We start from the raw sequence: 42622 nt of genomic DNA, 5'->3' as shown, positions 1-42622 counted from the left end.
AGCAACGACGGTGTCATGCTAAAGGCGCTGAGCCAGGCCGGAATCCGACATTTGGGAGTGGACCCGGCCGCAGTCGCAGCCGACGTGGCGGCGACCTACGGCGTCAGCGTGTTGAAAGACTTCTTCAACGCATCGACGGCTACCAAGATTCGCGACGAGCACGGGTCGGCACAGCTGATCTATTCCGCGAACGCGATTAGCCACATTTCCTACCTCGATTCGATTTTCCTGGGTGTCGACATCCTGCTTGCGCCGGACGGGCTTTTCGTGTTCGAGGATCGCTATCTCGGCGACATCCTGGGCTGTGTCTATTTCGACCAAATTTATGACGAACACATTTACCTGTTCGCGGTTCGATCGGTGCAGGCGCTGGCCGATCAGTTCGGCTTCGAGCTAATCGATGCCGAGCACCTTCCTTTGCACGGGGGCTCCATCCGCTACACGGTCGCCCGCCCGGGTACTGCGAAGCCGGCCGCCACCGTCGCAGAATTTCTAGCGCGCGAGAAAGCCGACGGGCTTGCCGAGGCGGCGACCTTTGGCAACTTCTCCGTCGCCGTCGATCGCATCCGGACGGACCTCGTCTCCCTTCTCCGCAAGCTGCGTTCCGACGGTCGACGCGTGGTGGGCTATGGGGCCACCTCAAGGAGCGCCACGGTGATGAACTATTGCAATATCGGCCCCGAGCTGCTCCCCATGGTCTGCGATTCGACTCCGGAGAAGCAGGGCCGTGTCACACCAGGCACGAAAATTCCGGTGCGTCCGCCCGAATGCTTCTCCGACCCGTACCCTGACTACGCACTGCTGTTCGCCTGGAACCACGCCGAGGAGATAATGGCCAAAGAACATCGGTTCCGCGAGAACGGTGGCCGCTGGATTTTGTACGCGCCGAAGGTTCACCTCGTGTAACGCAGGGTTCCCCGAAGCCTGTGCACAATCACCGGGCGATATCACTAACCCGCAGGAGTCGCCGATATGATCGACCCGGATTCCAATCTCCTCCACGCGTTTTGCTCACTCATTTCCCGTGTATCCGAACAGGAGGCGTCGGCTCTTGTCAGCGTCCGTGCTCATCACTGGTGGGGCAGGATTTATCGGCTCCCTGCTTTCGCGCCGTCTCGTCGAGGCCGGTTACGACGTCGCCATCATGGATGTCCTGCTTCCGCAGGTACACGGGGAGCGTCCAACCCTAAAGCTTGCGCCGTCGGTGCGGCTTTTCACCGGCGACGTCACCCACGCGCCCGACTGGGATGCTGTGCTTCGACTGTTCCGCCCCGCACAGATCGTCCATTTGGCGGCCGAGACGGGAACAGCGCAATCGCTGTCCCAAGCGACCCGCCACGGATCGGTGAACGTGGTAGGCACCACCCAGCTCCTCGACGCGCTGGGCCGCTGTCAATTGGTGCCCGACCAGCTCGTGTTGGCGTCCTCGCGTGCCGTCTATGGCGAAGGCGCTTGGCAATCCGGCACAGATATTTTCTATCCGCGACCCCGCAGCCATGCACAGCTGCTCGCCGGGGTCTGGGATCCGGTAGGGCCTACGGGCGAACCGGCGATGCCGCTGCCGAACCGCGCCGGCGAAACCGAGCCGCGACCGACCAACATATACGGCGCCACCAAACTCGCTCAGGAGCACCTGTTGGCCGCCTGGTGCTCCGCGCATGACACCAGGCTCAGTGTGCTGCGACTGCAGAATGCTTACGGGCCGGGCCAGTCCCTGACCAATCCGTACACGGGGGTGGTCCCGTTCTTCGCGCGCTTGTCGCGCGAGAAACTCCCGTCGGAGGTGTACGAGGACGGCCGGATCGTCCGCGATCTCGTCTATATCGATGATGTCGTCGACGCGCTGTTCGCCACAGTACAAAGACCTGCCGCCGAATCCCGCTGCCTGGACATCGGCTCGGGCAACGGCATTACCATCCACGAGCTTGCTCGGAAGATCGCTGCCATTTTCGGCGCACCCGAACCGGTCGTCATACCCAAGTTCCGCGACGGCGACATACGCGCCGCGAGCTGCAACATCGAATCGGCAAGTGAGGAGCTCCACTGGCATCCCAAGTGGAAGCTCGACGACGGGCTGCGAGCCCTGCTCGAATGGATTGACCAACAGCCCGAAATACGTTCGGCGGCACGTGATCACACACATGCACAGAGTCCTTCGATACAGCCTTCAGGGCGTCACTGACTGGGCAACCGCTCCCGTTTTCTCGCGCCATGCGAGCGCTAGGGTAATCTGTGCACGCGCCCGGCTCGCGTCGGAGTTGCCGCGTGCAGAACGCGGTCACTGACCTGAATGCCTGCTAACGGCGCGAACCCGCCGGTGTGACGAATCGAACGCCGGCGGCGCGACCGAAAAAACTCCAAACGCACATTGACGACTTCGATAGGCGTCTAGGCTCACCTCCGGCACTACTGGCATGCGAGACAGGGGCGATTTTGACCGTGACCGATAGCGACGTCCGATCTCTCTACCTCGATCAGATCCGGCGCGACCTTACTAGGTACGGCATGGACCAGCTAGTGCCCGTCGGGTGGCCGGTGGGGATGCGCGCCAGCGTGGGCTGGTTAACGTGGCTTCCATTTCTCAAAAACCGCAACGTGATGCTGGTTCGTAAACGCCCATTTGATCAGCGCGCGCGCGACCTGGGCATGGACTGGCCGGTGGACGCCGAGACCATGATCGGAATGAAGCGGCTTACTAGCCTGCAGCAATGCGTCGAGACGGTACTGACCGAGGCCATCCCCGGTGATTTAGTCGAGTGTGGAGTGTGGCGGGGCGGGGCGTCCATCTTGATGCGCGCCGTTCTGGCGGCCTACGGGGATAAGACGCGCCAGGTTTGGCTATGTGATTCTTTCGAGGGCGTGCCACCCCCGGACACCGCGAATTACGAAGCGGACAAGCTGCCGCGGTTTGCGCTCGGACTGCACCACGCGGCACCTGTGCTGGCGGTGTCAGAAGCGGACGTCCGCGCGAATTTCGAGCGCTACGGACTGTTAGACGATCAGGTCCGCTTCCTTCCGGGATGGTTCAAGGACACGCTCCAGGACGCCCCGATCGAGCAAATCGCGGTGTTGAGGTTGGACGGTGACCTCTACGAATCGACAATTCAAGCGCTCGACGCGCTGTACCCGCGATTGTCCCCAGGAGGCTTCTGCATCATCGATGACTACAACCTTGCCGGCTGTCGGCAAGCCGTCACGGACTACCGGGCGAAACATGGCATTTCGTCCGAGATCGTGACGATCGACCAATGTGGTGTGTTCTGGCGCAAGTAAGTAATGAAAACCGCCGGGACGCTTTTCACCGTTGCGCTTGCCGTCTTCGGCGCCGGCATGCATCCATGCTGAAAGTGCTACCGGTACAGCATTCGTCGGGATGCGGGGGGGTCACGCCAAGACGGACAGAACTGATAGGGCTTCGGGACTCGCGATGAAATTTGTGCTGGCAAGTTACGGAACCCGAGGCGATATCGAGCCTTCCCTGGTTGTCGGCCGTGAGCTGGTGCGCAGGGGGCACGAGGTACGGATGGCCGTGCCGCCCGATTCAGTCGGTTTTGTCGAGGCCGCGGGCGTCTCGGCCGTCGCGTACGGGCTGGATACGCAGACGTGGTTGGACGTCTACCGCAACTTCTGGACGTCTTTTTTCGGTGCCTTCTGGAAGATCAGCGAACTGCGCAGGCTGTGGCACGAGATGTGGGAGCTCAGCGACGAGATCTGGACGCAGATGAGCAAGACTCTGACGGCGGTGGCGGAGGGGGCCGACCTGCTGTTCGTCGGGTTGAGCTATCAGGAGGCCGCGATTAGCGTCGCGGAGTACCTGAAGATTCCGTTGGCTACTTTGCATCATGTCCCGGTACGGGCCAACGGCCAGCTTGTGCCGATTCTGCCGCCGCCGCTGGCGCGTTTCGCGATGACGGCATTCGACTGGCTGGGCTGGTTCCTGAATAACAAAGTTGAGCGGGCGCAGCGCCACGAACTGGGATTGCCCAAAGCCAACAGTCCCGCCGCGCGGCGCATCGTTGAAAGCGGAGCGCTGGAAATCCAAGCCTACGACGAGGTGTGCTTCCCAGGGCTGGCGGCGGAATGGGCCAAGTGGAACGGCCAGCGGCCCTTCGTCGGCTCGTTGACAATGGAGCTGACGACGCGGGCCGACGACGAAGTCTCCTCGTGGATCGCCGCGGGAACCCCGCCGATTTGTTTCGGATTCGGCAGCATGCCCGTGGAATCCCCCGCCGAGGCGATCCAAATGATCGGCTCTGCCTGTGCGCAGTTGGGCGAGCGCGCGTTGATTTGCGCTGGCTGGAGTGACTTCAGGGACGTTCGACACGGCGACCACGTCAAGGTGGTGGGAGGCGTCAATTACGCAGCGGTCTTTCCTGCCTGCCGGGCGGTCGTCCACCACGGCGGCTCAGGCACCACGGCCGCAAGCCTGCGCGCCGGAGTTCCCACCCTGATCCTCTCGATGGACGTCAACCAGAGGTTGTGGGGCGCCGCGGTCAAGCGATTGAAAGTGGGTACCGCCCGGCGTTTTTCGAGTACCACCTGCGAATCGCTGGTTACGGACCTGCGGCGAATCCTCGCCCCGGAGTACGCGATCCGAGCCCGCGAGCTCGCCACCCGTATGACGACGCCAGCCGAAAGCGTCGCCAACGCCGCCGATCTAGTGGAAAGCTTTGCGCATTCGAGGCATCTTGCCTGACAGGCGGTGGCGGACCGTCGGCTTCTCTCACGCTGTCGTGCTGGTTCGCACTCTCGCGGCGGCAGGGACCTCGGTGACCTCAACCGTCGAGGACCCCGGCGACGGGCCAAAGTGCCGCGCAACTCGGCGGCCGCCTGTTAGTATCCATCGACGCCGGCCATGATCGCGCCGAAACGGCATCATTGGGTGCCATTCGAGCTGCGAGACGGACAGCACCGACCTTTTCAAACAAGACCAAGGAAAACATGACCAGCCTGACGCCTAAACTGAAATTTCGTTGGACGCCCCGAAGCCTTACATTTCTGTTTTTTTGGTGGCTCGGCGCAATGCGCCCTGCCGTAATAAGGCATTATCTTACCGACGCGTTGCGCTATCATCTGGTCAAGTTGGGAATTCCATCGCACACGGCAAAGCATCTTGCCGAGGTTCGTGCGGAGTTTGAAGGACATGCGGCGCAGGGGCAATTCAAAGAGCGCTGGTTCGACATGAATATCGTGCCGTGGTCTGTCACCTTCCCGAAAGTCTTCGATCGTTCGGACCCGGTACGCATTCTCGAAATCGGGTCATGGGAAGGGCGCTCGAGCCTGTTTCTTCTGACCTACTTCACGCATGGTCAGTTGACAGCGGTTGACACCTGGGCTGGCAGTGACGAATGGCACTACCATGCCACGCCGGAATTGCAAGATCTTGAAGTCCGTTTTGACAATAACACTGCATCGGGGGCGGATCGCGTAACGAAACGCAAGGGATCATCACTAAGTGTGTTGCCGCAGCTGATCGATGAACAGCAGAAATTTGACGTCATTTATGTGGATGGATCGCACTTCTCCGATGACGCCATCGTCGATGGACTCAATGCCTGGCGCCTGTTAAGTCAAGGCGGAATCATGATCTTCGATGACGTTATGTGGCCCGCTTATCCTCGGGCGCGAGCCAACACGGCATGGGCAATCAACCAATTTTTGAAATACCACACCGGCGAATACAAAGTTTTGCATGCTCAGTATCAAATCATTTTGCAGAAAAAGATACTGTTTGATGATCGCATTGCAGATTGGGTAAAACTGCCTACGGCTCCTGATGCGATTTCAGATTCGACGACTAAAGCAAGCCAGTCGCAACAAATTCAGCAACAATTGCTGGGCTAGGCGCGCCGTGGGTTCGTTGTAAAGTCCGCCTGACGTACTTCGGGCGCGGGTCGCGTCGTAAGCAGCCTGCAAGCGCTCCCTTGGTTGATGACCTGGTAGAGGCATCGTCGCAGTCCCTATCGCCCGCGAGCCTAGTCAGCCAGAAGTCGCCTCCTGCTGGACGGTGGCGGCGGGCACACCAAGCCTCTTTTGGGTAAAACGAGATTTCAACGCAATCGCTCGCTTTTCAACCAGGAACCAACTCCCGCCGGCGAGCGACACGGTCGCGGTGCCAGCAACGACCGCGAACGCGAACGGATTCAAAAACCCAAGCCCACAGATGACCAGCAACTGTTGCGTCGGCCATCCGTAAATATATACGCCATAGGACAAGTCGGTGCGCAGCCTGAAGCGCGGATTGCGAATCAGGGCGCCTGAAACAATGACGGCGTAAGCCAACGGAATGGCAGCCACCACCCGGTAATTGACCATGAGCAGAGCGGACGCCAAAACGATGACCATGCTCAGGGCGACGAGCGACCACCGTGCGGGAAGTACGTCTCGGAATTGATGTATGAGCATTCCGGCGAGGAACACGACAGCGAAGCGCCCGATCATCTGCGGGATCGTTTGCACCGCGAAAGCCGGGTAGGACACGACCGCTGCCAAGGAAACGGCCAGTAGGAAAGCCACAGGCACGGCCCAACGGCGACCGAGCAGCCCGGTCATGCCGGCTGCGGCGACTCCGATATAGCAGAACAATTCAAAGATGAGAGTCCAAAGAGTTCCATCCCAGACGTGCGGCCACGGGACTCCGTTCGGTGTTCCCGCGATGCTGGTGTGATACACGTTGAGTACCGCATTGTTCAGGACGTATTCGATTGGCGCGGTGGACATCAGCAGCTTTTTCGCCGAGCCGCCCTGAACTGCCACGCCGATCGGCGCTATAACGAACGCGACGACGATAAGGCAGACCCACAACCCAGGAAAGATGCGAAGGGCGCGCGCGACGAAGTACTCGCGAGGACGCGGGTTGCGGAGCCAGCTGGCGGTGATCAGGAATCCGGAAAGAACAAAGAACCCATCGACTGACACGTCGTAAAGGCCTCCGAGTCCCGGAGCCGTGTGACCGGTGAGCGGCCAGCAGTGTTGCAGGACGACTGCACTGGCCATCACCAGGCGCCACGCATTGAGTGCATTTCTTCGCGGATCGAATGTCTGCCCGAGTTTCACGCGTCTCCACCTATCGCCGATTGCCCGTCCAGTGTTGCGCAGTCATGGGGGCCTCGCGTACCGGTTCTGCAAAAGAGGTCTGTCCGCAGTGGTGCAGGCGTCACGTTACACAACTCACCGACGGGTCGTCGCCCGGCAGCGCTCGACTCGGCGCCACTAAAGCGGCCAACAGTCGGGTGACCGCTCGTAGCAAATCTGGCCGGGGACAGAAACTTCCACCTGTACGCCGATGGCAGATGGTACTGTCGGGATTCGCCCAGACGGGGCATAGCTTGGGCAATCATCCGCTGAGGAATTCGATTTTGGCTGACGGTGAGCTGAACGCGCGCGAGGCGGAACGCCGTGTGTGGGACGTGATCGTCGTTGGCACCGGGATGGGCGGCGGGATGTTCGGCTACTCGCTGGCCCGTTCGGGGCGAAGCGTGCTGTTCGTCGAGAAGGGTCGCTCAACCCTTCCTGGGGCACCTGGAACGATCCGCTCATTGATGCCCGAAGTGGCCGAACCCAAGGCGTGCCGTTCCCCGGAGACGTACTACGACGTGTTGGCCCGCTCTGGACGCTCAACCGACGAGGTCGAAGACATAAGCGGGCGCTCCCCACACCGGTTTGTGCCATTCTTGGGCAGCGGGACGGGCGGTTCATCATCCCTCTATGGCATGGTCTGCGAGCGGTTTTTCCCTCAGGACTTCACTCCCCGCCAGCACTTCCGCAACCCCGGCGATTCCACTGTGCCAGACGCGTGGCCAATCAATTACGACGAGATGCGGACCTGGTACGCCGCGGCCGAGCGGCTGCTGGGAGTTCGGGGCCAGCCCGACCCGCTGCGCCCGGGCGCCGCCGAGGCGGGCTTGCCTGCGCCACCGCCATTTTCGGTAGAGAACCAGCCGTTGGTCGACTATCTGGCAGGTCGTGGTTTGCATCCCTACCACCTGCCCATGGCCTGTGACTACACGGAAGGTTGCTCTACCTGTCAGAGCTACCTTTGCCACCAATCGTGTAAAAACGACGCCGCCCGCAACTGCGTGTTGCCCGCCGTCACTGAGCACGGCGCACACCTGCTTCCAGAATGTCAGGTCGTGCGCCTGGAGGCGGACCGCACACAAGTCCGACACGTGATCTGCGAGAGTCGCGTTGGGACGCTGGCTCTGAAGGCCAAGGTGGTGGTGTTAGCCGCCGGTGCGCTGGTCACACCCGTGCTATTGCTCAATTCCCGTTCGGCAGATTGGCCGCGCGGACTGGCCAATGGCTCAGATTGGGTGGGCCGCAACCTGATGCGTCATCTTGTTGACTTGGTCGAGATCTGGCCGCAACCCGGCCGGAGGATGACAGGGGCCAATAAGGAGATCGGGCTGAACGATTTCTATTTCTGGGAAGGCCAGAAATACGGCACCGTGCAGTCATTCGGCTCCATGGCGCCTATGGAAATTCTGACCAGCACCCCCGGGTGGCGGGCCAGGGCGCTACGTCTGATGAACCCGGCGGTACGCCGGGTCTATGAGCGGTTCTTCAATGGCGGGCTGGTGCTCGCGACGATCATGGAAGACCTCCCTTATCTGGACAACCGCGTCCTGCCAACCGATCAGCCGAGCACGGACGGCCGTCAGCGCCTGCGACTTCAATATCGTCTTCACGCCAACGAGAGCGAACGCCGGGCGGTCTTCTTGCAGCAACTGAAAGAGGTGTTGGAACCCTTCCGCAAGATCACCCTGCGAGGTGCGGAAGACAATAAGGCCGTGGCTCACGTCTGCGGCACATGTCGCTTCGGTACCGATCCCACATCGAGCGTTCTGGACCCGCACAATCGGGCGCACGAACTCGACAACCTGTATGTGGTGGACAGCTCGTTCTTCCCGTCGAGCGCCGGCTTGAACCCCAGCCTTACGATCGCGGCCAACGCCTTACGAGTGGCCGCGCACGTGAGTCAGGCGCACTTCGCTACCTGACACCCGCCAACGCCCGTGGTCGGAAGCCGCCACTAGCCGAAGCGATCAGCCTTAAGCCGGCTGGCGGAGCGGAAGTCCGGCAGCGCGATAGATCGCATCGATGACGGTCATGTTCTCGATCGCGGCTTCCGGTGTTGTCTTCACCGGTTCACCCCGCAGCACCGCGGCGACAAAAGCATCGAGTTGATATGCGTACGAAGGGCGGCGTGGGAAGCGTTCCGCTCGTTTGCCGTAGGCAGACCGAACTGACAGCCGATGGAAAGACTGCGGCATTACCGGATTAAGCACACGCAGCTCACCACGATCGCCGATCACCTTGGCGCTCATCTGCAACAGATTGGTGGACCACATCGAGCAGCGGACCAGCCCCGTATGCCCGGCGTCGAATTGCAGCTCGGCCGTCATAGCCCGGTCCACCTGACGGTCACGCAATTTCGCCTGTGCCGAAACGACTTCCGGCGTTGAACCGCCGAATGTACGAACCATATCGACGGCATAACATCCGGCATCCATTGTCGCCCCGCCGGCTAATGAGTAGTCGTAGCGGATGTCGGAGAACTTCGGCAGCGGAAAGCACAGGGTCGCCTCCACCCGCTTCAACTTGCCCAACTCCCCCGAGGCGATGATCTCCTCGACGCCCAAAGTCAATGGGTGGTAGCGATAATGGAGTGCCTCCATCACGACCCGGTCTGACTTCGCGGCCAGGTCGGCGATTTCGCGGGCCTCGACGGCATTGGCAGTGAACGGCTTTTCACACAGCACGTGTTTCCCCGCGGCAAGCGCAGCTTGGGTCCACTTGCCGTGCAAAGCGTTTGGAAGCGGGTTGTAGATGGCGTCCACTTCTGGATCGACGATCAGCGCGTCGTAACCGTCGTGAATTCGGCCGATGTCATGTTTGACGGCGAAAGCTTGAGCGCGAGACGTATCGCGGGCGGCCACTGCGGCAACAACGACTTCGGCGTTGTCCTGGGCCGGGTTGATGAGCGCCAAGGGAGCGATACGGGCTGCGCCGAGAATGCCGATCCGTAGCTTGGCCTTCACGAACTGGAGGAGATCCGGCGCTCTGAGGCCAGCAATTGGTCAAGATATGCGGGCGGCTTTAGATTGAGCAGCCGTTCACGCTCGGCGGCCAGATCCGCGTAACTGAGCGCTTCTATCTCCGCCGGCGAGTAGGACAGTCGTGATTCCGGAGTTCCCTTTTGTACGATGCCCACGCCCCAGTCACAGTCGAGCACCGCAATCCGCAGATCCTGCCGAGTGCTGCGCAGGTAGACGATCGCCTTCCAGACGTCACCACTCCAGTCGATCTCCCACCAGCGGTTCTGCCTACGAAAGTCGGCGTACGAGTCTGCCGGACACGCGACCGATGCCCGCGTGGGGTTGCAGTCGTGCAGAAAAATAACCCCGTCGTCGCGCAAATACCGCAAAGTGTTTTCGACGTCGAGAACGACCTGCCCGTAGGTGTGCAGGCCGTCGATCAGCGCGACGTCGATGCGACGTTGCTTGAGGAAAGCTGTCTCGTTCGCGAAAAAGGCGTCGCTAGTCGTCTCGAAATAGTGGGTCGCGCTAGCTTTCGCGTCAGCGCGCCGCCGCGTACGCGCCGAGAGCTTGAACGCCGGGTCAACGGCGATCTTCTCCTCGGCCGCGATGCGCCGGAACGCCGTCCCGCGTGAGACGCCGATCTCCAGATAGACGCGGCTCGACCGATCGTCGAGCGCCCGCCTCACGGCCTTGATCCGGTTCATCTGACAACCCTTTCCGAAACGAGCGAATCTAACAGAAAGCACGCCTGCGTGCAGAAGATCCGTCTCGTCTGCGCGTATCGCGTCGATGTCTGGCGGGCATACCAAACCTCGACCCTAGCTCCGCCATCACAGGTAACCCGATGACCGTCGGACCTATCCATATCAGTAACGTAACCCAATCAACACAGCCACAAGGTCCAAACAGCTCTGCCTAACGAACAGCATCTCGCGAAACCGCACTAGTTTGACAGGGCCGCTTCCCAGGACCCGTGCCGAAACGACCTACGACACTGCTCAATAAGCTGCGCCGAAGATGCCTCGGATGTCATGATGGCGCAGAACTTCGGCGGTATGGAGTGAAAAGGGTGGGATTCTCATGAAGTTTGCTCTGGCAAGCTTTGGCACTCGCGGAGACATCGAGCCCTCGGTCGCTGTCGGTCGCGAACTGCTGCGTAGAGGGCACGATGTGCGCATTGCCGTCCCGCCCAACCTGGTGAGCTTTGTCGAGTCCACTGGCCTTACGGCGGTCGCCTATGGGCTCGACACGCCGGACGGCCTCCAAGAGGGCCTCGAAGCGAACCGCGAATTCTGGACGTTGATCTTCCACAAGTTCTGGAAGCTCGACGAACTGCGGGCAGCGTGGCACGGGCTGTGGGACCCGGTCGCCGAACTGTGGGTGCATATGAACACGACTTTGAAGTCGTTGGCGCAAGACGCCGACCTGCTGCTGACCGGCCTCAATTTCGAACAAGCCGCCGCCAACGTCGCGGAATACTACGACATCCCGTTTGCCACGCTGCACTTCTTCCCGATCAGACCCAACGGGCAACTCATTGGGACACTACCTCCGCCGTTAATCCGCTTCGGAATGACGGCGATGGGCTTGGCGACTTGGCATCTCCTGACCAAGAAACTCGATGATCTTCAGCGCCGCGAACTAGGCCTGCCGAAGGCGAAAGGCACCTCTTGGCGACGCCTCGCAGAAAGCGGAGCGCTGGAAATCCAAGCGTACGACGAGATTTGCTTCCCCGGCCTGGCAGCCGAGTGGGCGAAATGGAATGGTCAACGGCCCTTCGTCGGACCGCTCACAATGGAGTTGACCACGGGAGCCGACGACGAGGTCGCGTCCTGGATCGCCGCGGACAAACCGCCGATCTGCTTCGGCTTTGGCAGCTTCGCGGTCGAATCCCCCTCCGCGACAGTTGAAATGATCGCTAGCGCATGCGCGGAATTAGGCGAACGGGCATTGATTTGCTCCGGCTGGACCGACTTCCGTGACGTCCCCCATTTCGAGCACGTCAAGGTGGTAGGCGCAGTGAACTACGCGGCAACTTTCCCCGCCTGCCGCGCGGTGGTTCACCACGGCGGGGCGGGCACCACAGCCGCAAGCCTGCGCGCGGGGGTTCCCACGCTGATTCTCTGGACGATGCCCGATCAACCAATCTGGGGGGCTCAGTTCAAACGGTTGAAGGTCGGCACGTCCCGGCGCTTTTCAACGACTACCCGCGAGTCGCTCGTCGCAGACCTGCGCCAGATTCTCGCACCCGACTACGCGATCCGCGCCCGAGAGCTCGCCGGCCGGATGACCAAGCCTGCCGAAACCATTTCCAACACTGCCGATCTGGTTGAAAACTTCGCCCGCTCGAGGCGATTTTCCTGACCGGCGACTGCGTGTGATCGGTGTCGGTGGCGCTCCGGCGGCCTCTGATACTCGGCGTCGGCTTGGCTGCCGGATGAAAGTCGTTGCGCCCTAACACGTAAAGCGCGCTGCTTGAACCGAACTCGCGCATACAACTTCGGGAAACAAGGACGCCGCCGCGGCGGCGAGAACCCGGATGACCTAAGCCCACGTTCCCCTGCGCCGGTGAATCATCGCCACAAGCTCGATGGCGGGCTTCACGATAGCCGGCCGGAAGATTCGCGACTGCACGCTCTTCGAGCGGCTGTGGTAATCCTCGAACGCTGCCCGAAAATCGTGTTCACTCGCCTGATACGCGTCGAAAACGCGATCCAGTGTGGCCACGTCAGGCGAATCGTCTCGCGCGGCCGTACACAGTGCACCGTAGGAGGCGGAGATCCAGTCCGTGCCGAAACGCTCTATCACCGGTCCGTAGTTTCGCTGGCGCCGAAGGTCGGGTGTGAGGAACTCGTCGATCGCGTCCTCTTCCCGGGTCTCGAGATCGATGGGAAGCGCCGTGGAAATCCGCTTCATCTCTCTGCGCCAGTCATCGAGAAGGTTGGTGTACTCAACGAACACGCGTGGCACACCGCGTGTGTTTCGCTCTGCCAGCAGGTTGTATTTGAGCCACAGAGCACTCGAGAGTTCCGGCGAGATTTTCCAAGATGCCGCGACCGACGCTATAACCTCCTGTGGGTGGCGCACCGCAATCAGGGCCGCGACATCGAGTCCGGCCAGACTCGCGGCTTCGAACCACAGGTCAGAAAGGGTCGTTATCCGGGGATCCTTGATGACCACGAGCGGTGCAGGCGGCATCGTCTTGAGATAAGCGCTGATGTCGGCGACGCAAGCCGCTTTTTCGTCGGGGCCCAATGCCCCGTCCTCCAGCAAGGCCACTGAAGGGTCGAACCAGGCGCTGCCATGACGATGCAAAATTGCTTCGTTGATGCCGATGGCTTTGCGCGGCTCCCAGTTGCCACGTGGGTTGCCAGCATCGGCACCCAACATGCCAGGGGGGAGCGTGCCACCGCAAAGTGAGAGAACCCGGGTGATCGCCGAGGTTCCGGAACGCTGCGTACCCAATACGAATAGGACTACCGGGCGGTTAGCATCCCTAGAGCCGGCGGTGTTATCCACGACGCCTCGAAAGTTGCCAACGATCTTGTCGGATCTAGCTCCACGGTCAAGATTCATCCGAATCTGAGCCCTTTCAATCATCGGCCCCCGTAGACCGTGTAAGTCACCGCAGCTTTGTCTGACACGGGGAGTTTACGCGAACGTAGATAAACACGCGCCCCGCGCGCGGCGTTCAAATCAGACTGATGATCGAGACTGGTCCAGCGCCGCGAGAGTTATGCCTGGCGCCATACGGCTGTGGCAGGTTACGTGCAGGAAGCCGCCCAACACGACAACGAAAAGGTCTTTCATCGCGAACACGCATCGTCTCGTTCGAACCGCTGGACTCCGTGCGTTCTACCCGGCAGAGACTCGACGAAGAGTTACACCGACAGTGGTCAGCGCAATCACGCAAAAACGGGCCGCCGCAAGGCAATCCGCGTCAACGCAGGATCTTGCGGCCGAACAGCTGAGCAGGGACGGTGTGCCGAAGACGGCTCACGCGCTGGACTCTGCGGCGCTCCGGTAGCCCCGGACGGCGATGGGGATTGATACCGCGAACAGCACGAGCGTCCAGAGGAGAGTTAGTGCCAGGGGCCACGACAACGGCCCACCGTGGGCCAGTCCCCACATCGCCTCAATGGGTGCAGACATCGGTTGTGTACGAACGAACGGCCGAAGCCGATCGGGAAACATGTTGATCGGCGTAGTGCCGGGATTGAGGAATGCAAGGGCAACGGTCCCGGCCGCCAGCCAGGTCATGAGGGCGACACCATTGGTACGGATGGCGATTGCCATGACCAATGCCGTGAAACCGACGACCACGACCGGAGGGATCAGGACATACACCACTATCGTGGCCCAGCCATGCGTGAAGCGCAGGCCCATCCCGAGTCCGATCGCGGTGATCAGGATCGTTCCGATGAGAGCGCGCACGGCCTCCGCGGTCAACCGGCCGGTTAGCGCGCTTGCCCGGTGTACGGGCAGCACCCACATCCGGCTTAGCAGTCCGGAATCGCGCTCCATCGCGATGCCGAGCGAAGTGCTGAGGGAGCCAAACACTCCCGACAGCACCGCACACACCGGGACCAGACCGTAAACGCTCTCCACGCCGGTGAGCTTATGCACCCGCTCGTCCAGTACCACGACGTAAACGAGCAAGAGGCAGACAGGGACGATCAGGGATCCCACCAGCACCGTTCGCTCGCGCCGCCACTCGGTAAGCAGTCGGCCGGCTTGCACCCAGCTCTGGATTAACAGCGAGCCTCGCGACGGGGCCTGGTGTACCACTAGCTTCGCCTCTGCAGCCACAGCGTGATCGCGCCGAATACCAGCACCATCCCCACGCACCACGCCAGGCTGGCCGCCAAATTGCCGAGCGCCACATGACCGGAGCCCAATCCGCGCAGTGTTTCGGCGACCAATGACAGCGGTTGGTTACGTACGTACGGGCGCAACCATCCGGGAAAGGTGCTCTCAGGGGCGATGCCGGTCGACAGCATGAATAGCAACAGCTGGGGTACGAACAGTACGTGGCTGGTCCCTTGGGGACTGCTGGTACTCGAACCCAGCGCGTCGGCGCCCAGCGCCACGGCTAGGCCCAGCAGCAACGCGATGAGGACAAAGGCCAATGCGTAGGCCACTCCGCCGGTCATCCGGAATCCGAATGCGTAGCCAGCGGCGATCGCCACCGCCAGGGCCAGCGCAGCCCGGACCAGGGTCGCCACTATTCGAGCACTCACCGGGACTGCCGCGGCGATCGGCAGCGTCCTCAACCGTTCCCCCAGCCCATGCAGGTGATCGCGTGCTGCGCGGTCCGCGGTGAGCATTGCGACCATAACCACTGCCTGGATGGCGACCGCAGGGACCAAGTACTGCGAATAGCTGATATGTCCGGTGTCGACTAGGCCGTGCAGCGCCAGGGAAAAGCCGACCAGATATCCGACGGGCGAGAAAATCTCGAACATCAGCCCGCCGTCACGCGCAGCGGCGCGAAGCGCACGTTCGGTCAGGGCGCCTAGGGCGGTCATGGTCGTACAGCGGTCCGCTCGGTGAGATGCAGGAATGCCTCGTCGAGCGAGGGTTTGCGCAGCGAGATGTCGATGAGTTCGATGCCGAGTGCATCGACCCGTCTAAACACCTCACCCAGTGTGGTCACCCCGTCGGGGGCGGGCACCGACACGAAATTCATTTCGGTGTCGATATCGGTTCCTTCGAGCCCACTCAGCGCCGCCGCGATCTGAGGCAGGTCGGCCGGATTAGCCGGGGTCACCTGACAATAGCTAGAGCCCACCCTGCGCTTGAGGTCCTCGGCCGTGCCGCTGGCGATCACCTGGCCGTGGTCGATGACCACGATCGAATCGCTCAGCACGTCAGCCTCTTCCAGGTACTGCGTGGTCAGCAACACGGTGACTCCCTGCAGGGCCAACGAGCTCACCAGCGACCACATGGCACGGCGGCTCCGTGGGTCCAGCCCGGTCGTCGGCTCATCGAGGAAAAGCACCCTCGGCAGCACCACTAGGGCGCTAGCCAAGTCGACGCGACGCCGCATGCCGCCGGAGTAGGTGGACACCCGCCGATCGGCCGCCCCGACGAGGTCGAACTGTTCGAGAAGCTCGTCCGCACGAGCCTTCGCCTTCTGGCGGCGCAGGCCACGCAGCCTGCCGAATAGCACCAGGTTCTCCCGCCCGGTGAGGAAAGGGTCCATCCCGGTGAACTGGCCGGCCATCCCGATGCTCGCCCTCACTTGGCCGGCCTGACGAACGATGTCGAATCCGCTGATGACGGCATGGCCTGCTGTGGGGCGGATCAGCGTGGACAGGACGTTGACAGTGGTCGTTTTGCCCGCGCCATTGTGGCCGAGCAGGCCGCATACCGTCCCGGCCGGAACCGAAAAGCTAACGCCGTTTAGCGCAGGCGTGGATCCGCCAAATGTCTTCGTGAGGCCGACAACCTCGATCGCCAGTGGGCTCACCGTCGAAGTATTTCATGGTGAATGGCTGCGCGTTGACGGTATGGGTGGTCCCAGGCGGTATCCGCCGACGGCGGCACGCCAGGAATCACGCCCCACGGTGAGCAATAGACGGTCAAGTCATTTCCAAGCATGCGATATTAGTGCGCGCAGCCATACGTTCGCGGCAGCCACGACCCGAGAATCCCGATGAGCCAACAGTTTAGCCTCTTCGTCGGCAAACGAGTGAGTGATAACGGCCTGCCGCTGCTTGTTCCGTTTGATCGACCGATGTTCGGAGTCCATCAAGCGTTCGCGCGCAATCCCGGCGTCCGCACTGTCGCGCGTGAGCACCACGAGGCCGCTACGAAACCATGGAAAGGTCGAAAGCGATTGCAGCGTAGATGAATCGAATAGGCAAGGATGCCATCCAGCCGACGCAAACAAGTCGAGCCAGTGTGACATCGGCCGCCCGTTGAAATTGCTTCCTCCGGACCGCCCCGTCGGCGCGCCAGAAAGGACGATGCGCTCACGCGCATGGCGCACGATGCTCTCGACAAGAGTGGGTTCCGACTCCGCGGGGATACGTTGCGGCGGGTCCACACACATCACCAGATCAAAGGTTTCGGCGAGGTCCACGGGTTCCACGAGATCGGCCTGCACGTATTCGTCGGCTCCAAGGTAGGTTGGTCGTCGGTCGCAGCTGTCGACGCCGGTTATCCGCGTCGCTCCATAAGAAGCGAAAAACTTCAGGTACGCCCCCGAGCCCCGGCCGATCGCCAAGACGGATGCAGGACAATGGCGCTCCGCAAGATAGCGAAAGGGTGGTAAATCCGCGTGTAAAACCGTCTCCGATCCTCCGCCCTTCCCGAACTGCCCCTTTACATGTCGCCATGCCGCAATCTTCCCGCGCGAATTCTTCAGGGATCGGATGTCAGACTCCAGACCGGAGACGTCGGCCTCAGGATTGAATATCCTGTCGATGGACCTCACGACTTTTTGGAGCGGAGTGCAGCTGACAGCCGGTTGCGCGGTCAACCTCTCATAACCCGGCGCAACGGGGTCAGGGACCACGTCGCGTGGCCACGTTAGTTCCGTCCCGGAGGAGTCCGCATATTTGAGCGCTTCGCGGGTCAAGTCCTCCGCGGTAAACGAAGGTCCGCGAATAATCCGCTCGTAAACCACCTTCCAGTGAATCGCGTGTGCTAGGTCGAGCCGGTAGCGATTCCGCTCCAAATTGGCGATCCAGCCAACCACGATTTTGCTGGTGAACTGGTCGACGCTTCGGACCGGAAAGTGGGCTATCGTCACGTCCCTCAGCTTCCTTTTGCGAAGTGGCCGGCCGGCGTACGTGACGTCATGGTTGCCTTGCTTGATCCGCAGTTTCATATCGATCTTCGGCTTGGTGACGATGATCGGTTTCCACCAGGAGCGCTCCTCCGCCTTCCGGTGGGTGATGCTTCGTAAGGGATCTGAAGCATCCCCTTCGAGTCCCGTTGGAGCGGGGATGTAGGTGCGCCAGCAATACTGGGCTTGGGTACCCGGACGCATCGATTGTAATTGAGCGCACAACGCCTCCCGCGAGGGCGCGACGACAAACTCATCAGCATCCAGTAAAAACACATAACGCGGCTTGAAGTTAGGCACAACCTTCCGATACACGGCAGTCATGATCTCGGCTTGAAAGTAACCCACTACCGGATCATCGAACAAGATTATGGGTAATCCCTCCCGCTGCAACCGCACGAGAATGTTGCGGGTGTCATCAACCGAGTCGTTATCGACTATGACCAGCGCATCCATGTAGCCCAAGTTATGTCGAACAAAAGCCTCGATGACGTCGGCCTCGTTCTTCACCATCGCGATCCCAAGCGCTTCAATCATGGGTGTAGCGCCAGGTCAGATTTCATGGCGGATCCAAACCTTTCGGATGTTGTGGGCGCACAGGCGACATCAGGGCAACGGCCATTATTGCCGGTTCTTCACCGCTTCGGGCGACCTTTGATCCCATCGGCGTGCGAGCACGTCACTGCACCGCGATCACTCCGCGATGCAGTGACGTGTCACCGCGCGTCGCCCGCGCCCTCTAGGTAGTGAGGATTGTGGCAAAAGCTGCGTCACGACGAACGGCCGGAAGACTTGCGAACGATGCTATGGATTTGGTCGTGAAAGCCCTTGAACGCCAACCGGAGTCACGTTCCATCTTTCGATGGACCTCGAAATGGGGTTGTGACATTTGTCACCCCATGGCCCGACGTCGTCAGCCGGCGACGGCTTGCTCGTAGAACGGCGCCCCGAACTCGGTGACCGGACGGAATCCGCGGTTGCGCACCTTGTCCGCAGCCCTGCGGATCAACGCATAGATTCCGACGAACGCCGCGTGATCGGTCATCACCAGGGGCGTCAACAGCCGGTTATGTACCAGCGAGAAGGCCACCCCCGAGGCGGGATCGGCCCAGCCGACCGAACCGCCCAGCCCGACGTGACCGAAGCCTGGCATCACGCTGCCGAGCGGCAAGCTGTGATAACCCAAGTGGAAAGCCAACGGCACGTAGATGTTTCGGTCCGGTCGCAGGCTCCGCTCTCCCGTCAGACCCGCGACCAGCTCGCGGGAAAGGAACCGGATGCCGTCAACCTCGCCACCATTGGCGATGGCGCCATACATCCGGGCCAGCCCGCGCGCCGTGGCTACGCCATTGGCCGCGGGGATCTCAGCATCCAGCAAGGGGGTGTCGCCCTGGACGGCGGCGATCAGGCCCTTGAAGTACATCGACCGGTATGCCCCGGACATCTCGTTGGCGACCTTGCGCGTCACATAGCTGACGACCGGGTTTCTGATCATATTTTGCGGGCCGATGATCTCGGCGACCCGCGTCGGCGCCTCAGCCGGCGGCCGGCCGAGGTGCAGGCCGTCGGTGCCCAACGGCTCGGCGAGTTCCTCGCGGATCAGCGTGCCCATGCCCTTACCCGTTACGGCCCGGCCCAGGCCCGACATTAGCCAGCCGAACGTCAGCGCGTGGTACGCCGATTTGCCCAGCAGCCGTCCGGGAGCCGCCGCGGCCAGCTTCTCCTCCATCACGACGTGATCGAGCAGTTCTTCCTGGGTGGCGCCCCGCAGGCCCGACAGGCCGGCCTGGTGTTGCATCACCTGGCGCACGGTCAGGTCGGCCTTGCCGTTGGCCGCGAACTCGCGCCAGTATTCGGCGACGGGAGCCTCGTAGTCGATCAACCCCCGGTCAGCGAGCCGATGGATGACGGTGGCGGCCATGCCCTTGGTCGCCGAGAAAACCATCGGGGCGGTGTTCTCCGTCCACGGGCGCTGGCCGCCCCGGTCGGCCCAACCCGTCCAGACGTCCACGACAGGCTGGCCGTCGACATACACGGCTAGCGCCCCACCGCCGAACCGGCGGGCCGGGAACATGCCAGCGAAGCTACGAACGACGCAACCGAAGTGTGAGTCCGCCGCGCCGGACACACGATGACCTGCGTCAAGGTCATCGTGGACACGGACCGCGCGGCGATCGACTCTGATATCCACCGTCACACTTTTGAATTTACTTGGATTACACACCCCGTAGGAGCGAAATCCACATTGTTTATCTATCCGTTAGGTCGACGCGGCCGTCAATATTTGCTGGGCCGCCAGCGCGGGAGTTAGCTCCCCCGCCTTGACCTTTCGCTCCACGTCCGCGCGGATCTTGCGCACCGCCGGGCTGGATACCAGCCGGTCCAGGACCGTGTCGCGCACCATCTGCCAGGTCCAGTCGACCAGCTGGGCCCGGCGGCGCGCCTCGAACTCCCCCGCGTCGCGCAGGACCTGCCGATGATGTTCGACGGTGTCCCACAATTCTTTGAGGCCGGTCCCCTCGGCCGCGCTCATCGTGAGAACGGGCGGCCGCCAGAGCGTTTCACGCGGATGTATCAACCTGATCGCCCCTGACAGCTCGCGCGCGGCCGACCGGGCCTCGGCGACGTGATCCCCGTCGGCCTTGTTCACCACGACGATGTCGGCGAGTTCCAGCACTCCCTTTTTGATGCCCTGCAGTTGATCGCCGCCGCGCGCCAGGGTCAACAGCACGAAGGTATCGACCATGTTGGCCACCGTCACCTCGGACTGACCGACCCCGACGGTTTCGATGAGGATCACGTCGAAGCCAGCGGCCTCCAGCAGGACCGCCGTTTCGCGGGTGGCCTTGGCCACTCCGCCGAGGGTGCCCGACGTGGGCGACGGCCGAATGTATGCATCCGGATGCATTGCCAGGCGCGCCATCCTGGTTTTGTCGCCGAGGATGGAGCCGCCGGTTCGTGTCGACGACGGGTCGACGGCCAACACCGCCACTCGATGGCCCAGTTCGATCAGATGCATGCCGAGGGCCTCGATGCCAGTGGACTTTCCCACCCCGGGGATTCCGGTGATGCCGACCCGATACGCATCACCGGCGTCCGGCGTCAGCTGCAGCAGCAGCTGCTGCGCCTTCTCGCGATGGTCGGCGCGGGTGGACTCCAGCAGCGTGATGGCCCGCGGCAACGCCGCGCGGTCACCGTTGCGGACCGCCTCGGCCAACCGATCCACGGAGTCGTTCCGTTGCGAAGCCATCTAGTCGAGCGTGTAACCCAGCCGCCCGGCGAGCTTGTGCAGCAAGCCGATTGCGGCGTCGGCGATCACCGTCCCGGGCGGGAAGATGGCGGCGGCCCCGGCCTCGTACAGCTCGTCGAAGTCGCCCGGCGGAATGACGCCGCCGACCACGATCATGATGTCGGGCCGCCCCGCCGCGGCCATCGCCTCGCGCAGCGCGGGCACCAGCGTCAGATGACCGGCCGCCAGCGAGGACACCCCGACCACGTGCACGTCGTTGTCGGCGGCCTGGCGGGCCACCTCCTCGGGCGTGGAGAACAGCGACCCGACGTCAACGTCGAATCCGATGTCCGCGAACGCCGTCGCGATCACCTTCTGACCGCGGTCGTGGCCGTCCTGGCCCATCTTGGCGACCAGAATCCTGGGCCGGCGACCGTCGGCTTCCGCGAACTTCTCGACGAGTTCGGTCGCGTCGGAGAAGGAAGTCATGTTTCCACCTCCCCGTGCTTCGTCGCGGTAGACCCCGGCGATAGTACGGATCTCCGCCTGGTGGCGGCCATACACCTTCTCCAGCGCATCGGAGATTTCGCCGACGGTGGCCTTGTGGCGGGCCGCGTCGATGGCCAGGGCGAGCAGGTTGTTGCCCAGCCCGTCCTCACCGGCGCGGCCGTGGGCGGCCGCGGCACGCGACAGTTCCGCCAGCGCCGCTTCCACCGCCGACTGGTCACGGCTCTCCCGCAGCTCCTGGAGCTTGGCCAGCTGCTCGGCGCGCACCCGGCTGTTCTCGACCTTGAGGACCTCGACCTCGTGGTCCTCTTCGACCTGGTACTTGTTGATCCCGATCACCGGTTGGATACCGGAGTCGATGCGGGCCTGGGTGCGGGCGGCGGCCTCCTCGATGCGCAGCTTGGGGATGCCGTCGCTGATGGCCTGCGCCATCCCGCCGTGCTCGGTGACCTCGGCGATGTGGGCGCGGGCCCGCTGTGCGAGCTGATGAGTCAGCCATTCGACGTAATAGGAGCCTGCCCACGGGTCGATCGGCCGCGTGGTGCCAGACTCCTGCTGCAGCACCAGCTGAGTGTTGCGGGCGATGCGGGCCGAGAAGTCGGTGGGCAATGCCAGCGCCTCGTCGAGCGCGTTGGTGTGCAGCGACTGCGTGTGCCCCTGCGTTGCGGCCATCGCCTCGATGCAGGTGCGGGCGACGTTGTTGAAGGCGTCCTGTGCGGTCAGCGACCAGCCCGAGGTCTGCGAATGTGTGCGCAGCGACAACGATTTGGCGTTCTTCGGGTCGAACTGCGAGACCAGCTCACTCCACAACAGCCGGCCCGCCCGCAGCTTGGCGACCTCCATGAAGAAGTTCATTCCGATGCCCCAGAAGAAGGACAGCCGGGGCGCGAACTTGTCGATGTCCAGCTCGGCATCCAGGCCGGCCTTGATGTAGTCGACCCCGTCGGCCAGCGTGTAGGCCAGCTCCAAATCGGCTGTGGCGCCGGCTTCCTGGATGTGATAGCCGGAGATCGAGATGGAGTTGAACTTCGGCATCTTCGCACTGGTGTAGGCGAAGATGTCGGAGATGATGCGCATCGACGGCTTGGGCGGATAGATGTAGGTGTTGCGCACCATGAACTCTTTGAGGATGTCGTTCTGGATGGTGCCGGCAAGCTTCTCCGGCGGTACGCCCTGCTCCTCGGCGGCCACCACGTACAGCGCCAGGATCGGCAGCACCGCGCCGTTCATGGTCATCGACACCGACACCGTCGACAGGTCGATGCCGTCGAACAGCTGACGCATGTCGAGAATGGAATCGATTGCCACACCGGCCATTCCGACGTCACCCTGCACGCGTGGGTGGTCGGAGTCATACCCGCGGTGGGTGGCCAGGTCGAAGGCCACCGACAGACCCTTCTGGCCTGCGGCCAGGTTGCGCCGGTAGAACGCGTTGGACTCCGCGGCGGTGGAGAAACCGGCGTACTGCCGAATCGTCCACGGCTGGTTGACGTACATCGTCGGGTACGGCCCACGCAGAAACGGCGGTTCGCCGGGGAAACTGTGCAGCGGATACCCGTCGGCTTCGACGGCGGCACGGTCTGCCCCGATGTAGACCGGTTTGACGTCGATGTCTTCCGGCGTCTGCCATTGCAGTTGGTCGGGTGTGTACGAGTGCGCGGCCGCGGCGGCGGCCACGTGTTCTTCGACGGCGGCTTCGGTCGCCGGCGTAACAGTCCGCTCGCTGTGCAGCGGGACATCGGCGAAGCTGCCGACAGCAGGTGCGGTGGTCGTCATCGTTACTACGCCCCCAGCCTCGTGAGCAGATCCGACAGAGCTTCGACCGCATTGATTTTCGCGGTCAGGAATTGGTCCGGTTGGTGCTCGGCATCGGCAACGGCCTTTTCGGGCCCGGCCAGATAGACCCGCGCAATGCCGGCGTTTCGGGCCGCGCGCACGACGTCTGAAGCCTCATCCTGGTAGCGCTTGTCGGTGCCGCAGATGACCGCCGCCGTCGGCGCACCCGCTGCGGCCACCGCCGACGCAATACCGTCGGCGTCGACCGTTCCCGGGTTGATGGCCTCGATGCCGCCGGATGCCAACAGGTTCGAGGCGAATGTTGCGCGGATATTGTTCTCGGCCAACGGCCCCAGGGGCAGCAACAGCGCTTGCGGGCGTGATCCGGTCCGGGCCAGGTAGGCGTCGGAGCGGTCCCGCAACGCTTCGAACTCCACGGCGTAACGCACCAGCTTTCCGGCGGCGAGCGGTGAATACCTCGAGTCGCTTTGCGGCAGAGGCGGTTCGGTGAGGTTCGGAAACTCGTTGACACCGGTGATCGCGGTCCGGCGGTGAGCGATGTCGTCGCTGCGGCGGGCTGCTACCTCGGCGATCTGACCGGCGATGAAGTCGCCGGCTTCCGGGAACCCGCCGTGCGCCTCGATGGCCTGGAAATGCGCCCAGGCCTGCTCGGCCAGGCGGCGGGTGAGGTCCTCCACGAACCACGAACCACCGGCCGGGTCCAGGACGCGCCCCACATGTGACTCTTCGAGAAGCAGCAGCTGCGTGTTACGCGCGATGCGACGCGCGAAACTCGTTGCGATGTCTGGGAATCCGCCGTCGATCGCTACGTCGAACGGAAACACCAGCACGGAGTCGGCGCCACCGACACCGGCCCCGAACGCGGCCAGGGTGCAGCGCAGCATGTTCACCCACGGGTCGCGCTGGGTCATCATCGGCAGCGACGTCTCGGCGTGGAGGACGGCCGCGCCGGCATCGGGCTCACCGAGAACTTCGGCGACCCGCGCCCACAAATTACGTGCCGCGCGGAACTTGGCGATCGTCATGAACTGGTCGTCATCGGCGGCGAACCGGAAGCTGATCTGCCGCAACGCCTCGCCGATTGACAACCCCGATTCGGTAAGCACCCGCAGGTAACTCACCGCGGCCGCGACACCGGCGGCGAGCTCCCACGTCGCGTTGGCACCGAGATTATGGAAAGCCGGCCCGTCGACGGTGATGGCGCGCACGCCGGCATGACCGGCGGCCCGCTTGGCCACGGCAACCACGTCCTCGATCTTCGGCGCGGGCCGGCCACTTTGCGCCGCACTCAGCGGGTCGGCGCCCAGGTCGATCGACAAGGTGGCGCGCTGGTCGGGTTCCACCCCGTCCACCAGCGCCAACGCCACGTCGCTGGCCGCCGGGTAGTCGGCGCCGGCTTCCAGGATCAGCGGCGCCATGCTCAGGTAGACACCCGCGAGCGTCTCGCCCAGCTGGTCGGGCGCCACGCCCGATTCACCGATCCCCAAGACCAGCGCGCTGGCCCCGTTGCCGAGCGCGTCCAGCACCGCGGAGTTGACGTCCTTTGCCGCTACACCGGGCACCGGGGTGGCCGGGAAAGCCTCGGCGACCGCCCAGCCGGACTTGACATCCCGCAGCGCATCGCCGCCGCGGACGTAGGGCCACTCACCCGGCAGCGGCGGTTCCGGCAGTTCATCGAGCGCGGTATACAGCGCGCGGATCGCAATCCCGTCGTACGTCGGGGTTTCCAGCAGCCGTTCCGGCGCGTCCCCCAACTGCTCGGGGTCCTTCCGGGTGCTTTTAGCCAGCACACCGGCAACCGCACTGCGCCAACGCCCGCGAACCTGTTCCAGGTCGGCGAGCTCGGGTACATCAATGGACACCGATTGCTCCCTTTTCCCAGCATTTGGGCTACTGCTCTGGGGATACCACTTAGCTACTGAGGCTAATTGATGACCGCTCGTCGCTGAAAACCGCCAGGCGCGCAGCGCGGGACCGATTCCCGAGGAAACGCCAGCCGCGCGAAACGCCGTATCCATCGAGGACCCGTAACCTAGGTAGACGTGACGGGTTCCGCCACCAGCAAAATCACCGAAACGCTGCGCGATCTCGGCTGCGCGATCGGCGTGGCCGCGCGAAGCGTGTCCCGGTCGCGGATCGCCTGGACAGTGGTGGGCATCACAGCGCTGGTGGTGCTGGCATCCCGGCTTCCGCTGCCCTCGCCGGTGCTGATGCGCGACTGGGCGCAGTCCGTCGGACCGTGGTTCCCGCTGGCGTTCCTGATCGCCCACATCGTCGTGACGGTGGTGCCCATTCCGCGCACCGCGTTCACCCTGGCGGCCGGACTGTTGTTCGGCCCGCTGCTCGGCGTCGGCATCGCGGTGGTCGCCAGTACCGCGAGCGCGATGATCGCGATGCTGCTGGTGCGCGCGGCGGGGTGGCGGTTGAATCGCCTGGTGCGCCACCGCTCGATCGACACGGTGGAAGAGCGCCTGCGACAACGGGGCTGGCTGGCCGTCTTGTCACTTCGCCTGATTCCCGCGGTGCCGTTCTCGGCGCTCAACTACGCCGCGGGCGCGTCGAGCGTGCGGGTGCTGCCCTACGCGGTGGCGACTCTGGCCGGTTTGCTTCCCGGCACCACCGCCGTGGTGGTTCTCGGCGATGCGCTCGCCGGTCACATCAGCGCGCTGCTGTATCTGGTGTCGGCGGTCACGAGTGCGCTGGGATTGACGGGGCTGATCATCGAGATCCGCCACTTCCGTCGGCACCACCGCCGTGCGCGTCCCGTCGACGACGAGCCCTCCCCCGAGCCCGCCACCGTCGGCTGATCACCAACTTCGTTCAGTCCGCCCCGCGGTGCGGCAAAGATCGATCTAATAGTGAGGGTGTACGCGCTGGAGGTCGCGAGCTGGGGGACGCCGTACTCGCCGGCTCGGACCTTCGCGATGCCCCTTGGCGCCCTGGTGTTAGCGGTGCTGGCCGTGATGGGCTTCCTGCCCAGCCGCGGCGAGCGGCGTCGCAAGTCGAAGAGAAGCGTGTTCGCCGGAACGAACGTGCAGGCACACCGGGTCAAGATTCACACCTCGTTGCTCACCCTCGCGGTCGTGTGCAGCATCGCCGCCCTCGTCGCGGCCGTCTGCCTGTTCCCCAGTACCGCCACACCGGCGCAGCAGCCGACGCCGCCGCCGCCCGTCCTGGCGCCGATCGATCTGCCCGCCGCCAGCGCCGTGGGCCCGGGTACCGGAATTTACGTCGACTATGCCGACGGCTCCGGCGGAATGGGTTGTACCGCAGGATTTCTGGTGCACACCAGCACCGGCAAGTCCGGGATTCTCACCGCCGGGCATTGCAACCGTCCCGGGGAACCGAGCAGGGTGACCATGAACCTGGGCGGCGTCATTCCCTATGCGACGCTGGGCACGTTCAGCGAGACGATCAGCGAGGGAGTCCACAACGAACAGCACGACATAGGGCTGATCACGCTGGACGGCGACAACATTCCCCAGTCTTCGGCGATCGCCTCGTCGTTGCCGGTCACCGGTGTCGCCACCAACCTGCAAATCGGCAAGCAGTTGTGCAAGTTCGGCATGGGCTCCGGCGCCGATGCCTGCGGACAGATCGTGGAGGTCACCGGCAGCAAGGTCGTATTCCTGGCGAGCGGCCAGTGCGGCGACTCGGGCGGCCCGGTCTATATGTATGAGAAGGACGGCACCGTCAGCGCCGTCGGCATCCTCATCCGGGGCGGCGACCCCTACACCCCGAAAGCCGGGTGCGCGGCCCGGGCCAAATTCTCCGTCGCCGAATTGGTGCGGCCCTGGCTGGACAAGTGGCATCTGACCGCCGTGACCGCACCGTCTTCCGCCGCGCTGACGGGCGATCACTAGCGCCTCGAAGCACGGCTTCCCCTGCGATCTTCAGGTCGGCTTCAGGCTGACTTCCTACCGTCGCGGTACCGCCTCCGACTCGGCGACGAGTGGGGCACGGTGACCGGGAAATGCGGTGCGAGTACGTCGATTTCGTGCCGGCCCGGTGCAGGAACCGCCGACAGAGAGGATGAATGGGTCGAGTGAAGGTCAGACAAGTAATCGCTGGTTCGTTGCTTGCGGGCGCCCTTGGGGTCGCCGCGGCGGGCTTTGGTGCCGCGGTGGCGAGTGCGGATCCACCCCCGCCACCGCCACCAGGTCCAGGGCAACCGTGGGGACCGGGCCCGGGTGGACCGGGCGGGCCGCCGCCCCCGCCGGGTGGACCAGGCGGGCCGCCGCCCCCCGGTGGACCGTTCAGGCCGCCACCGCCGCCGGGGTTCTGATACCGGCCATGCGATAGCCGCGTCCGTAGGTGGCCGTCTCAATCACCGCGATTGAGGCGGCCACCACTGTTTTCACCGCCACTACCTCGAGACCCAAACCGCTTGGAACATTACGACATTCGTGTGAACCGCCCACCGACACCGCACCGTCAAGATTAAGGCCGGCAACCACACCCTGACCGCCGCCGACCCGCTACCCATCGATCTCCGCGATGCGATCACCGCTATCCACACCGACGGTGCGGCGACGTGACCTCCATGTGCGGTACTCCGAAGGAGTCATTTCCTGTCCCCACCCGGTGGTGATCGGCACGTTTCGGTCCAGATAGTCGGCTTCTGCTGCCCTCCATGCCTTGACGTACAGGTAAAACGGGATCGCAGGATGGATGTGATGGACTAAGTGATAGTTCTGATACATCAACAACAGACACAGAACACGCTCCCGGCCCACCCGAACCCGGGCGACCCGGAATCGGTCGGTCTTCGCCGTGCCGCCGAGCCCGTGATGGGGCAGCCAGTCAAACCACCACGCGAGGATGCCCATGCCGATCCGCTGCGGGATGAAATAGATGAGCACCAGCTCTCGCCCGTAGCCGAGAATCAGGATGGTGGTTACGAGGGCAACGGCCAGAACGAGTTGTATGGCAAATCCGAGGGCGTACTTGCGCGGCTGCCGGCGCAGGCGCGCTAGGTAAAAGCGGAAATACCAGGCATCGATCGTCAACCAGCGCAACGGCAGCTGCCAACGCGGGCCGGTGATACTCCACGCGTCCGGATCGTCATGGAAATCTTCGTTGGTGTTGCGGTGGTGGGCGATATGGATATAGGCGAGTACTGGAAATGTTCCGAACAACGAGACGAACGGCATAGACAAGCGGCCGAAGATCTGGTTAATCCACTCTGGCCGGCCGACGGTGTGGTGAATCGATTCGTGCAGCACGGTGAACATAGAAAAGGTTACGAGACCCTGAACGACGATGGTGACCACCAGCCACCAAGGACCCACTCCGTAGAGAACCGCTGCTGTCGCCGCCGACCACGCAACGAACGAACCAAGCCAGACCAGCACGGTCGGCACCGCAATGGTCCGGCGCGCGAACCTGGGAGTTGGGAAGCCTCGCCGGATTGCGGGCACCTCGCCGGCGCGCCGTGACCTTTGCTCGGCGGGGGCAGCCATGTCGACGCTTGTCACCACGACTCCCAGCGAGGAACACGACGCTGACGTACTGCGTAGAAATCCATGTGGCACCACCTTGCTTCAACGTTGCTCGTAATACGTATTTGCGTAATGAACTATTTGCCGTCTCGTCGTGTAGGCGCACACGATAAGTGCGGTTTTGCACACAAGCCCATGCGTGCGAATTGACGTGGTTAAGCATGGGCCGGGGTTGTCCGATAATGGCGGATCTGACCTCGGCATCGGTTAGTTTCCGGTCGGGGTGATCCGTCGACTGAAGGTGATCGCAAAGGTGCTTCCCGTGGGACGCTCTCAACCTGCTTGCAGCGCAGACTTAGTCGAATCCCCCTCTACGCTAGCTCTGGGAGTCGCCTGGATTGAACCAAAATTTTCATCAGGGTAAGCATCGGTGACTTACTCGCCGGAAAGCAGCGTTGTTGCTCGCTGGAATGCAGCGTCCACTGTTGATTTCTACATCGTTGCTCGCCGGTGTGGCCGCTGGAGTTGGAGTTGGAGTTGTTAAGCCTTCCCCCTCGCCAAAAGATAGTCGCTTCGGATGAACTTCGCGTTCCCGGCAGTTGACAGTTCCGGGGACTTGAAATATCAGGCATTTTGCGCTACCTCCTATACCGCAAGTTCGGGCATCCACGGATGCACGCAGGTTTTTCCGTTTTTCAATACCGTCATAAGCTTTCCGCCCAAATCGGCTGATACCGATCTGACGGAGGAAAGCCGAACATGATTCATGAGATTCGCCAGGGCGATCAGCTTGTAGTGTGGCTCTACCTGCGGACTTATCGCAGCAGGACGTATGTCGATAGGTATCGTTTCGTGATACCTCATGCCCAGCACGAACGCCCTCTTGGAATCGGCGCTCAGCATGAACGGCTCGTCACCCTTGTCGAGATTTCGGAGCATAAGAAGCGGAATATCGCTTACCCATAGAGGTTCCGCAGGTTTGTCGCGATCCGTGTGGGTGCCGATTGGGTTTTTCGGATGAGTCCAAGCAATCGTCAGGCCGGCGGCTATAAGTTCAAGTCTCATTTTCTGTCGCCACACTTCGCCTTCGGCTGCGATCGCTTCTACGAAGTTTTCCTCATTCTGATATGCGACCCCAACAACCAAATAACGGTCAGCATGTCCAGTGTGAAAGGCACGCAGCTCTGCTATAGTTCGGAAAAATTCCTCCATATCCAGGAGCAAATCGCTGGTATCGTAATAAAACTGGCGCTTTTCCAGCATCGCCTTGGTAAACGGACAATGAGCTTTGTGGCCGTCGCCTTGGACAAGAAAATCAAGGTACTGTTGAATTACCGCCACACAATCGTCCGTGTGATTGCTGAGTTCCGTGAACACATAGTCCGATCGTCGATTCATTGACGCCCCTCCCCAACGGCAAAACTCGACACCTGCGTCCTACCGGCGCCTGCGCTTGCGTTGATCGCCCGAGATCAGGTGCATCGCTGGCGGTGAACCCCTCCAAATCGAAACGAGTTTAACCCCGATACGGGCGGGAGGGTTGCCGATTTGCACCAATAAAGTGTCGATCTAATCGAGCAGCGTTCGGGCCGGTTCGCCATGGGGGCCGTCGAAGTGGCCGTCGAGCGGCGTGATCAGCGCCGATCGCTTTGTTTTCGTCCGGCTCCGAGCCAGGTCGGCGCGGCGGACCGGCTGACACTCGCCGGCTATCAGCACAGCCGGGTTTGCGTCGCGCGGCCGTCGACTCGGCGCGGGCGGCGCGAACGAGGGCCACAACAACCCGATACCTTGGCCACATCGACGGCGCAGACCCGTTCGATCACCAGCTCATGTTCGGCGTCAGGAACCTCCTCCGGAACCGGTCGGTGCGTCGGTCTCGATTTCAATTCGCTTGCCCCCAATCGGGTTCACACCCCCGGGGATCGCCTGACGGCCTCGGTCAAGGGAACCGAAATTCTGACCGGCGTGCTCGAAGCAAGAGTGCGTGCCCATTCCAGATCGGCCCCCGGCGTCCAGGCTCATGACAGCATCAGCGTCCCAACTCGCCCGTGCCGGCAGGTGCTGCAGCCATCGGGAGCGGCGGGTGGTCTATGGGGAAGCCGACCTCGCCGCTGCCTAGACCACATGGCGCAGAAGTGGCGGACATTCGGCCGAAATCTCTGCGCGACGGACCGGGGCCGGGCAGGATTTCGATCAGTAACCACACCCCGGGGTATGGGGGCAAGCGGGTAAAGCTTTGGGGGAGTCGATGAACCGTGAAGATTTGGCGCTGCCGCTGACACGCGGACAACTAGATATCTGGCTCTCGCAGGAATCGGGCTATGCCGGTACGGAGTGGCAGCTCGGCCTGTTGATAAAGATCGAGGGCGGGATACAGCGTGATGTCCTCGAGCAGGCGATCCGCCAAACGGTGGCGGAGGCCGAACCGAGCAGGGTTGCATTCTTCGAGACCGATGGCCACGTGGTCCAAAGGCCGATCGATGACCCGCATGTCGAGCTCAAGTTTCATGACCTGATCGGCACGCCCGATCCCGTGCAGGAAGCCTGCCGGCGGGCTTCCTGCATCCAGCGCACCCCGATGGCGTTGAACGGCCAGTTACTCAAATTCGCTCTGTTCCAGACGCAGGCCGAGGAATTTTATTTGTTCGGCTGCTGCCACCACATCGTCTTAGACGGATTGAGCATGGCGCTGATGTGCCGTCGCGTTGCAACCATCTATTCGGCAATGGTCGCTGGATTGCCTGTTCCTGACGCCTATTTCGGCTCGCTGCAGGACCTGGTTGATCTCGAGTCGGGATACGAAGCATCCACCGATTATCTGGAAGACGAAGCGTACTGGAGCAAGAACCTTCCGCCGGAAGGCGGACAGGATTATCAGCTGCCCCACACCACGGTCGACCGGGACCCCTGTGGGCCGTCGGGGTCAGTTCAGTTGGATGCTGTCGCTGTCAGCCGCATGCAGGAACTGTCCAAAAAGCTGCGCATCCGCCGCCATTCGGTCACCACAGCGGCATGCGCTCTCTTGGTGCATGCATGGTCGGGAAGCGGTTCGGAGGTGGCGCTGGATTTCCCGGTCAGCCGACGGGTACGTCCGGAGTCGAAGACACTCCCGGGGATGCTCGCCGGAGTTGTGCCACTGGTCTTGCAGACGTCACCGGAAACAACGGTCGCCGATTTCTGTCAGCACGTGGACACACAGATACGGGAATTGCTGAAGCATCAGCGGTTTCCGGTGCACCAGCACGACGAAGGCAGCTTTCTCAACCCGAGACAGGCAGCGAACAGGGTAGGTATCAATTTCATCCCGTCCCGATTGACCCTGGATCTTGGTGGCGCTCCGGCAACCGCGACATACACCGATAACGGCCCCGCCAATCACTTCGGGCTTTTCTTCATTGGATCGAGTGACCGGCTGTTCCTCAGCACGGCAGGCCGCGGACAGCCGTTTGCGAGCTTTGACGTCTCCTACCTGGCGGCACGTCTGCAGCAGGTGCTGATGGAAATGACTGCCGATCCCGAGCGGCCGATCTCCTCGATCGACATCCTCGATGAGGATGAGAACGCCCGGCTCAATGGGTGGTCGCATGGCGCCGCGTTAACCCAGCCGGTAACCGCGCCGGTGTCGATTCCGGTGGTGTTCACCGAGCACGCCGAGCGCACCCCCGACGCGGTAGCGGTGACCTTCGACGGCCGCTCCATGACGTATCGGGGACTCGACGAGGCCGCAAACCGGTTGGCACACCTTCTGGCCGGTCATGGGGTTGGCCCCGGGCAGTGTGTGGCGCTGCTTTTCCCCCGGTGCGCTGACGCGGTCGTGGCGATGCTGGCGGTGCTCAAGACCGGGGCAGCGTATGTGCCGGTGGACCCGGGGCATGCGTCGGCGCGGATGGAGTTCGTGCTTGCCGATGCCGCACCGGCCGCGCTGATCACCACGGCCGAGCTGCGCTCACGGCTGCACGGATCCGGTCTGCTGGTCGTCGATGCCCACGACCCCGCCATCAAGGCTCAACCCGCCACCCCACTTCCAATGCCCGCACCCGAAAACGTCGCCTACATCATCTACACCTCCGGGACTACGGGCACACCCAAAGGCGTGGCCATCACGCACCACAACGTCACTTGGCTGATCGAGGCGCTCGACGAGCGCCTACCGCGCGGAGGGGTGTGGGCGCAGTGCTACTCCTCGGCCTTCGACTTATCGGTGTGGGATATCTGGGGTGCGCTGCTGCGGGGCAGACGACTGCTGGTGGTGCCCGAGTCCGTTGCGGGCTCCCCGGAAGATCTCCACGCGTTGCTGGTCGCGGAGAAGGTCAGCGTGCTGACTCAGATTCCGTCGTCTGTGGCGCTGCTGTCACCGGAGAGGTTGGAGTCGACGGCGTTGGTGGTGGGCGGTGAGGCGTGCCCGACCGACGTAGTGGATCGGTGGGCGGCACCCGGGCGGGTGATGATCAATGCCTACGGCCCGACCGAGGCGACGGTGTGCGCGTCGATGAGTACGCCGCTGACGCCGGGGCAGGGCTTGGTGCCGATCGGGTCGCCGATACCCGGGGCGGCAATGTTCGTGCTGGACAAGTGGCTGCAGCCGGTGCCGGCCGGGGTGGTCGGTGAGCTGTACCTGGCCGGGCGCGGCGTGGGCCTTGGATATGTGCGGCGTGCTGGTTTGACCGCGTCGCGGTTTGTGGCGTGCCCGTTCGGGGCCCCCGGGGCACGCATGTATCGAACCGGCGACCTGGTGTCCTGGGGTGAGGACGGGCAGCTGCGACACCTGGGCCGCGCCGACGAGCAGGTCAAGATCCGCGGGTACCGCATCGAACTCGGTGAAGTCCAGGTAGCCCTGGCCGCCCTGGATGGGGTGCACCAGGCGGCGGTCATCGCCCGCGAGGATCGGCCCGGTAACAAGCGGCTGGTGGGTTACATCACCGGCACCGCCGACCCGACCGAGATCCGCACGGCATTGGCTGATCGGCTCCCGGCCTACATGGTCCCCGCCGCGGTGGTGGTGTTGCCGGCAATCCCGTTGACGGTCAACGGAAAACTCGACAAGCGCGCCTTGCCCGCACCCGAATTCGCTGCCGGTAAGTACCGGGCCCCGGCCGACGCGGTCGAGGGAATCCTGGCCGACATCTACGCCCAAGTCCTCGGGATGGAGCGGGTGGGGGTCGATGACTCGTTCTTCGACCTCGGCGGCGACAGCATCCTGTCGATGCAGGTCGTGGCCCGCGCGCGGGCGGCCGGGGTGATGTGCCGGCCGCGTGACATTTTCGTCGAACAGACCGTCGCGCGAGTGGCGCGGGTCGCGATGGTGGCCGATGGCGGGGCCGGCGTCGTCGACGAGGGCATCGGCCCGGTGGTGGCCACCCCGATCATGCACTCGCTGCACAGCGCCGAGGGCCCGATCGACGAGTTCAACCAGACCATGGTGGTCGCCGCTCCGGCGGGGGTGACCGAGGCCGACGTGTCAGTCGTCCTGCAGGCGTTGCTCGATCGGCATGCCATGTTGCGGCTGCGCATCGACGACGGCGGAGCCGACGGCTGGTCGCTGGAGGCTCCCGAAGCTGGTTCGGTGGACGCGCGCGGATGCCTGCATACCGCCGATGTGTTGTCGGATAAAGCGCTGGTAGTGGCACGGTCGCGGTTGAACCCGGCGGCGGGACTGATGCTCAGCGCGGTGTGGGCGACTTCCACCGGTCAGCTGGCATTGATCATTCATCACCTGGCCGTCGACGGGGTGTCGTGGCGAATCCTGTTGGAGGACCTCAACATCGCCTGGGCGCAGCATCACAGCGGGCAGCCAGTGGCGTTGCCCATGGGCGGGACGTCGTTTGCGCGTTGGTCATCGCTGCTTGCCGGGCATGCGCGCCGCGCCGAGGTAGTGGCGCAGGCCGAGACATGGCGACACGTGGCGGCAATACCGGCCGCGCTGCCGGCGGTGCAGCCCGCGGTGGATACCTACCAGACCGCCGGCCAGCTGTCGGTGTCGCTGGATGTCGAGACCACCCGTCGGCTGCTGGGTGAGGTGCCGGCGGCGTTCCACGCCGGTGTCGGTGACATAGTGCTGATCGCCTTCGGGCTGGCGTTCGCGGAGTTTCTCGGCACCGGCGCGGGTGTGCCGATCGGTGTCGACGTCGAGGGTCACGGGCGCCACGAGGAGCTGGCTCCCTCTGTGGACCTGTCTCGCACGGTGGGCTGGTTCACCGCCAAGTATCCGGTCGCGTTGACGGTCGGTGGCCTGTCCTGGGCGCAGGTGGTCGCCGGTGAGGCCGCGCTGGGCGCTCTGATCAAGGACGCCAAGGAGCAGCTGCGCGCCCTACCCGATCCGCTGACCTATGGTCTGCTGCGCTACCTGAACCCCGAGGTCGATCTCGGCGGGCCCGACCCGACGATCGGGTTCAACTACCTAGGCCGGCTCGGTGCGGGTACCGACCTGCCCGGCGAATTGTGGCGGATCCACGAGGACGGCCTGTCGTTTGCGGGTGTGGCTACGGCGGTGCCCCTTCGGTTGGCGCACACGGTGGAGCTCAATGCCGGAACCATGGACACCGAGGGTGGGCCGCACCTACAGGCGAACTGGACGTGGGCGCCCTCGGCGCTGAATGCCGAGCAGGTCAGCCGGCTGAGCCAGTTGTGGTTCGAGGCTCTGGCCGGTATCTGCGCGCACGTCAAAGCCGGTGGGGGCGGACTCACCCCGTCCGATCTCGCTCCGGCCCGCCTCAGCCAGCAACAGATCGACCAACTCTGCTCGCAGGGCGACGTCTTGGACGTGCTGCCGCTGACCCCGGTGCAGCAGGGTCTGCTGTTCCACACCAGCTTCGCGCCCGGTCTGGACGACCTGTACACCGTGCAGCTCGGTATCACGGTCAACGGCGCCCTCGATGCGCACCGCCTGCGCGAGGCCGTGCAGACGGTCGTCAACCGGCATCCCAACCTGGTGGCCCGGTTCTGCGAAGACTTCGGTGAGCCGATGCAGGTTATCCCGGCCAAGCCGGTGATCGCGTGGCAGGACGTTGAACTGAACCCCGTGGGCGGCGACGCCGATCAGCAGATTGAGCGACTGTGTGCTGCTGAGCGCGCCGCGGTCTGCGACCTGGCCGACAAGCCGACGTTTCGGGCGGCGCTGATCCGCGCCGCAGAAGACCAATACCGCTTGGTGCTCACCATTCACCACATCGTGGCGGATGGCTGGTCGCTGCCAATCCTGATGCAGGAGGTCTTCGGCAGCTACTACGGCGAACGGCTGCCCGCGGCTCCGTCGTACCGCAGCTTTGTCACCTGGCTGGCCAGTCAGGATCGCGGTGCCGCACAAGGGGCTTGGCGCGACGTGATGGCGGGTTTCGAGACTCCGACGTTGGTGGGCACGCCCGGACAGATAGGGCGCCGTGACGTCGCATCTGTTCGGGTGTCCGCCGAGACCACAGCTGCCCTCACCGAGCTGGCCCGCTCGTGCCACACCACCGTGAGCACCGTCCTGCAGGGCGCATGGGCGCAGCTGCTGATGTGGCTGACCGGTCAACATGATGTGGCGTTCGGCACCGCGGTCTCGGGTAGGCCGACCGAGCTGATCGGCTCGGAATCCATTGTGGGCCTGATGATCAACACGGTGCCGGTGCGGGCCAACGCCACCACAGGGACCACAGTCGCCGATCTGCTGGATCAGCTGCAGCGCGTCCACAACGACACCCTCGAGTACGAGTATCTGGCGCTGCCCGAGATCCACCGCGCCACTGGTCACGATCAGCTGTTCGACACACTCTTCCTGTACGAGAACTATCCGATCGACGCCGGCGCCCTGTTGGGCGCCCACGACCTGGCGGTTACCGAGTTCGACAGCCGCGAATTCAACCACTATCCGCTGTCGGTGGTGGCGACGCCGGGCCACGAAATGAGCCTTCGCGTCGAATTCGACACAGACGCGTTTGACCGTGCAGCCATCGACACGCTGATCGACCGGCTGCAGCAGGTCCTGGAGGAAATGATCGCCGATCCCGCCCGGCGGTTGTCGTCGATCGATCTGCTCGACCGAGGCGAGCACGACCGCCTCGACGCGTGGGGCAACCGGGCGATGCTGGCCGAGCCGGAGATGTCCGCGCGCTCGATCCCCGACTTGTTCGCCGCTCAGGCGTTCCGCGCGCCGGAGGCGGTGGCGATCAGCTATGGGGATCGGTCGTGGACTTACCGCGAGGTGGAGGAGTCCGCTAATCGGTTGGCGCACTTGCTGATTCCTCAGGGTGCGGGCCCGGGTGCGCGTGTGGCCCTGTTGCTTCCGCGTTTGCCCGAGGCGGTCGTGGCGATCCTGGCGGTGCTCAAGTCCGGTGCCGCGTATGTGCCGATCGATCCGACGGTGCCCGCGGCGCGGATGGAGTTCATGTTGGGCGACGCTGCGCCTATCGCTGTGGTCACCAACGCGGACTTGCGGTCACGGCTGGAGGGGTCTGGCCTGCCGCTCATCGACATCGACGACCCTGTGGCGACGACCCAGCCCGAGACCGCGTTGCCGGCGGTGGGGGCCGAGAACGTCGCCTACATCATTTACACCTCGGGCACGACCGGGACACCCAAAGGTGTTGCAGTGCCTCATCACAACGTCACCCAGCTGCTAGAATCGCTGGACGCCCAGCTGGCGCTGGGGCAAGTGTGGACGCAGTGTCATTCGTTGGCGTTTGACTTCTCCGTGTGGGAGATCTTCGGTTCGCTGTTGTATGGCGGGCGGTTGGTGATGGTGCCCGACTCGGTGGTGCATTCGCCAGAAGAGTTGCACGCCTTGCTGGTTCGTGAACAGGTCAGTGTGTTGAGTCAGACACCGTCGGCGTTTTATGCGCTGCAGACCGCTGATGGACTCTCCCCGGAACTTGGGCAGCAGCTGAAGTTGCAGTCGGTGGTGTTCGGTGGCGAGGCGCTCGAACCCAACCGTCTGGAGACCTGGCTGAACCACCACCCCGGACTGCCGCGTCTGATGAATATGTATGGCATCACGGAGACGACAGTCCACGCGTCGTTCCGCGAGATCGTCGACGGCGACGTCGACAGCAATGCCAGCCCCATCGGGGTGCCGTTGGCCCACCTTGCCTTCTTCGTACTCGACGGGTGGTTGCGTCAGGTGCCCGCCGGGGTGGTCGGCGAGCTGTATGTGGCCGGTGCCGGGCTGGCCGCCGGGTATGTGGGCAGGCCCGGGTTGAGCTCGACGCGGTTTGTGGCGTGCTCGTTCGGACAACCGGGTGCGCGCATGTATCGCACCGGTGACCTGGTGTCGTGGGGTGCCGATGGTCAGCTGCGTTATGTCGGGCGTGCTGATGAGCAGGTCAAGATCCGCGGGTATCGCATCGAGCTCGGCGAGATCCAGGCGGCCATTAGCGGGCTGGACGGCGTCGATCATGCGGCGGTGATCGCGCGCGAGGACCGTCCCGGCCACAAGCGGCTGGTGGGCTACATCACCGGGACCGCCGACCCGGCGGAGATCCGTACCCAATTGGGTGAACGGTTGCCGACCTACATGGTGCCGGCCGCGGTCGTCGTGCTCGAGGCGCTGCCATTGACGGTCAACGGCAAACTCGACGTCCGCGCCCTGCCGGCACCCGAATACTCCGATGTCGACCATTACCGCGCTCCATCCAGCGCGGTCGAGGGAATCCTGGCCGGCATCTATGCCCAGGTTTTGGGTGTGGAGCGGGTCGGTGTCGATGACTCGTTCTTCGATCTGGGCGGTGACAGCATCTTGTCGATGCAAGTCGTGGCCCGGGCTCGGGCGGCCGGCGTAATGTGCCGTCCGCGTGACATTTTCGTCGAACAGACGGTGGCGCGGCTCGCACAGGTCGCCACGGTGTTTGCCGACGGCGAGGCCGGCGTGGTCGACGAGGGCACCGGGTCGGTGGTGGCCATTCCGATCATGCGCTGGCTGCGGAGCGTCGAGGGCCCGGTCGAGCAGTTCAACCAGACGATGGTGGTGCAAGCGCCCGCTGGCGTCACACAGGTCGACGCGGTGGTGGTCCTGCAGGCGTTGCTGGATCGGCATGCCACGCTGCGGATGCGCGCCGAAGACGACGGCGCCGGGGGTTGGTTGTTGTGGGTGCCCGAAGCCGGGACGGTAGATGCCGGCGGCTGCGTGGACACCGTCGACGAGCTGTCGGCTGAGGCGTTGGTGGCGGCCCGATCACGTCTGGACCCGGACACCGGGGCAATGCTGCGTGCGGTGTGGGCCGAGTCGACGAACCAGTTGGCGTTGATCATTCACCACCTGGCCGTCGATGGCGTGTCGTGGCGAATCCTGTTGGAAGACCTCAATATTGCCTGGGCGCAGCTTCACAACGAGCAGCCGGTGGCGCTGCCGGCGCCCGGGACGTCGTTTGCCCGGTGGTCGTCGCTGCTGGCCGATCACGCGCAGAGCGCAGACGTGATGGCCCAGGCCGAGGCGTGGCGTCAGGTGGCGGCATTCCCGGCCGCGCTGCCGCCGGTCCAGCCGGAGGACACCTACGTCAGCGCCGGCCAATTGTCGGTGTCGCTGGATGTCGAGACGACCCGCCTACTGCTTGGCGAGGCCCCGGCGGCATTTCATGCCGGGGTTCAAGACATTTTGCTGATCGCGTTCGGCTTGGCGTGGACGCATTTCTTGGGCACCGGCGCCCCGATCGGCATCGATGTGGAGGGCCACGGCCGCCAGGAGGAGCTGGCTCCGCACGTCGACTTGTCGCGCACGGTGGGCTGGTTCACCACCAAGTACCCGGTGGCCTTGAACTTCGGAGGGCCGGTCGGCGGCCTGTCCTGGGGACAGGTGGTGGCGGGTGAGGACGCCCTGGGCGCGGTGATCAAAAACGCCAAGGAGCAGCTGCGCGCCCTGCCCGACGGTCTGACCTACGGACTGCTGCGTTACCTCACCCCTGAGTTCGATCTGGGCGGGCCCGACCCCGTGATCGGCTTCAACTACCTGGGTCGTCTGGGTGGCGCGGCCGAGCCCTCCAGTGAGTTGTGGCGGCTCAGCGAGAACAGTTTCTCGCTGGCCGGTGCCGCGGGTGCAGTGGAGATGCCGCTGGCGCACACCGTGGGGCTCAATGCCGGCACCATGGACACCGAGGCCGGCCCGCACCTGCAGGCCAACTGGACCTGGGCGCGCTCCGCGCTCGATGACAAGCAGCTCAGCCGGCTCAGCGAGCTGTGGTTCGACGCGCTGGCCGGCATCTGCGCGCACGTGCGTGGCGGTGGGGGCGGGTTGACCCCGTCCGACATCGTTCCAGCCCGTCTCGCCCAGCAGGACATCGACGAGCTGGCGCAGCGGTACCGTATCGGCGATGTGTTGCCGCTGACCCCCCTGCAGCAGGGCCTGCTGTACTACACCGGCAGCGCGCAGGGCAGTGACGAACTGTACGCGGTGCAGCTCGATATCACCGTGAGCGGTGCCCTTGACCCCCAGCGCTTGCGCGAGGCGGTGCACGCCGTCGTCACCCGCCACCCGAACGTGGTGGCCGGCTTCTGCGAGGACTTCGGTGAGCCGGTGCAAGTCATGCCCGCCGATCCGGCGCTGGCGTGGCAGTACGTCGAGCTGAGCTCTGCAGATGCTGATGTCGAGGAACAGGTGCAGCAGCTGTGTACCGCCGAACGCGTCGCGGTCTGCGATCTTGCCGGCCAGCCGCCCTTCCGGGCTGCCTTGATCCGCACCGCGGACGATCTGTATAGGTTCGTGCTCACCAACCACCACATCGTGCTGGACGGTTGGTCGAAGCCGATCCTGCTGCAGGAAATCTTCGCCAGCTATTGCGGCGTGCGGCTGCCCGCGGCCCCGTCGTATCGCAGCTTTGTCACGTGGCTGTCCAAACAGGATCGAAGCGCCGCTCAGGCAGTGTGGCATGAGGTGTTCGACGGGTTCGACAGTCCCAGCCTGGTGGGACCCTCGGGGCGCCTGGCGCTCGGTCTGCGCGGTATGGAGTCGTTCCAGGTGTCCGCGGAGACCACGAAGGCGTTGGGCGAGCTGGCGCGTTCGTGCAGCACCACGGTCAGCACCGTCTTGCAGGCCGCATGGGCGCAGCTGCTGATGTGGCTGACCGGCCAGCACGATGTGGCATTCGGCACGGCGGTCTCGGGTCGGCCGACCGAGCTGGCCGGGGCGGAATCGATGGTCGGGCTGTTGATCAACACCGTCCCGGTGCGGGCGACAATCGGTGCGGAAACCACCATCGCCGACCTGCTTGACCAGCTGCAAAGCGCCTACACCAAGACTCTTGACCACCAGCACCTCGCCCTGAGTGAGATCCACCGCGTGACGGGGCACGACCATTTATTCGACACAATGTTCGTGTACGAGAACTATCCGATCGATACCGCCGCATTATTGGCCGTCGACGAGTTGGCCATCAGCGGGTTCACCAACCGCGAATACAACCATTACCCGCTCTCGGTGCAAGCCGTGCCGGGCCACGAAATAGGTCTTCGCGTCGAGTTCGACACTGAAGTGTTTAGCGCGGCCAAAATCGACAAGTTGGTCGAGCGGTTCCGGCGCGTGCTGGTAGCCATGACCGCAGACGTGGAGGAGCAACCATGACCGTCCGAGCGGGACGGCCGATTGTTGCCAAGACACGATCGATACCAGGCTAGCCGCCAAACACCTTGGGCCAGAGGTGAATCCAGCACGGATGGCGCTGTTTGAACCTGGCTCCTCGTCCACACCCAATCAGGGCTGCGCCTTCGACCTCATCAACGCGACCGCCCCAGCCCTCACGTAGTCAGACCCAAATCCCCAGCATCAACCACAATTAGCTACCCGGATCGCCCGGTGTTGATCGGCAGCGTGAGCCGGAATTGCGCGCCACCCTCGTGGGGCACGCATGCCAGCTCGCCGCCGTGGGCACGCGCCAACGCCCGCGCGATGGCCAGGCCCAGACCGGCGCCGCCGTGGTCGCGGGCGCGCCCGGAGTCCAGGCGCACCAGCCGTTCGAAGATGTTGTCCCGCTGGTCATCTGGGATGCCCGGGCCGGTGTCGGTGATGACGACCTCCGCAAGGCCATCGCGTGCGCGAAGGTCAACCGTGATAGCCCCACCGGCGGGCGTGTACCGGCGGGCGTTGTCAAGCAGGTTGGACACGATCTGCGACACGCGGGTCGCGTCGGCGTTGAGGTTCAGCGTGGTCAAACCGGTGCGGCTGACGCTGACCTGTGGTGCCAGCATCGCGGCTCGGTCGGCTTCGCGATCGAGCACGGCGGCCACGTCGACGTCGTCCCGCTCGAGCGCAAGCCCGGCGTCGATGCGGCTCAGGTCCAGCATGTCGGAGACGAGTCGCCCGGCGCGACGGGCGTCGGAGAGCAACAGGCTCGCCCGGCGGTATTGCCCGTCGTCGTGGTGTTCGGACGCGCCGTGAGCGAGTTGCTCGGCCGCGACCTGCATGCCGGCGATCGGGGTGCGCAATTCGTGGGCCGCGTCGACAAGAAATCGCCGGGTTGCCGACTCAGCGCGCTGCGCGGTGTCAGCGGCGTGGCGGGCGCGCTTCTCCGACATCTCGAGTGCGTCCAGCATACCGTCGAAAGCGCTTGCGGCACGGCCTAATTCGGTACCGGTGCGATCGGGGTGCAGCCGCCGGCCACGGTCCCCGGTGGTGATGGCGTTGGCCAGTGCGGTGAGCCGATCCAGCGGGCGCAGCGCCGCCCGGCTGACCGCAACAAGCAGCAGCGCCGCGAGCAGCAAGGTCACCAGGCCCGCCCCGATCATCAAGCCGCGCAGCTGATGAGCGACCTGCGTGGTCTGTGTGGTGTCGGCGACCAGGATCACCCGGGTGCCATCGGGCAGCGGGTGAACGACGGCCGTCGCGGTGGCATCCGGCGGAGGTCCGGGCGGCGGC

General features: G+C 63.7%; 24 protein-coding genes and 2 pseudogenes. 11 read left to right on the top strand and 15 right to left on the bottom strand.

Annotated elements, in window-relative coordinates:
- The 5 genes from A5782_RS22795 to A5782_RS22775 all read left to right on the top strand — a co-directional run.
- Positions 1–906 (top strand): class I SAM-dependent methyltransferase (locus A5782_RS22795; protein WP_067104357.1); only part of this gene is annotated, 906 nt, incomplete at its 5' end.
- Positions 907–1063: 157 nt separating this feature from the next.
- Positions 1064–2182 (top strand): NAD(P)-dependent oxidoreductase, encoded by a 1119-nt coding sequence (locus A5782_RS22790; protein WP_067104352.1) that lies wholly within the window; start codon positions 1064–1066, stop codon positions 2180–2182.
- 257 nt (positions 2183–2439) lie between these two features.
- A complete protein-coding gene (locus A5782_RS22785; RefSeq protein WP_067104351.1) occupies positions 2440–3273 on the top strand; it encodes a TylF/MycF/NovP-related O-methyltransferase in 834 nt (277 codons plus the stop codon).
- 154 nt (positions 3274–3427) lie between these two features.
- Complete coding sequence (locus tag A5782_RS22780) at positions 3428–4696, top strand: glycosyltransferase (protein WP_067104350.1); 1269 nt, start codon at positions 3428–3430, stop codon at positions 4694–4696.
- A 245-nt stretch (positions 4697–4941) separates the two neighbouring features.
- Positions 4942–5844, top strand: a complete 903-nt coding sequence (locus A5782_RS22775) for a class I SAM-dependent methyltransferase (RefSeq protein WP_082943058.1) — start codon at positions 4942–4944, stop codon at positions 5842–5844.
- Positions 5845–5979: 135 nt separating this feature from the next.
- Here the strand turns inward: A5782_RS22775 and A5782_RS22770 are convergent, their stop codons facing one another.
- The gene (locus A5782_RS22770; RefSeq protein ID WP_369815668.1) at positions 5980–7098 is read right to left on the bottom strand and encodes an acyltransferase family protein; all 1119 of its coding nucleotides are present in this window, start codon (positions 7096–7098) and stop codon (positions 5980–5982) included.
- 260 nt (positions 7099–7358) lie between these two features.
- Here A5782_RS22770 and A5782_RS22765 point away from each other — a divergent pair, with 260 nt between their 5' ends.
- Positions 7359–8999, top strand: coding sequence for a GMC oxidoreductase (locus A5782_RS22765; RefSeq protein ID WP_067104348.1), 1641 nt, complete (start codon positions 7359–7361; stop codon positions 8997–8999).
- 51 nt (positions 9000–9050) lie between these two features.
- Here A5782_RS22765 and A5782_RS22760 read toward each other — a convergent pair whose 3' ends face one another.
- Both A5782_RS22760 and A5782_RS22755 read right to left on the bottom strand, forming a co-directional pair.
- On the bottom strand, positions 9051–10040 hold the full coding sequence (locus A5782_RS22760) for a Gfo/Idh/MocA family protein (protein WP_067104347.1): 990 nt from the start codon (positions 10038–10040) through the stop codon (positions 9051–9053).
- Positions 10037–10744 carry a class I SAM-dependent methyltransferase gene (locus tag A5782_RS22755; RefSeq protein ID WP_082943057.1) on the bottom strand — a complete coding sequence of 236 codons (708 nt, stop codon included), beginning with the start codon at positions 10742–10744 and terminating at the stop codon, positions 10037–10039. The genes A5782_RS22760 and A5782_RS22755 overlap by 4 nt, the downstream gene beginning before the upstream one ends.
- Positions 10745–11120: 376 nt before the next feature.
- Between A5782_RS22755 and A5782_RS22750 the strand changes: the two genes are divergently transcribed.
- A complete protein-coding gene (locus A5782_RS22750; protein WP_067104346.1) occupies positions 11121–12404 on the top strand; it encodes a glycosyltransferase in 1284 nt (427 codons plus the stop codon).
- A 180-nt stretch (positions 12405–12584) separates the two neighbouring features.
- On the opposite strand, the gene A5782_RS22745 is transcribed toward A5782_RS22750, so the two are convergent.
- The 9 genes and pseudogenes from A5782_RS22745 to mutA form a co-directional block, all read right to left on the bottom strand.
- Entirely contained in the window at positions 12585–13616 is a 1032-nt protein-coding gene (locus A5782_RS22745) for a sulfotransferase family protein (RefSeq protein WP_067104354.1), read from the bottom strand.
- Between the two features lie 420 nt (positions 13617–14036).
- On the bottom strand, positions 14037–14828 hold the full coding sequence (locus tag A5782_RS22740) for an ABC transporter permease (protein WP_197694319.1): 792 nt from the start codon (positions 14826–14828) through the stop codon (positions 14037–14039).
- Entirely contained in the window at positions 14828–15568 is a 741-nt protein-coding gene (locus A5782_RS22735) for an ABC transporter permease (protein ID WP_067104345.1), read from the bottom strand. The genes A5782_RS22740 and A5782_RS22735 overlap by 1 nt, the downstream gene beginning before the upstream one ends.
- Positions 15565–16512, bottom strand: coding sequence for a daunorubicin/doxorubicin resistance ABC transporter ATP-binding protein DrrA (locus A5782_RS22730; protein WP_067104344.1), 948 nt, complete (start codon positions 16510–16512; stop codon positions 15565–15567). The genes A5782_RS22735 and A5782_RS22730 overlap by 4 nt, the downstream gene beginning before the upstream one ends.
- Positions 16513–16629: 117 nt before the next feature.
- On the bottom strand, positions 16630–18372 hold the full coding sequence (locus A5782_RS22725) for a glycosyltransferase family 2 protein (RefSeq protein WP_067104343.1): 1743 nt from the start codon (positions 18370–18372) through the stop codon (positions 16630–16632).
- A 376-nt stretch (positions 18373–18748) separates the two neighbouring features.
- Positions 18749–20032 carry a serine hydrolase domain-containing protein gene (locus A5782_RS22720; RefSeq protein WP_067104342.1) on the bottom strand — a complete coding sequence of 428 codons (1284 nt, stop codon included), beginning with the start codon at positions 20030–20032 and terminating at the stop codon, positions 18749–18751.
- A gap of 52 nt (positions 20033–20084) precedes the next feature.
- Positions 20085–21085: pseudogene (meaB, locus tag A5782_RS22715) on the bottom strand (methylmalonyl Co-A mutase-associated GTPase MeaB).
- Positions 21086–23347 (bottom strand): methylmalonyl-CoA mutase, encoded by a 2262-nt coding sequence (gene scpA / locus A5782_RS22710; protein ID WP_067104340.1) that lies wholly within the window; start codon positions 23345–23347, stop codon positions 21086–21088.
- A 5-nt stretch (positions 23348–23352) separates the two neighbouring features.
- Entirely contained in the window at positions 23353–25230 is a 1878-nt protein-coding gene (gene mutA, locus A5782_RS22705) for a methylmalonyl-CoA mutase small subunit (protein WP_067104339.1), read from the bottom strand.
- Between the two features lie 180 nt (positions 25231–25410).
- On the opposite strand from mutA, the gene A5782_RS22700 reads away from it, so the two are divergent.
- From A5782_RS22700 to A5782_RS26585, 3 genes and pseudogenes are all read left to right on the top strand, one after another.
- Entirely contained in the window at positions 25411–26175 is a 765-nt protein-coding gene (locus A5782_RS22700; RefSeq protein WP_067104338.1) for a TVP38/TMEM64 family protein, read from the top strand.
- Between the two features lie 48 nt (positions 26176–26223).
- Entirely contained in the window at positions 26224–27231 is a 1008-nt protein-coding gene (locus tag A5782_RS22695) for an endopeptidase (RefSeq protein ID WP_067104337.1), read from the top strand.
- A gap of 501 nt (positions 27232–27732) precedes the next feature.
- Positions 27733–27906 (top strand): annotated as a pseudogene (locus tag A5782_RS26585) (IS1634 family transposase); the annotation flags it as partial.
- On the opposite strand, the gene A5782_RS22690 reads toward A5782_RS26585, so the two are convergent.
- Positions 27847–28845, bottom strand: a complete 999-nt coding sequence (locus A5782_RS22690) for a fatty acid desaturase (RefSeq protein ID WP_231986762.1) — start codon at positions 28843–28845, stop codon at positions 27847–27849. The pseudogene A5782_RS26585 and the gene A5782_RS22690 overlap by 60 nt on opposite strands.
- Before the next feature lie 609 nt (positions 28846–29454).
- Positions 29455–30207, bottom strand: a complete 753-nt coding sequence (locus A5782_RS26580) for a 1-aminocyclopropane-1-carboxylate synthase (protein ID WP_197694318.1) — start codon at positions 30205–30207, stop codon at positions 29455–29457.
- Between the two features lie 850 nt (positions 30208–31057).
- Here A5782_RS26580 and A5782_RS22675 point away from each other — a divergent pair.
- Entirely contained in the window at positions 31058–41332 is a 10275-nt protein-coding gene (locus A5782_RS22675; protein WP_067104334.1) for a non-ribosomal peptide synthetase, read from the top strand.
- Between the two features lie 215 nt (positions 41333–41547).
- On the opposite strand, the gene A5782_RS22670 is transcribed toward A5782_RS22675, so the two are convergent.
- A partial coding sequence (locus A5782_RS22670; RefSeq protein WP_067104333.1) for a cell wall metabolism sensor histidine kinase WalK occupies positions 41548–42622 on the bottom strand: 1075 nt, incomplete at its 5' end.

Origin of the sequence: Mycobacterium sp. 852002-40037_SCH5390672 (assembly GCF_001665875.1) — a bacterium.
Taxonomy (GTDB): Bacteria; Actinomycetota; Actinomycetes; order Mycobacteriales; family Mycobacteriaceae; genus Mycobacterium.
Note: the sequence above shows the minus strand (reverse complement) of the source record. Positions and strands in the feature narration are given on the sequence as shown.

What these genes read in the sequence shown, in the direction of transcription:
- A5782_RS22775 (WP_082943058.1), top strand. Translation starts at nt 4,942, where the DNA reads ATGACCAGCCTGACGCCTAAACTGAAATTTCGTTGGACGCCCCGAAGC.
- A5782_RS22780 (WP_067104350.1), top strand. Translation starts at nt 3,428, where the DNA reads ATGAAATTTGTGCTGGCAAGTTACGGAACCCGAGGCGATATCGAGCCT.
- A5782_RS22725 (WP_067104343.1), bottom strand. Translation starts at nt 18,372, where the DNA reads ATGATTGAAGCGCTTGGGATCGCGATGGTGAAGAACGAGGCCGACGTC.
- scpA (WP_067104340.1), bottom strand. Translation starts at nt 23,347, where the DNA reads ATGACGACCACCGCACCTGCTGTCGGCAGCTTCGCCGATGTCCCGCTG.
- A5782_RS22735 (WP_067104345.1), bottom strand. Translation starts at nt 15,568, where the DNA reads ATGACCGCCCTAGGCGCCCTGACCGAACGTGCGCTTCGCGCCGCTGCG.
- A5782_RS22675 (WP_067104334.1), top strand. Translation starts at nt 31,058, where the DNA reads ATGAACCGTGAAGATTTGGCGCTGCCGCTGACACGCGGACAACTAGAT.
- A5782_RS22750 (WP_067104346.1), top strand. Translation starts at nt 11,121, where the DNA reads ATGAAGTTTGCTCTGGCAAGCTTTGGCACTCGCGGAGACATCGAGCCC.
- A5782_RS22745 (WP_067104354.1), bottom strand. Translation starts at nt 13,616, where the DNA reads ATGAATCTTGACCGTGGAGCTAGATCCGACAAGATCGTTGGCAACTTT.
- A5782_RS26580 (WP_197694318.1), bottom strand. Translation starts at nt 30,207, where the DNA reads ATGAATCGACGATCGGACTATGTGTTCACGGAACTCAGCAATCACACG.
- A5782_RS22755 (WP_082943057.1), bottom strand. Translation starts at nt 10,744, where the DNA reads ATGAACCGGATCAAGGCCGTGAGGCGGGCGCTCGACGATCGGTCGAGC.